Raw genomic sequence first — 54,923 nt, 5'->3', positions numbered from 1 at the left:
ACATTCTTCGGAATCCACAATCTCACGTTGATTTTCGAAGCAAACACCAATTGCATGACACTGAAAAACTTAAATCCGCAATAAACTCTTTATTCCGACCAACTAAAACAAAGAATATTGTTCATATGCCGACTCATGAATTGACGCTGCATATCTTTAATCGTAAAGATTCCCCGTCCACCACATTTATCAATCCGCTGCAAAGCAGGAAACAACATGTCATCACCCGCACTGCTCTACTTTAAACTTATCGGCTCTGTAATCTTCTGGGGCGGCACTTGGATCGCAGGCCGAATCCTTGCCGGAGACCTGACCCCGTACTCAGCAGCTTTCCTGCGCTTTTTCTTTGCCACCATTTTCATGTTCTTCCTCACCTGCCGGGCCACAGGAAAGAAGCCCAGCTGCACCAAAGCAGACATCCTCCCTTTGGCCTTCCTCGGGCTGACCGGAGTTTTCCTGTATAATATTCTCTTTTTCAGCGGATTGCAGACTGTCACCGCTGGCAGAGCGGCACTCATAATTGCAGCCACGCCCACTTTCATCGCTCTTGGATCAGCTCTTATTTTTAAGGAGAAGTTCACTGCATGGAAAATTGCAGGATTCGTACTGGCCCTGATCGGAGTCAGCACCATCATCGGTCATGGCAACCCCATATCGATCATTACGGAAGGAACAAGTTTCGGAGATCTCTGCATTATCGGTTGCGTTATAAGCTGGGCCGCATATTCATTGGCAGGAAAACCGGTCATGAAAAAAATCCATCCCATTGAGATGGTTTACTGGTGCTGCCTGTTCGGAACAGGTATGTTGCTAGTCCCTGCCTTGTATCACGGTCTGCTCTCTGAAATGATCAATGCATCTTTTGTGGATTACAGCTGCATAATATATCTGGCCCTGCTCGGAACAAGCCTCGGGTTCAGCTGGTATTTTGAAGCAATGCAGGAAATCGGACCATCCAAAACCGGAATTTTCATCAACCTTGTCCCGGTCACAGCAGTGGCTCTCGGTGCGATCATGCTGGACGAACCCGTGGATCTTTTTCTGGTTATCGGCGGAGCCTTGACGATCTTCGGGGTCTGGCTGACCAACCGCAGCTAGACTTGTTTTAAAAAACATGGAAGATTGCATTTTGATGCGCTACGCGCTTTTTAGATAAAAGGATTTCGCCTCCAGCGGGCAAAGGGCCCGCGGCCCTCTGCACTCCCAAGTAGGGCTTTGCCGCTGGAGACAATACATTGAAATAAATTTAAATTTTTTTTTGGAGAGTCCAGATAGGGCTGTCCGAGGCATAATATATGTACGAAACAGAAGATTTATATAACGACGACGAGGAACTTTCCGGTCCCAGTAGATCGCAGAAAAAACGCGAAATGGTCGCACTGCAAAAGCTGGCCGAAAAGCTCATGACCCTCGGTCCTGAACTGGTAAAAAAATGCGGTCTGCCGGACTATTTTATTGAAGAAGTGCTGGACGCCATGGCAATTAAAGCCCATGAAGCCAAACGCCGCAAAGTGCAGTACATCGGCAAGCTCATCCGCGACATCGACACTCAGCCGCTTGTGGATTTTCTTGAAGATATCGAGACTGGAAACAAAGCCGATAATATGAAATTCCATGCCCTTGAAGTATGGCGCAGCAGACTTATCGATGGAGATTTTTCCGCGCTTGATGAAATCATGGAACAACATCCGCAGGCTGACCGTCAGCGTATCTCACAGCTGGCCCGCAATGCCAGAAAGGAAAAAGACAAATCCAAGCCACCCAAATCCGCACGGGCTCTTTTCAAGACTTTGCGCGAACTAACTGAATAAGCGGCCTTGACTCCTAAGAATACAATCTTACTTTACATGTGTTGTGAATTAATTCACACTTAGTTTTTCAAGAAACAATCAAGGAGAGATACCGTGACTTATATCTATGACGGCGTAGAACTGGAAGAAAGGACTTGCCCCCATTGCGGAAAAGAACTCAGCCCTTGGATCGCACCCCCGGAATCCGGATGGGGTGTTATCGTTGTCTGCAATAACAATGAATGCCCGCACTACGCTGGTTCCGACTGCGATATCATCAACAAACGTGATGATTCCAACCTCGGTTGCCGCTACGCGGAAAACCCTGACAATAAATACACCCCCTTCAATCTCCTTGCGTGGACACGATAGTTTAGAGCTGTACCCACAATAATTTAAATCCCCGCAAGCATCGGCTTGCGGGGATTTTTGCATTTTATAGCTCTCATTTTGCTATTTTCGGAACTAAGTCCATATTGACAAAGCAAATCACAACTTCTATTTCAGGGTTCCCAAATCGATAATATCTTTCCCGCGAGGGTCCCAATGTCTTTTCTCCACTCCCAATATGTCGCTGTTGTCGCCCTGCTCGTCGCAGTGCTGCTCTGGTCCAGCTCCTTCATTGCGCTCAAAATAGCCATGGCGGTCTATGACCCAACTTTTGTGATCTTCGGCAGAATGATGCTGGCCTCGCTCTGCTTCCTTTTTTTCATTCCCAACTTCAAGAAGCAACCTATCCGCAAAGGCGACCTTAAGCTATTGGTCTTCATGGCCTTTTGCGAACCCTGCATGTATTTTGTATTTGAAAGTCAGGCCCTGACCATGACCTCCGCCTCACAGGCCGGGATGATCTGCGCCACCCTGCCACTGCTTATGGCTGTAGCCGCACGCTTTATCCTCAATGAACGGCTCAGCCGCAAGACACTGGCAGGCTTCACGCTGGCTGTTTGCGGCGGAATATGGCTTTCTCTTTCTTCTGAGTCTACAGAAAGTGCACCTAATCCGGCACTCGGTAACTTTCTTGAATTTCTGGCCATGTGTTGCGCTGTGGGCTACATGACCGTGCTAAAAAAAATGACCGCCCATTATTCCACCCTTTTCCTGACCGCATTTCAGGCCTTCATGGGAGCCATATTCTACCTGCCCCTGTTGGCCCTGCCTTCCACCAACATCCCCACTGTATTCGATCCTCTGGCAGCGGGCAGTATCGTTTATCTGGGAATCTGCATCACCATCGGGGCATACGGTCTGTACAATTTCGGCATGTCCAAGCTTCCGGCAAACCAGACGACTGCCTACGTGAACCTGATCCCAGTATTCACTCTCTTCCTCGGCTGGCTGATTCTCGGAGAGACCTTCACCTCCATGCAGTTCATCGCAGCCGCACTGGTCATGGGCGGGGTCATTTTGAGTCAGGATAAAAAAAGCGGCAAAGCTAAATCCTGACCTCAACCTGTATAGATGCCGATTCATACCAAAAAAGTCCGTTATAACGGCAGCTTCTAATTCATCTACGTGTTTTATTAAAAATATAATCTCAAATTCCCTACTGTGTTAAAATTATAGCAGGTCTCTGTTCTATTTTATCTTTTAACACAGAGGGATGTACAGATGCGGAAAATCGTGATTATCGGTGCCGGGGCAGGCGGAACCATGGTTGCCAACCTGCTGCGCAAAGAACTGGAAGAAGATGAATTTGAAATCACCATCATTGACCGGGATGAAAAACACCATTACCAACCCGGCTACTTATTTATCCCCTTTGGGATTTACAGCAAAAAAGACGTACTAAAGCCTAAACGGGAATTCATCCCTGAAGGCGTAGAATTCGTTCTCGACACGGTCACTAAAATTAATACCGACAGCCACAAGGTTGAGACGCTAAAAGCCAGCTATGATTATGACTGGCTTGTAGTAGCCTCCGGGGCACGCATCGATCCATCTGAAGTAGACGGTATGATGGACGGCTGGCGCAAATCCGTATTTGATTTCTACTCACTCGGAGGCGCACAGGCCCTGCGCAAGGAACTGAAATACTTTTCTTCCGGCAAAATTGTGCTCAACATTGCCGATGTCCCCTACAAATGTCCCATTGCTCCTCTTGAATTCGTTTTTATGGCTGACTGGTTTTTCACTATAAATGGAGTTCGCGACCAAGTGGAAATAGAACTGGTCACCCCGCTGGACGGTGTTTTCACCAAACCGGTTGCCACCAAGGCTCTTTCAGCACTGGCGAAGAAGAAAAACATCAAGGTCACCACCCAATTCGCTTTGGACAATGTAAACGCCAAAGAGCGACTGATCGAATCCGCAAACGGTAAAAAAGTCGACTATGATCTGCTGGTATCCATTCCGCCCAACCTCGGCGACAAATGCATCACTGACTCCAGTATGGGCGATCCCATGGGATTTATGCAGACTGATAATTTCACTTTGAAGGCTGAAGGTATGGATCGTGTTTTCGTCATCGGTGATGCTACCAACGTTCCAGCCTCCAAGGCCGGATCAACTGCCCACTACCAGTCCACCACCGTTGTAAACAACATTATCCGCGAGATTGACGGCTATGATGCCAATCCGACTTTTGACGGTCATGCCACCTGTTTTCTGGCTTCCGGTTTTGAAAAAGCGGTACTTTTGGATTTCAACTACAAAGTCGAGCCGCTTCCCGGCATGTTTCCTTTCCCCGGCATGGGTCCCTTTGACCTGCTCAAAGAATCCCTTGGCAACTACTGGGGTAAAATGATGTTCCGCTGGGTATACTGGAATCTGATGATGAAAGGACACGAGCTTCCCCTTGAACCTGAAATGAATCTCGCTGGCAAGGTGCGCCGCTACATTGAGCAGGAAGCGGAGGGTTAGTTTATGAAAAAAGAAGACGAAATCCTCGAAAGGCTCGAACGGCTGGAAGCCCTTGTTACCCCAATGGCTGAATCGGCGCGTTCCATGAACGAATTCAAGGAAGAATTGACACCTCGGGTCAATGAAATGGTCCGCCATGTAATTTTGGAATTGGCCGAGATAGACAGTGAATTTCAGCTCTCAGACCTGACCGGGCTGGGCAAGAACATGCTCCGCAACGTTAAAAATCTCAACTACGCCCTTAATCAGCTCAAAAATGCCATCGACTTTGTAGACACGGCTGAACCGCTCATGAAAGTCACTGTGCCCTACTACATTTCCAGATTGGATGAATTGGAACAAAAAGGTGTCTTTGACCTACTGCGCATCGGGGGCGGTACACTTGAAAGAATTGCTGAAACTTTTTCCAAAGAAGAATTGGAAGAAATGGCTGGGACCATGGTCAACATGCTCGGCGCGGTTCAGAAGCTGGGCAGCCCAGAAGCCACGCGATTCATTGAACATATGGCCTCTATACCCTGCAAAGTCGGAGATTGCGATGTAGAAGCTGTGGGCTTCACCGATCTGCTGCGCTCGCTGGGCGATGAAGATGTAAAAAAAGGATTGGCCGTACTCCTGCGCTTAACCAAAGCTATGGCTCCTGATAAATAAGAACCAGAGGGGAAAACTTTTGCAAAAGTTTTTCCCCTCTGGACTCCCCTTTTCAAAATCTTTTAATAAGCTTCGCATATAGCGCGGAGAGACTGCGCATAAATATTTTTACATATCAATAAATATAGGTAAATTCGGCAACTCAATCCCATCCATGCGGGCGGCTTCTTCGAGCAACCGCGATACAGCCTGCTCCCCTTCCTCTCCCACATCATCGGAATAATCAGTAACGAAAGTCTTGATGTGCTGATGAATCACCTCATCATCCATTTCCTGTGCATGCTCTTTAATGTAGGGCCATGCAGCTTCTTCATCGATGTAAGAAAGGGTCAGGGATTTGCGGATGGCGGCATTAACCATTGCTGCGGTTTCCACGCCGAGGGAACGTTTGATAGCGATAGCCCCCAGCGGGATAGGCAGACCTGAAAAATCCTCCCACCACTGTCCGAGATCGGCAAGCTTGGATAGTCCGAGGGCTTCGTAGGTAAAACGCCCTTCGTGAATGACCACACCGGCATCAACTTCGCCATTTTTAATAGCGGGCATGACCTGATCAAAAACCATTTCTACCAGCTCTACTTTGATCCCGGCTTCGCGGCACATGAGGCTGAATAATAAATTTGCCGTGGTATTGCGTCCCGGTATGGCAATACGCTTGCCATCAAGCCCGCCTATGGTGCAAGGTGCTCCGGTGAGCAGCAACGGTCCCACGCCGCGCCCCATGGCCCCCCCGGCACGCAGCAGGATGTAATCCTGCATGATATGCGCAGCGGCATGAACGGAAACCTTACAGATATCCATTTTCCCGGACTGGGCCATGGAATTTAGCTCTTCCACGTCCGCAAGGGTGACGTCCAGTTTGAAAGGGTCTATGCTGACAGCCCCGTTGGCGAGGGCATGAAAAATAAATGTATCGTTCGGACAGGGCGAATAGCCCAATTTCAATATTTTGCTCATGGACAATGTTTTTATATTTTTAAGAGCCGGAAATCCAGTGTTGACATGGCTGAAAGCGACTTTTATTTACGGCTGAACAAAGGTGAATATAAATGATCTCAGAAAACTATTTCAAAAATGCCGGACTCGGAAACATTCTCGACAAAGTGCTTGCCGGGGAACGACTTTCCATCGAGGACGGACTTACCCTCTTCAACTGTCCCGACCTTAATGCTCTGGGCGCACTTGCTTCCATCTACAGACGCAAGCTGCACGGCAACAAAACCTTCTACGTAATCAACCGCCACATTAATTACACCAACATCTGTGTAAACGGCTGTTTGTTCTGTGCCTATGCCCGCAAACCGGAAGAAAACGGTTCTTTCAAGCTCAGCAAGGAAGATATTCTCACAAAATTAGAAGAAGCGCCCATCCCGCCCCGTGAAGTCCACGTGGTCGGTGGATGTCATCATGACATTCCGCTTTCTTTTTTCGAAGAAACTTTCGTTGAAATAAAGAAACGTCTTCCGCAAGCAGTGATTAAATCATTCACCGCTGTAGAAATTGACCATCTTGCTATAGCTGAAGGGATCTCCACTACTGACGTTCTCAAGCGGCTTAAAGCTGCCGGATCTGAGATGCTCACCGGAGGCGGTGCTGAAATTTTCAATCCCGATGTCCGCGCCAAAATCTGCCCTGAAAAACTACCCGGCAAGGAGTGGCTGCGCATTCACGGTGAAGCCCATGAACAAGGCTACACAACCAACTGCACCATGCTTTACGGTCATGTGGAATCATATGCCGACCGCGTGGATCATCTTGACCAGTTGCGTCGCCAGCAGGATATTTCAGGTGGATTCAATTGTTTCATCCCCCTACCCTTCCTGACCGAGAACAGCAGGCTAAAAATCGACAATCCCCTGACTGGAGTCGATGAACTGCGCAACATGGCGGTCAGCCGTCTTATGCTCGACAATATCCCGCATATCAAGGCCTACTGGGTAATGCTTGGAGTCAAACAGGCCCAGACCGCGCTCCATTTCGGGGCTGATGATTTTGACGGAACCGTGGTCGAAGAAAAAATCGGGCACATGGCCGGAGCCAAATCAGAACAGGGCCTTAGCCGCTCTGAGCTGAAACAAATGATCGTCGGTTGCGGGTTCACGCCAGTCGAACGCGATGCTGCTTTTAATGAGGTTTAAAAACATGAATAATCTTACACAAAGTCCTGCTGAAGTTCTTGAAATCGGCGAAAAAGTAATGGCAGGGGAACGCATCAATTTTGATGAAGCGGTTACCTTGATGGAAAAGGCTGATCTTTTTGATCTGGGTAGCCTTGCCCACTCCATCAGAATGAAAAAGCATCCTGAACCGAACGTGACCTACGTAGTTGACCGCAATATCAACTACTCCAATATATGTGATTGCGGTTGCCGTTTTTGCGCGTTTTATGTTGCTCCGGGAAAAGACGGCGGCTTCGTGATCAGCAAGGAAGAACTGGGCCGGAAGATTCAGGAAACCATAGATCTCGGCGGCACCCAGATTCTGATGCAGGGCGGACACCACCCCGACTTGACCCTCGATTTTTATGAGGACATGCTGCGCTTCATTAAGGAAAATTACCCTGTTCACATCCATGCCTTCTCCCCGCCGGAAGTGGTTTACTGGAGCGAACTGAACGGGATTTCCATCAAGGAAGTGCTGGAGCGTTTGATCGCTGCCGGCCTTGCTTCCATCCCCGGTGGCGGTGCTGAAATCCTAGTTGATGAAGTACGCAGCCATATCGCGCCCAAGAAATGCAATACCGCCAAATGGCTGGAAGTGATGGAAACTGCCCATAATTTAGGACTGCGCACCACTGCGACCATGATGTTCGGGCACGAAGAACAGCCCGTGGACCGTATCAAACATCTTTTTGCCTTGCGCGAGGTGCAGGACCGCACAGCCGGATTCACAGCTTTCATTCCCTGGACCTTCCAGCCGGACAACACGAATATTCCCGACGCCCGCAAAATGACCAGCGTTGAATATTTGCGCATGCTGGCAGTTTCCAGAATTGTGCTGGATAACTTCGACAATGTGCAGGTTTCATGGGTGACCATGGGCCCGAAAATTTCACAGCTGGCCCTTTTCTACGGCGGCAACGACTTCGGCTCAACCATGATTGAAGAAAACGTGGTTAAAGCAGCAGGTGTGAGCTTCAGACTTTCCGAAGGCGAGATTCATAACCTGATCAATAAAGCCGGATTCGTACCCAAGCAGCGTCTCATGGATTACACCCTTGCGGAGAATGCTGATGGATAAGGTTAAAGTCGGACGCATATCGTATCTAAACGTTTTGCCTATCTATTACCCGCTTGAATCTGGATTGATAGATAACGACTTTGAATTCGTTTACGGGCCGCCCGCTCAGTTGAACAAAATGATGTCTGAAGGATTGATGCACATTTCATCAAACTCCAGCATCGAATATTTGCGCCATTCCGAGCAGTACCTGCTGCTGCCCGATCTCGCTATCGGCAGCCGCGGACCGGTGCAATCTGTGATCATGATCAGCCGCAAGCCGCTGGAACAGCTTAAGGGCTGCAATGTGCTGGTCAGTGCCCAAACACACACTTCCGCGGCCCTGCTAAAAATCCTGCTCTCAGAATACATCCCTCTTAACGCTACCTATGAGACAGGAAATGCCACAGAGCGACTTGAAGCCGGGGACAAGCCTGAAGCGATCCTGTGCATTGGCGATGAGGCACTGAACTTACGCAAGCATGAAGAATATCCATATATTTTTGATCTAGGCGAAGAATGGATAAGATGGACCGGCCTACCTTTCATTTTTGGAATCTGGACAGTGCGCCGCGATGCTGCTCAGCGTGAAGACGTCAAGCAGGCTGTGCGGGATTTAATCCGGGCCAAAGAATGGGGCCAGTCGAATATTGAAAAAGTCTGTGAAATGACCGCAGACAAAACCATGCTTGATCTGGAAGAAAGCCGTTCATACTATGACGGATTGGTTTACGATCTTGGAAAAACTGAAATTGAAGGACTAAAAGTTTTCTCAAAATACCTGAAAAAGACCGGGCAAATTGATCACATACCTGATCTGGAATTCATTGATATTTAATCTATGCAACTAAAAATAAAAAAAGGCCGGATTCGCAATATGCAAATCCGGCCTTCATCTTTAGCTAGAAATAGCTACTGGGACATGTTTTTAACATGCTCAATAAAATAACGCACCGCAGGAAAAAACTCCCTTCCCTGCAAGTGGGCAAGGTAAAAACTTCTTTCGAGATTCAGCGGTAAATCGCTGATATGCACGAGCTCACCGGAATCGATAAGCGGCTGGGCTGCGAGACGTGAAGTAACACTGACCCCAAGTCCAGCCCTGACACACTGAACCACGGCCTGTGTGGATTCAACCCAGACCGTGACATTGAGTTCACGGACACTGGTACCCATTTCTGACAATCCGGCCTCAAGGGCCTTACGAGTACCGGAACCGCCCTCGCGCATTACCCAAGGCAATTCCGCCAAATGCTGGATATCATCAATACCGTTATAATTTCGGACCAGCACCGGAGGCGCGACAATCACAAGCTCATCACGCATAATAGGGACAAATTCAATATTCGGAACATCCGCTGTGGCGCCCACAACCCCGACAATCAACTCGCCGGAACGCACTTTTTCCAAAATTTCAGAAGTATCACCTACTGACAGGTGTACACTAACATCTGGGTATTTTTTGCAATAATTATACAAAATTTCAGGCAAGAGATAATGAGAAGGGATGGTGCTGCCACCTATTTCGAGATCACCGACAACTTTATCACGCAGGATATTTATCTCAGACTGGGCTTTGCCGATCAGGCTGTAAATATCTTTGGCATTGCGGTAAAGCACTTCCCCGGCCTGAGTCGCCATAATGGATCGGCCCAGACGATCAAAAAGAGGTACGCCCAGCTCTTCCTCCAGAGTGGAAATATGGGCACTGATTGTGGGCTGGGAAAGGAACAGTTCTTTACCTGCTTTAGAAAAACTTTTTAATTCATACACCTTACAAAAGGCTTCGAGTCGACGTAAGTCCATTTGATCTCTCGTATCGGAAATATCTATATGTATTTATAAAAAAAAGGGGCGGAAAAGTATTCCGCCCCTTTGAATAAGCATTGATTTATGCTTCCTGAGCTTCCTCAGCGGGAGCTTCAGTGGTTGCCGCAGCTTCTTCAGCAGGAGCCTCGGCACGTTTGGTCAGCTCGATGATGCACATGGGAGCGCAATCACCCTTACGGGGTTCAGCGAGCTTGATGATGCGGGTGTAACCACCGCCGCCGCCTTCATAGCGGGGGCCGATTTCATCGAAGAGCCTTTTTACAAGACCGTGGTTCTCAAGAGTCTTGTAAGCAAGACGTCTGGAGTGGAGGTCGTTGCGAAGAGCAAGGGTGATCAGCTTTTCGCAAGAGCTTCTCAGTTCCTTCGCTTTAGGCTCGGTGGTACGGATATGTTCGTAGGTCAGCAGAGAGCGAACCATGTTTCTCAGCATGGCCTTCCTGTGGGAAGCACTTCTGTTGAACTTTCTTCCGGACTTTTTATGCCTCATTTTTCTCTTTCCTCTTCAGCCATTCCTGATGCTTTTTATCGAAATCCTCGAGGACCATACCGAACTTGAGTTCCATGCTATCGAGAACTCTGCGAATTTCGTCAAGTGACTTACGTCCGAAGTTCTTAGTCTTAAGCATGGTCTGTTCAGTGCGCTGCACAAGCTCACCAACAATACGAATGTTGGCAGCCTTAAGGCAGTTGGTTGCACGAACGGAGAGTTCGAGTTCGTCGATACTCTTGAACAGATTCGGGTTGAGATCGAGGTCGCTTTCTTTGGACTCTTCCTGCTCGGATCCCATTTCATCAAAGTTGATGAATACGGAGAGCTGATCCTTAAGGATTTTTGCACTGTAGGCAATTGCATCCTCAGGGGTAACGGAACCGTCGGTGAAAACTTCGAGAATAAGCTTGTCATAGTTGGTCATCTGTCCGACACGAGCCTGCTCCACACTGTAAGCTACCTTACGGATAGGAGAAAAACTGGAATCAACAACAATATGACCGATTTCATTAACAAGACCTTCATGCATGTCCGCAGGCACGTAGCCTTTACCCATGCGAATCTCGAAAGTCATTTCCAGGTCCATCTTTTCGGACAGAGTCGCAATAATCTGCTCAGGATTGAGGACTTTGACGTTCTGGTTTTCCTGAATATCAGCTGCGGTGACGACGCCCTGCTTATTTACCTTAAGGGTAAGAAACTGGGGTTCATCTGTAGTCATTGCGAATCTGATCTGCTTGATGTTCAGAACAATCTCAGTCACATCTTCCATCACACCTTCAATGGTGGTGAATTCGTGCTGAACTCCTTCGATCTTTACAGCAACCGCGGCAGCTCCCTGCATTGAGGAGAGCAGTACCCTGCGAAGGGCGTTACCGATGGTTGTTCCAAATCCGCGCTCAAGGGGCTCACAAATGAACTTACCATAAAGCTCGTTAGACTTGGGGTCACGCACAAGCTGTTCCGGCTTAACCAGCTCGGCCCAGTTGCGGGTGTTGATGAGTTTGTCACCGTCTTGAATAAGCATGCACTAATCCTTCTTATTTGGAGTACAGCTCGACAATCAGCTGTTCGTTGATAGGGAACTGGATGTCTTCCCTAGTCGGCATCGCTTTAACTTCACCTTTGAAATTTGCTCCGTCAGCTTCGAGCCACTCGGGGCAGCCGCGACGAGCAATAACTTCCTGTGCTTCAGCAATCACGGGGATCTTACGGGATTCTTCACGAACCTCGATTACATCACCGGGTTTTACCTGCATGGAAGGAACGTTAACACGTCTGCCGTTCTTGGTGAAGATGCCGTGTCTCACGAGCTGGCGAGCCTGATCGCGAGAGTTGGCGAAACCAAGACGGTAAACAGCGTTGTCAAGGCGGGTTTCAAGGAGCATGAGCAGGTTCGCGCCGGTTACACCTTTCATACCGTCTGCACGCTTAAAATAGGTGCGGAACTGGCCTTCAAGGACACCGTACATGCGACGCACTTTCTGCTTCTCACGAAGCTGAATTGCGTAGTCACTCATTTTCTTTCTCATGCGACCGGCAATACCGGGAGCATAAGGACGACGCTCATAAGAGCACTTATCAGTAAAGCAGCGGTCGCCTTTAATGAAAAGCTTTTCGCCTTCACGACGACACAGTCTGCATTTTGCTTTTGTATATCTGGCCAAGGTTATTACTCCTTCGAAATTAGACCCTGCGACGTTTCGGCGGACGACAGCCGTTGTGCGGGATGGGTGTTATATCGCGAATGAAGTTAACCTTCATACCGACGTTACCGATTGCGCGCATCGCTGCTTCACGACCGGAGCCGGGGCCTTTGACGAAAATACCAACAGTACGCATACCCTGATCCTGAGCTTTTCTAGCAGCGGTTTCAGCAGCAACCTGTGCAGCAAAGGGAGTAGATTTTCTTGATCCCTTAAAACCGGATGCACCGGAAGTAGCCCAGCTGATCACGTTACCTTTCAGGTCAGTGAAGGTAATGATGGTATTATTGAATGTTGCTTTAACGTGGGCGATGCCCACGGGAACATTCTTCTTCTCTTTTTTCTTGCCGGAACGGCGAGGTCTAGCCATACCATTCTCTCCAGAATGAATTTACATCAGCAGCACAAAGACCGTTACATGGTCTGACAACTGCAGATTGAATTATTTCTTCTTTCTGCTCATGACAGAGCGACGGGGACCTTTGCGCGTTCTTGCGTTGGTCTTAGAGCTCTGACCGCGCACGGGCAATCCGCGGCGGTGACGCAGTCCACGGTAACTTCCAATATCCATCAGACGCTTAATGTCAGCAATCTGATCGCGGCGAAGGTCACCTTCAACTTTATGATTATCTTCAAGTTCCTTACGGATGGTGTTCACCTGCTCGCCACTGAGGTCATCAGTTTTGAGGGTCCAGTCGATACCAACAGTATCAAGAATCTTGAGAGCGGTAGTCCGACCTACTCCGTAGATGTAAGTCAGTGCAATATCCAAACGCTTATTTTTCGGAAGGTCTACTCCAGCGATACGAGCCACAGTTATACCTCTCTATCCTTGACGCTGTTTGTGTCTGGGGTTGTCACAAATAACCCTCAGAACACCCTTGCGTCTGATTACTTTGCATTTGGGACAAATCTTCTTAACAGATGGTCTTACTTTCATGACCGTCTCCAAATAATGCAGTTAAACAGTTTCAACAATCGGGAGCTAGCCGATTGTGGCCTTATGCCTCAGCTACCCGACTAAAGGGTAACCGTACCATGCCAGTCTTTCGTTGCCGCGAAATTCAAGACGTGTACTCTACAGAACGATTTCAGAAAAATCAACCCCTATAGGGTACCAAAATCAAAATTAGGAAAGGCTCAGTATCTGAGGCCCGTCCGCAGTAATGGCAATAGTGTGCTCAAAGTGGGCGGACAGCTTCCTGTCCTTGGTTACAGCGGTCCACTGATCATCGAGAATCTCAATGTCGTGTGACCCCTCAGTCACCATCGGCTCGATGGCGATGACCATCCCGCTCCGGAGTTGCACACCGGGAAGACCTGACGGTACAAAGTTGGGAACTTCAGGTTTCTCGTGAAGGTTACGTCCGATGCCGTGCCCTACAAAACGGCGCACAATTCCGAACCCTTCCCCTTCAGCATATTCCTGAACAGCACGGGAGATATCATAAAGATTGTTGCCCGGCAATGCCTGTTTGATGCCCCGCATGAGAGATTCACGGGTAACATCTAAAAGATTGCGGGTAGAATCAGCAATTTTGCCGACCGGGTAAGTACGGGCGGAATCCCCGTAAAAGCCCTGATAAATAACGCCCATATCAATGCTGACTATATCACCTTCTTCAAGAATTCTTTTTTCAGAAGGAAAACCGTGAACAATTTCCTCGTTCACGGAGCAACAAAGGGCAAAAGGAAACCCGTGGTAACCTTTGAAAGCCGGTTTGACCCCGTAACCTTCGCAGGCTTTGCAGGCGATCTCTTCAAGGCTCATGGTGGTGACCCCCGGCCTTATGGCTTCGCCCAGCATATCCAAAATAGTAGAAACAAGACGATTGGCCTCACGCATGAGGCCAATCTCCTTGTCATTCTTGAGGTAGATTCCTCTGTACTTTTTCAAAGCAACTACCTGCCCTTAATCTTACTGCCCTTACCCATGAGTCCCTCGTATTGACGGGAAATCATGTAAGATTCAATTTTGCCCATAAAGTCCATAGCCACACCGACTACAATAAGCAGCGCGGTACCACCGAAGTAGAAAGGCACGTTGAACTGAGCGATCAGAATCATAGGCAGTACGCAGATAGCAGCTACGTACAAGGATCCCCAGAGAGTAATCCTGGTCAGAACACGATCAATATATTCACGGGTTCTGGTTCCGGGACGAATACCGGGGATAAAACCGCCCTGTTTCTGAATATTCTCTGAAATTCCCTTGGGATCAAACATGATCGCAGTGTAGAAATAACAGAAGAAGATGATCAGAGCGATATATACAATATTATAAACTACGGAAGACGGAGCGAAATACGCGGAAAACTTGGACAGGATCTCGTTATTGGAGAAACTGGCAAGAGTCGCGGGAAACATCAGGATACTGGATGCGAAAATGGGGGGAATAACACCGGCGGTGTTGATTCGCAGCGGCAGATGTGTGGTCTGCCCGCCCATCATTTTGCGTCCCATCATGCGCTTGGCATAATGTATTGGAATCCTGCGCTGTCCACGCTCCATATAGACGATAAAAGCCAGAATGGCGATCATAAATACCATTACAAACAAAAGCAGGAAGAGAGTAATCTCACCGGCCTGCATCAGTCTGACAGTATTGAAAATAGCAGACGGAAGGCCTGCAACAATACCGGCAAAAATGATCATGGAGATACCGTTACCGATGCCCTTCTCGGTCATTTGCTCACCGAGCCACATCAAAAATACGGTACCAGCTGTCAGAGTCAGAATGGTGATGCCTCTAAAGGCCCATCCTGCATGCAGTACTACGGGGGCACCGGTGGGGCTGGTCATACTTTCCAGACCCACAGCGATACCGAAACCCTGAACTAATGTAATCAGCACAGTGCCGTATCTGGTGTACTGCGTAATCTTCTTGCGTCCCTGAGCCCCTTCTTCCTGAAGTCGCTTAATGGTGGGACTAACCACACCTAGAAGTTGAACGATAATAGACGCGGAGATATAGGGCATAATCCCTAACGCGAATATGGACAAGTTACGCAACCCGCCGCCTGAGAACATGTCAAAAAGGCCGAAGAGAGTGTTGGAAACACTCTCAAAAAAATCGGCCAATGCTGAGCTGTCTACGCCCGGGACCGGGATGTGAATCCCGATCCGGTAGACAGCCAGAAGAAGAAAAGTCCAAAAGAGCTTTTTCTTCAGTTCCGGCAGTCGGGAAAGATTATCAACTCCAGACAATGCCACGTTTTATCCTTCCAGGGCTTTGGCAGTACCACCTGCCTTTGTGATCTTTTCAGTCGCAGATGCGCTGAAGCGGTGAGCTTCGATGGTGACAGCAGCACTTACTTCGCCCATGCCGAGAACTTTTACCAGTGCGCCTTTTTTGCAAAGGCCTCTTTCGTAAATGTCTTCGAGGGTGATTTCAGTTTTGCCTTCGAAAGCACCAAGAATCTGACCAACGTTAAGAGCTACATACTCTTCACGGAAGGGATTCTTGAAACCGCGCTTAGGCAGACGACGAGCCAGAGGCATCTGACCACCTTCAAACCAGGCGGGGACACCGCCGCCGGAGCGGGCGTTCTGACCTTTATGACCCTTGCCGGAGGTTCCACCCCAGCCGGAGCCGCCGCCGCGACCTACGCGCTTGCGATTTTTGCGTTCTTCTTCGAACGGATATATTTCGTGCAGCCTCATGATTCTGTTACCTCCACAAGGTGCTCAACTTTTTTGATCATTCCTCTTACGACGGAATTATCTTCAAAGCTTTTTTCCTGTCTGATCTTGCGCAGTCCCAGCGCCTTTACAGTAGCGCGCTGTTTGGGATTGCAGCCGATCATGCTGCGAACGAGTTTTACCTTAAGCATAACTATGTCTCCTACTTTCTGGGAGTCACAACTTTCTTCCCGCGGAGCTGAGAAACTTCATCAGCACTGCGCAGGGAAGCAAGTCCGGCGATAGTCGCGCGAAGGACGTTATGCGGGTTGTTGGTGCCGATAGCCTTGGTAAGGATATCGTGTACGCCTACAACTTCAAGTACCGCACGCACGGGACCACCGGCAATGATACCGGTACCCTTGGAAGCGGGCTTGAGCATTACGCGTCCTGCACCGTAACGGCCGAGAACTTCGTAAGGAAGAGTTCCGTCCAAAAGAGGAACGGTGATCATTTCTTTACGGGCTTTCTCTGAAGCTTTTCTGATTGCTTCAGGAACCTCGTTAGCCTTACCAAGTCCGAAACCGACCTGACCTTTACCGTCACCTACCACAACCAGGGCACTGAAGGAAAACCTTCTACCACCCTTAACAACTTTAGCTACTCGGTTGAGGTAAACGATTTTTTCAATCAGACCCAGATCATTCTGTTCCATGGATATTCCCATAAGTTTAGAATTTCAGGCCACCCTCACGAGCGCCGTCTGCCAGGGCCTTGACCCTGCCGTGATAGATATAACCGCTACGGTCGAAAACGACTGTCTCGATCTTCAGTTCCTTAGCTTTGGCAGCAATATCTTTGCCGACCAGAGCTGCGGTCTCGCAGGTAAGCTTGAGAGCTTCACCATCTTTAGCGAGAGCCTTAGAGGAAGATGCGGTCACGGTTTTGCCAATCAGATCATCTACGAGCTGAGCGTAGATGTGCTTATTTGAACGGAATACAACAAGACGCGGGCGAGCTGCAGTACCGCTGATTTTCTTGCGGATGCGGATCTTTTTACGCTGTCTTGCCTGTTCTTTAGTCATTTTCATGGCTTTACCCTACTATTTACCGGACTTACCGGCTTTACGTCTGATCTGTTCATCAATGTACTTGATGCCTTTGCCTTTGTAAGGCTCAGGCGGACGTACACGACGAAGCTGCGCAGCAACTTCACCAACCAGCTGCTTATCTACGCCGCTGATGGTGAGTTTGGTGTTGCCTTCTGCGTTAGCTTCGATTCCAGCAGGCAGTTCATAGTTAACGGGGTGAGAAAAACCAACGTTAAGAACGATGTTTTTACCCTGTACGTTAACCTTGTAACCTACACCGACTACTTCCAGAGTCTTGGAGAAGCCTTTGGAGACTCCTTCAATGCAGTTGGAGAGCAGTGAACGATGAAGGCCGTGCTGAGCACGTTCCTGACGGGAATCGCCAGACCTCTTCACCTCGACCACATTATCAGCAACAGTGAAGCTGACCATGGGGTGTACCGGGGTGGTGATGGTGCCTTTGGGGCCCTTTACGGAAACCACGTCAGCACCAACAGTTACTTCCACTCCGGAAGGTATATCAATAGGTTTTTTTCCAATTCTGGACATATTAAAACCTCTCTACCAGATTTCGCACAAGAGTTCGCCGCCAACGTTAAGCTCTGTCGCTTTAACGCCGTCAACTACGCCCTTTGAAGTGGAAAGTATGCAAATCCCAAGTCCATTGAGAACTGCGGGAATATCTTCAACGCCTACAAACACGCGACGACCGGGTGTGCTGATTTTCTTCATGCCACTAATGAGGGCTTTTCCATCAACATACTTGAGGGTGACGTTAATTTCATTGTCTTCGTTAGTGAAGTCAACGATATAACCTTCATCCTTCAGAATCCCGGCGATTGCTGTTTTGATCTTGGACCCGGGAATGGTCACGGTCTTGTGATAAGCACCGTGAGCATTACGAATGCGGGTCAGCATATCGGCGATAGGATCGACAACAGGCATTTTAAACTCCTTATATTACCAGCTGGCTTTACGCACGCCGGGAAGTTCACCCGCAAGGGCCTTTTCCCTGAAGCAGATACGGCAGATGCCGTACTTCCGCAGGAATGCACGAGGACGACCGCAGATGGGGCATCTGTTATATTCGCGCACTTTGAACTTAGGCTTACGTTTCGCCTTAACTTTTAAAGCTGTCCTGGCCAAAACGATATCCTCCTATTTCTTGAAGGGCATACCAAGAAGCTCGAGGAGCATCTTGCCTTCTTTATCAGTTTTAGCAGAGGTGACGATAGTCACGTTCATCCCTTTGGTGATCTCGATCTGATCGAGCTGAATCTCAGGAAAGATAGTCAATTCCTTGATTCCGAGGGTGAAGTTACCGCGACCATCGAAGCCTTTGTCAGGGATGCCGCGAAAATCGCGTACGCGAGGAAGTGCAAAGCTGATAAGCTTGTCCAGGAAGTCCCACATGAGTTCTCTGCGAAGAGTTACACGGGAACCTACAGGCATTCCTTCACGCAGCTTAAAAGCTGCAATTGACTTTTTCGCTCTGGTGACAACTGCTTTCTGACCGGCAATAGCGGTCAATTCAGCAACAGCACCGTCGATGAGCTTAGCGTTCTGGCTTGCTTCACCGAGTCCGATGTTAAGTGAGATTGCCTTGATACCGGGAATCTCCATCGAGCTCTTGTACCCGAACTCTTTATTAAGAGCCGGGGCGACCTTGTCCGTATATATTTTTTCGAGACGTGTCATCGCAAAACCCTAGTCGATGATTTCGTTACATTTTTTACAAAAACGGATGTTTTTTCCGTCTTCGGTCTCACGAATTCCAACTCTGGTTGCTTTTGTGCAAGCGGGGCACACAACCTGAATGTTAGAAATGTGAACAGGGGCTTCTTTCTCAACAATTCCGCCGGGCTGGTTAGCATACGGATTAGGCTTTGTGTGCCTGGAAACCATATTTACCTGCTCGATAAGGACTACGTCCTTTTTGCGGTTGATCTTAAGGACCTTGCCGATCTTCCCCTTATCCTTGCCGGCGATGACCATTACTTTGTCATCAACATGTATCTTGTTCATGCCGTTTACCTTCTTGTGATAAGGATTACAGAACCTCAGGTGCCAGAGAAACGATCTTCATGAACCCGCAGGCTCTGAGTTCTCTAGCTACGGGCCCGAAAATACGGGTCCCTACCGGGTCACTTGAGTTATTAAGAAGAACGGCAGAGTTATTGTCGAACTTGATGTAAGAACCGTCAGGACGACCAATTTCTTTCTTGGTACGAACAACGACTGCCTTCATCACAGCGCCCTTCTTCACTTTGGAATGGGGCATCGCTTCCTTAACGGAAACTACAATAATGTCTCCGACACTGGCGTAGCGTCTCTTGGAACCGCCCAGTACCTTGATACAAGATACTTTTTTGGCACCAGAGTTATCCGCTACGTCAAGTTTGGATTCTACCTGAATCATAGCTAATACCCCTAAACTGCTTTTTCCAGAATTTTATCGAGATGCCACCTTTTGCGCCGGCTAAGGGGGCGGAATTCAACAATCTGCACCTTATCGCCGATACCGCACTCATTAGCAGGATCATGTGCCATGAATTTGGTGTGGCGACGGATGTATTTTTTATACAGTGAGTGCTTCACGAGGGTCTCAACACGAACAACAATAGTCTTGTCGCTCTTGTCGGAGACAACCACGCCGGTCAGCACACGTCTGTTTCCTTTCAGATTAAGCTCTGCCATGGCTTATGCTCCCAGTTCCTTTTCACGCTGCACGGTGAGGATCTTTGCGATGTCTTTTTTAACATCGGACAATCTCTGGGTGTTTTCCAGCTGTGCAGTAGCATGCTGGAAACGAAGGTTGAAAAGCTCCTGACGGGCTTCTGCAAGCTTCTCATTCAGAGCAGCGTTGTCGAGTTCACGAAGTTCGTTCGCTTTCATTTTACAAACCCTCCTTAACTACAATCGCAGTCTTGACAGGAAGCTTGTGTGATGCACGGACCAAAGCTTCTTTGGCCAGTTCAATGTCAACGCCTTTCACTTCGTACAGAATGCGACCGGGTTTTACCGGAGCAACCCAACCAACCGGGGCACCTTTACCTTTACCCTGTCTGACTTCAGCAGGCTTGGCAGTGATAGGCATGTCAGGGAAAACCCTGATCCATACCTGACCGCCACGCTTAATGTGACGCATGATAGCGACACGAGCTGCTTCGATCTGGTTGTTGCTCAGTTTTCCGTGTTCCAGAGTCTTGATTGCAATATCGCCGAAAGCGATAGTGGAACCGCGCTGAGCTTTACCTTTCAGGCGACCTTTCTGACGTTTACGGAATTTAACTTTCTTAGGTGATAGCATTACTGTTCCACCTCGTGGTCGAGAATTTCACCTTTGAAGATCCAGACCTTGATGCCGATGACACCGTAGGTGGTATTAGCTCTAGCTACACCGTAATCGATGTCAGCTCTGAGTGTCTGAAGGGGTACGCGGCCATCGCGGTACCATTCGGTACGTGCGATTTCAGCACCGGCAAGACGACCGGCACAAGCAACTTTGATACCCTCTGCGCCGAACTTGCGAGCAAGGCCCACAATGCGCTTCATAGCGCGACGGAAAGCTACACGGCGCTCAAGCTGCTGAGCAATATTCTCAGCAACGAGCTGCGCGTCAGTTTCGGGACGGCGAATTTCATTTACTTCGAGAGCGAATTCTTTATTGAATTTTCTACGAAGATCTTCACGAAGCTTTTCGATCTCAACACCTTTACGGCCGATAACAATACCGGGACGTGCAGTGTGGATGATCAGACGGATTTTACCGCCAGCGCGCTCGATCTCAATTTTAGAGATACCAGCGTGGAAGATCTTCTCCTTTACATATTTACGAATGCTATCGTCTTCGAAGACGAAAGCTGGATAGTCCTTACTGGAGAACCATCTGGAAAGCCAGTTCTTGGTGTATCCAAGTCTGAAACCGTATGGATGTACTTTCTGACCCATGACACTACCCTACATTTCTTTTACTACGACGGTTATATGGCTGGTGCGCTTACAAATACGGTACGCACGCCCCATAGCCCTGGGCTGAATTCTCTTCCAGGTAGGACCTTCGTCAGCTTTGACGACGTCTACGTAAAGAGAGTCAACATCCACTCCGGGAATCTGTTCAGCGTTGGCAACTGCAGAGTACAGTACCTTGCTGAGCATATCAGCACCCTTTTTGGGGGTGAATTTCAGAATGTTGAGGGCTTCCTCAACAGGCTTTCCCTTGATGTTTTCCGCTACCAAGCGCACTTTCCTAGCGGAAATGCGCATATATTTTGCAATAGCTCTTGCTTCCATTGCTCAACCCTTCTAGCGTTTGGCCTTGCTTTTCTTGTCTGCTGCGTGGCCGTAGTAGGTACGAGTGGGGGAAAATTCACCCAGCTTGTGTCCTACCATGTTTTCGGTCACAAAGACAGGAATAAACTTACGGCCATTATGTACTGCGAAGGTCAGTCCTACCATTTCAGGAATGATAGTGGAGCGACGGGACCAAGTCTGGATAACCTTACGGTCACCGGAGTCCTGAGCTTTCACGACCTTTTTAAGCAGATGATCGTCAATAAACGGGCCTTTTTTCAATGATCTTGGCATTACAGTCTCCTACCTCTGCCCGCGGCGTTTAACGATGAGCTTGGAAGAAGGTTTCTTCTTACTGCGGGTCTTGTATCCCTTAGCAGGCATGCCCCAAGGAGAACAGGGGTGTCTACCACCGGAACTACGACCTTCACCACCACCCAAGGGGTGATCGATGGGGTTCATAGCAACACCACGAACTTTAGGTCTGCGACCGAGCCAGCGATTACGTCCGGCCTTACCAATGGTAATGTTTTCGTGATGGATGTTGCCAACCTGACCTACAGTAGCGCAACAAGTTGCGAGAACCTTGCGGACTTCACCGGAAGGCATACGCAGAAGAGCATATTTGTCTTCTTTAGCGATGAGCTGTGCATAGGTACCGGCTGCGCGGCAGAACTGTCCGCCCTTTCCGGGATGCAATTCAATATTATGTACGATAGTACCAACAGGAATGTTCTTGAGCAGGAGAGCGTTACCGGGTTTGATGTCGGCTTTCTCACCAGCAAGAATCTTGTCACCCTTATTGAGTCCTACAGGACAAAGGATGTAGCGTTTTTCACCGTCTGCATAGTTGAGCAGAGCGATGCGTGCGCTTCTGTTGGGATCATATTCGATTGAGGCAACAGTTGCGGGAACTTCCACTTTGTTACGTTTGAAGTCGATGATACGGTACAAACGTTTGGTACCGCCACCACGACGACGGGAAGTAATACGTCCGTTGCTGTTTCTACCAGCCTTCTTGGTCAGACCCTTGGTAAGGGTTTTTTCCGGAGTAGACTTAGTAATCTCCTCAAAGGTGGAGATAGTCTGGAACCGGCGACCAGGGGAGGTCGGCTTCAGCTTACGAGTAGCCATCTCTTAAACTCCTTCGAAGAATTCGATTTTTTCGCCCGCAGAAAGCTTTACGTAAGCTTTCTTGTAGCCGGACAATTTACCGACAACACGGCCGAACTTTCTGCGAAGACCGGGTCTTTTACGTACGATACGTACGGAATCAACCTTAACGTCAAAAGCGGATTCAACAGCTTTCTTGACTTCAGTCTTGTTGGCAGAAGGCAGCACATAAAAAGCGACCTGATTAGAGGACTCTTTAATGTCAGTGGCCTTTTCCGAAATGACCGGTTTGATAAGAATCTGAGTATAGTCCATGACTATTTTAACCTCTCCTGCAGATCCTGTGCTGCGTTCTCAAGCATTACAACCTGACGATGCTTCAGAATGTCATAAACATTCAGCTGGTCGGCAGAGATGAGCTTGATGCCAGGGATATTCCTCGCAGAAAGGAGGAGTTTAGAATCGGCGTCCTTGACAATAATCAAGGCTTTGTTCAGTCCGAGAGACTCAGCAACTTCGGCGAAGAGCCTGGTCTTAATCTCGGGAAGGTCGATGGATTTCACAACCATCAGCTTTTCTTCGCTGAATCTGGAAGTGAGTGCCATTCTGAGAGCCAGACGGCGGACCTTTTTATTTACCTTGAAGGAGTAGTCACGGGGCTGGGGACCGAAAGTAGTTCCACCGCCACGCCACAGGGGTGAACGGGTAGAACCTGCACGAGCACGACCGGTACCTTTCTGGCGCCAGGGCTTTGCACCACCGCCACGTTTCATACCACGAGTTTTAGTAGCATGAGTACCTTGGCGTTTGGCAGCAAGCTGTGAGCGTACTACGAGGTGCAGGATTTCGGGCTTGACCGGAACTTCGAAGATTTCCGGAGCAAGATCCATGCTCCCTACTTCCTTTTTCGTTTGATCATATATAGTAATGGTAGCCATTTTTAATTCCTCTAGCTGGTCTTGCGGATCATCACCAGACCGTTCTTAGGACCGGGAACCTGTCCCTTGACCACGAGAACGTTTTCGTCGGTGCGAACGTCTACGATTTCAATGTTGGAAACAGTAACGCGCTCATTACCCATCTGACCGGGCATTTTTTTGCCTTTGAATACTTTGCCAGGGAAAGTAGCGTGGCCGATGGAACCAGGAGAACGGTGTACCTTTTCAGCACCGTGAGAAGCACGGGAACCAGCGAAGTTCCAACGTTTCATTACGCCCTGGAAACCTTTACCTTTGGAGGTGCCGGTAACTTTTACCTTTTCACCTGCGGCAAAGATGTCCACGGAGATTTCCTGGCCCAGTTCGTAGTCAGCTACAGTGTCAAGGGGAAACTCACGAAGGTGACGGAAGTAGCCTTTGCCGGCTTTTTCCTGGTGACCTTTCGCGGGCTTGTTAACCTTGCGCTCGGGAAGAGCGTCGTAGCCAAGCTGGATGGCGTTGTAGCCTTCCTTCTCTTCGGTCTTAACCTGCATAACAGGACAAGGACCTACTTCGAGAACAGTGACGGGCACTACAGAACCGTCGTCTGCGAAGACGCGGGTCATGCCCAGTTTTTTACCGAGTAATCCGATAGTTTTTGCCATGTTGAATCCCTCCCTACAGCTTGATTTCAACGTCAACACCAGCGGGCAGGCTGAGCTTGCCGAGCGCGTCAACGGTCTGCTGGGTGGGTTCAAGAATATCAAGCAGACGCTTGTGGATTCTCATCTCAAACTGCTCACGAGACTTTTTGTCTACGTGCACAGAACGCTGTACAGTTGTACGGCTGATCTGTGTGGGCAGCGGGATGGGACCTGCGATAGCAGCGCCGGTATTGCGGGCAGTATCCACAATCTCAGTAACTGCTTTATCAAGGATACGGTAATCGTAAGCCTTGAGCTTGATCCTGATTCGATCACTAGTCATAGAAACCATGTTAATTTCTCCTAATTGAATTCAGAGATGGCCTTGTCAACTTGCAACAGTAAGAAGGAGCGTGAGGTTATCCTTCCGGGCCTGGTATGGTCGTCCGGCCAGCATGCCAAACCTTATACCTGATCTCTGTGGTTTCACGGGCGGTTCCCGTAAAAAATAAGAACCTCCCGAACTCGTATGAGGTCCGGGAGGTATATTGCTTTTTCAGCGTTGCTGTCAAGCGAAAATCAAATAAAAATTAAATTTAATCTAATTTTTATTGATAAGCTCTTCAGCGATAGAAGCAGGAACAGGCTCATAGTGGTCAAACTGCATGGTGAAAGTAGCACGACCCTGAGTCTTGGAGCGGAGGTCGGTTGCGTAACCGAACATTTCGCTAAGGGGCACGTCGCACTTAACAACCTGTGCGTTTGCACGGGCTTCCATGGAGCCTACGCGACCACGGCGACCGTTAAGGTCACCCATGACGTCGCCGAGGTACTCTTCAGGAGTAACAACTTCAACAGACATGATGGGCTCGAGCAGCTGCGGAGCAGCTTTCTTAACCGCTTCTTTAAGAGCCATTGAACCGGCGATGTAGAACGCCTGTTCGGAGGAGTCAACATCATGGTAAGAACCGTAAGTCAGAGTAGCCTTAAGGTCTACGAGCGGGAAGCCGGCGATAACACCGTTCTTCATTGCGTCGTGCATACCACGGTCAACTGCGGGAATGTATTCTTTCGGAATTACGCCGCCTTTAATTTCGTCGACGAATTCGTATTCACTTTCTTTGTTGGGCTCGATGGTAACAACAACGTGACCATACTGACCACGACCACCGGACTGCTTGGCGTACTTGTGATCAACTTCCACCTTCTTGGTGATAGTTTCACGGTAAGCAACGCGAGGCGCACCGACGTTTGCGTTAACATTGAACTCGCGCAGAAGGCGGTCAACAATAACTTCAAGGTGAAGTTCACCCATACCGGAAATCAGAGTCTGACCGGTTTCCTCGTCACCTTTGACGCGGAAAGAGGGGTCTTCCTTGGCAAGCTTGCCAAGGCCCTGACTGAGGAGATCGCGGTCAGCCTTAGTTTTAGGCTCAATAGCAACCTCAATTACCGGCTCAGGAATGTCGAGTGATTCGAGAACCACTGCATTCTTCTGCTCACAGAGGGTGTCACCGGTAGCCATGTTCTTAAGACCAACAGCTGCCACGATGTCACCGGCGTATGCTTCTTTGATTTCCTCACGCTTGTTAGCGTGCATCTTCAGCAGACGACCGATACGCTCTTTTTTACCGGTTGCGCCGTTAATGAAAGTAGCACCGGATTCAATTTTACCGGAGTACAAACGCAGGAAGGTAAGGTGACCGACAAAGGGGTCAGTCATGAGCTTGAAGGAGAGAGCTGAAAGAGGCAGATCATCATCACAAGGACAAGGAATTTCCTCGTCACTGTGAGGATCAGTACCGACAATCGCAGCAATATCCAGAGGAGAAGGAAGATAATCAACAACAGCGTCAAGCAGGGGCTGAACACCTTTGTTCTTGAATGCGGTACCGCAAAGAACAGGGCAGATGGTCAGGTTGATAGTCGCTGTACGGATACCCTTGATAATTTCTTCGGGGGTGAGTTCTTCACCGCCGAGGTATTTATCGAGAAGTTCTTCGTCTTCTTCAGCAATCGCTTCGATAAGCTCGAGACGCATGGCCTCGTACTTATCCATCAAGTCAGCAGGAATTTCCTCAATTGAGTAGTCCTTGCCCATTACGTCGGTGTAGATGAAAGCCTTACCAGTGATAAGGTCAACTGCACCTTGGTATTCGTCTTCAGCTCCGATGGGGATCTGAAGAGGTACTGCTTTAGCACCCAGACGGTCCTTGAGCATTTCTACACAACGGAAGAAGTCTGCTCCGATACGGTCCATCTTGTTAACGAAAGCCATACGGGGAACTTGATATCTGTCAGCCTGACGCCATACGGTCTCAGACTGCGGCTCAACACCGGCTACTGCATCGAAAACGGCAACTGCGCCGTCAAGTACGCGCAGTGCACGCTCAACTTCCATAGTGAAGTCAACGTGACCGGGAGTATCAATAATGTTGACGCGGTGATCTTTCCACATACAGGTGGTGGCAGCACTAGTGATAGTAATGCCACGTTCCTGTTCCTGGACCATCCAGTCCATGGTGGCTTCGCCATCATGGACTTCACCGATCTTATGAGAAACACCAGTATAGAAAAGAATGCGCTCAGTAGTGGTAGTCTTACCCGCATCAATGTGGGCCATGATACCAATGTTACGCTGTTTATCTCTTGCAACCTTTCTAGGCACTTTGTACTCCGATTACCAACGGTAGTGAGCAAAAGCCTTGTTGGCTTCGGCCATACGATGGGTGTCTTCCTTTTTCTTAACAGCACCACCACGCTTATTGAAAGCGTCGAGGAATTCACCGCTAAGGCGGGCAACCATGCCCTTCTCGCCTCTGGAACGAGCCTGGTTGATCAGCCATCTGATTGCCAGGGAAACCTGACGCTCAGGGCGAACTTCAACGGGCACCTGATAAGTAGCACCACCAACACGGCGGGACTTAACTTCCACGTGGGGCTTAACGTTTTCCACTGCCTTTTCAAAAGCCTTGATAGGATCTTCCTGGGTTTTGTCACCGAGGAATTCAAGAGCTTGATAGAATATATTTTCAGACACACTCTTCTTACCGTCGAACATGAGTCTATTCATGAACTTGGTTGCAAGCTGAGAGCCGTATACCGGATCGGGAAGAATCTGTCTTTTGGGTACCGGACCTTTACGAGGCATATTGGTTACTCCTTGGAATTAAATGCTATTTAGGACGCTTTGCGCCGTACTTGGAACGACCCTGACGACGATCTGCAACACCGGCGGTGTCGAGGGAGCCGCGAACGATATGGTAACGAACACCAGGTAAATCTTTTACACGACCACCACGGATAAGTACCACAGAGTGTTCCTGAAGGTTATGACCTTCACCACCGATGTATGCAGTAACTTCGATGGCATTAGTCAGACGCACACGAGCGACCTTACGCAGTGCGGAGTTAGGCTTCTTAGGGGTTGTGGTGTACACGCGAGTGCATACGCCACGGCGCTGGGGGCAGGCCTGAAGCGCAGGAGTCTTCTTACGCTTGAGCTGCTTTTCACGCCCTTTTCTTATAAGCTGATTGATGGTTGGCATGAACCCTCCAAATTAAGTTTTATTACAAAGACCGACGCAGTTAGACTAATATTTCACAATTTGTCAAGAACAAATTGTGAAATATTTCTCCGTTGTCCTTAAGTCAGGCTGCAACCACCTGCTCTACGGACCGGGTCTGCGTACTGGCGCCAGCACTATCTTTCGTTAACGAGCAGCGGTTCTTCTTCAAGTTCTTCAAGGAACTTATCAGCACGTTCAGGCTGGTCGGGCACAATGATGTCAGTACGTGCGTACTTACGGAACCCGGTACCGGCCGGAATGAGTCGACCAACGATAACGTTTTCTTTCAAGCCGCGCAGATAATCCTTCTTGCCGCAGAGTGAAGACTCGGTAAGAACCTTGGTAGTCTCCTGAAATGAAGCAGCTGAGATGAATGAAGCGGTTGAAAGCGAAGCCTGAGTAATACCCAGAACATGAGTCTGAGCGGTAGCAGGCTTAAGTCCGTTAGCGACAGCGTCCTGGTTGGTTTCCATGAAACGCTGCTTGTCCACCTGTTCGCCCACAAGAAAATGGGTCTCGCCGGGATCAACGACGCTGACCTTCTTGAGCATCTGGCGGACAATAACTTCGATATGCTTATCGTTAATTCCAACACCCTGGAAACGGTAAACGTCCTGAATTTCCTCAACCAGAAAGCGTGCGAGAAATTTCTCACCCTTGACTTTCAGGATATCATGCAGTTCGGGCAGACCTTCTGTCATCAGGTCACCGGCTTCTACGAAGTCGCCTTCCTGTGCAGTGATATGACGGCCCTTGGGCACGAGGTATTCTTTAGTTTCACCAACTTCAGGGGTAACAACAATTTTGCGCTTGCCTTTGGATTCAGGTCCATAGGAGACCACACCATCAATCTCCGAAATGATTCCAAGTTCCTTTGGTTTGCGCACTTCAAACAGCTCCGCAACACGAGGAAGACCACCAACGATGTCCTTGGTCTTTGAAGTTTCGCGAAGCTTACGTGCGATAATGTCACCAGCATTGACAACATTACCGTCTTTAACCATCAGAATCGCGCCAACCGGCAGCGGATAAATCGCTTTCAAGCTGGATCCGGGACGGTTCAGGGGTTCCCCGTCTTCGCCGCAGATGGAAATTGATGGTTTAAAGTTAGTGGTACGGTATTCCTGGATTGTGTAAGTAGCCTGTCCTGTGGCTTCATCAACACGTTCCTGGAAAGTTTTACCTTCAACAAGGTCGGTAAACTTAACAGTACCGGTTACGTCAGTGATAAAGGGCTCTGCAAGAGGATCCCACTCGGCTAGCATAGTACCTTGTGTGATCTGCTGCCCTTCTTCAACGTAAAGTTTTGCACCAAGGGGAAGAACGTACTTTTCACGTTCCCTGCCCTGCTCGTCCACAATACCGATCTGGCAACTCTTACCAAGAACCATCTGGTTCCCTTCAGCGTTACGGACGGAGCGCATGCGGTTCAGGACTACAGAACCGTTATGCTGTGCTTCAAAAGATGACTGCTGAATTTCACGGGATGCGGTACCACCAATGTGGAAGGTACGCATTGTCAGCTGTGTTCCAGGTTCACCAATGGACTGCGCGGCGATGATACCTACGGTTTCACCTACGTTTACAACGTGGCCCCTTGCGAGGTCTCGTCCGTAACACATGGCGCAGATACCGTGCTTGGCACGGCAGGTCAACGGAGAACGAACAATCATGGAGTTAATACCGTTATCATCAATGATCTTTGCTGCTGCTTCATCAATAAGAGAATCAGCAGGAACAAGGATTTCACCGGTATCTTCCTTAACGACATCGTGAATGGTCACGCGGCCGAGAACTTTTTCCGCCAGTCTTTCCTTGATTTCGCCACCTTTAATATAGTGGGTAAGCTCAAGGCCGTCGACTGTGCGGCAGTCGTGGTCGGCAATGGTTACATCCTGAACAACGTCGACAAGACGACGGGTCAGGTAACCGGAGTTCGCTGTTTTCAGCGCGGTATCCGCGAGACCTTTACGGGCACCGTGAGTAGAAATAAAGTACTGGAGAACCGAGAGACCTTCACGGAAAGATGAAGTAATCGGAGTTTCGATAATTTCACCGGAAGGTTTCGCCATCAGACCACGCATACCTGCGAGCTGACGCATCTGATCCTGGTTACCACGAGCACCAGAGTGGGCCATCATGAAGACCGGGTTGAAGGAAGAGTTGGTCTCTTCTTTACCTGTCTTGGGGTCGACCATGACGTCAGTAGACATTTCATTGGTCATCTCGGTTGAAACGTCGTTTGTTACCTTGGTCCAAACGTCGACAACCTTGTTGTACTTCTCAGTACGGGTGATGATACCTTCGCGGTACTGTGCTTCAATATCTTCAACCTCGGCGTATGCAGTTTCAAGCAGTCCGGCCTTTTTAGCGGGAATGGTCAAATCTTTAACACCGATAGTGATAGCAGCACGGGTTGCGTGTTCGTAACCGAGGTCTTTAAGACGGTCACAAAGAATGACAGTCGCCTTACTTCCGGAAGTGCGGTAGGCGCTGGAAACAAGCTTCGCGATATTCTTCTTGGTCATGACCACGTTTGCATACTCAAAGCCCATACCTTCGGGAACAAGCTCACCAACGAGGATACGGCCGGGAGTAGTCTCGACCAATTCACCCTCAATGCGAACCTTGATGCGGGCATGCATGCTGAGTACTTTGGCATCCAGAGCGGCAATAACTTCCCACGGAGCGGTAAAAGTCATGCCTTCCCCTTTTGAGAATGAACGTTCAACGGTCAAATAGTAAAGACCGAGGACGATATCCTGAGAAGGGTTGATGATGGGCTGTCCGTTTGCAGGGGACAGGATGTTGTTTGAAGACATCATCAGAACACGACACTCAATCTGTGCTTCCACGGAAAGAGGTACGTGAACAGCCATCTGGTCACCGTCAAAGTCAGCGTTGTATGCAGAACATACAAGCGGATGCAGCTGAATAGCCTTACCTTCTACCAGAGTCGGTTCGAATGACTGGATACCGAGGCGGTGAAGAGTCGGCGCACGGTTGAGCATGATCGGGTATTCGCTAACAACATTGTCGAGAATATCCCAGACAACGAGGTCTTCGCGTTCAACCATCTTTTTTGCGCTCTTGATGGTGGTTGCGATTTCCCTACGCTCAAGTTCTGCGTAAATAAAAGGTTTGAACAGCTCCAGAGCCATCTTCTTGGGAAGACCGCACTGGTGCAGTTTCAGCTTCGGACCAACAACAATTACGGAACGTCCGGAGTAGTCAACACGTTTACCGAGCAGGTTCTGACGGAAACGACCCTGTTTACCCTTGATCATATCGGAAAGGGATTTCAGGGGACGACCGTTGGTACCGGTGATTGCGCGGCCGCGGCGACCGTTGTCGAAGAGTGCATCAACAGATTCCTGAAGCATGCGCTTTTCGTTACGGATAATAATGTCCGGAGCACCGAGTTCGATCAGGCGCTTGAGACGGTTGTTCCTGTTGATGACGCGACGGTAGAGGTCGTTGAGGTCGGAAGTTGCAAAACGTCCACCATCAAGAGGAACCAGAGGACGCAGCTCAGGCGGAATGACCGGAACAACATCCATGATCATCCACTGGCAGTCGTTGCCGGACTCAAGAAAAGCTTCAACAATCTTAAGACGTTTGGTCAGCTTTTTCTTTTTGGTCTGGCTACGGGTAGTCAGGGACTCTTCACGGAGCTCATGCCTGAGAGTTGGCATATCAATCTGGGCCAGCAGTCCTTTAATGGTTTCTGCGCCCATGCCCACTTCAATGGCTTCTTCGCCGTAGTGGTCGATAACCTGAAAATACTGGTCTTCAGAAATGATCTGGTACTGCTTGAGCGGGGTTTCGCCCGGATCAAGTACAATATAAGAATCAAAGTAGAGCACCTTCTCAAGGTCGGCCATGGTGATATCAAGCAGGGTACCGATCTTGGAAGGAAGAGTTTTCAGAAACCAGATATGGGCTACAGGAGCTGCAAGCTCGATGTGGCCCATGCGTTCACGTCTGACTTTTGAAGCGATAACTTCAACACCGCATTTTTCACATACGATGCCGCGGTGTTTCATGCGCTTGTACTTACCGCAGTTACACTCATAGTCTTTTACAGGTCCAAAAATTTTAGCGCAGAAAAGACCATCTCTTTCCGGCTTGAAAGTCCTGTAGTTGATGGTCTCGGGCTTCTTGACTTCACCGAAAGACCACTCACGGATCTTCTCGGGAGAAGCAATGGAAATCTGAATACCTTTGAGGCCACGTCCAGCGAGGCCTGCACCGGATGTTCTACGCATAGTGAACAGTTCGTCCAGACTCATTAATATACCCCTTACATGAAAAGGTTTATTTAATCGCGGGGGCCATTTAGGCCCCCGCGTTCATTATTTCTTGTCGGCAGTTTCTTCGACTTGATCCTGAAGCAGGTTAACATCAAGACCGAGGGACATAAGTTCCTTGACCAGAACGTTAAAGGATTCAGGCAGACCGGCTTCAAGGAAGTTATCTCCCTTGACGATCTTTTCGTACATCTTGACACGACCGGTTACGTCATCGGACTTGACGGTCAGGAACTCCTGAAGCAGGTAGGCTGCGCCGTATGCTTCAAGTGCCCAGACTTCCATCTCACCGAGACGCTGACCACCAAACTGTGCCTTACCGCCGAGAGGCTGCTGGGTAACCAGCGAGTAAGGACCGGTGGAACGGGCGTGAATCTTTTCATCAACAAGGTGATGCAGCTTAAGGATGTACATTACACCGACTGTTACGCGGTTATGGAACGGGTCCCCGGTACGACCGTCATAAAGTGTGACCTTACCGTCTTCACCGATACCGGTCTTGCCGACCAAATCCCAGATTTCTTCTTCGGTAGCACCGTCAAAGACCGGGGTTTTGGTGACCATACCTTCGCGGGCCTTGTTAACCGCGACTCTGAATTCTTCATCATCCAGAGAGTCGATCAACTCAAAGACATCTTCTGAATCAAAGGTATCCTTGATTTCCTGGCGAATAACGCCAAGGGCTTCGCCGGTATCAAGCATGGCTGCGAATTTCTGACCGAGAGCCAGAGCTGCCCAGCCGAGGTGGGTTTCCATAATCTGACCGATGTTCATACGTGAAGGAACACCAAGGGGGTTCAGTACGATATCAACGGGAGTACCGTTATCAAAGAACGGCAGATCCTGTTCAGGCAGGATGTTGGAGACAACACCTTTGTTACCGTGGCGACCAGCCATTTTGTCACCTACGCTGAGCTTACGCTTAACAGCGATGTAGACTTTGACCATCTTGATTACGCCCGGGGGCAGATCGTCACCTTCGGTAACTTTTTCGCGTTTCACATCATAAATTCCTTTGATGATGCGAATCTGCTTATCGTATTCAGCGAGCAGCTGTTTAACTGCTTCGTTGGTTTCTTTATCTGCAAAGAGTCCGCCCAGTTTTTTAAGAGGTACTTCAGCGAGGATTTCATCGGTGATGATGTGTCCAGCTTCGGCAAGAACCTCTCCTTTTCTGCGACCCATGAGGGTCTGGGCGATCTGCTTATTGGTGACCACTTCCGCGACTTTAACGCGGGTCTTATTGGTCAGGGATTCGATATGCTTGCTTTCTTTCATATCGTGTTTGGCAAGCTCGAAATCCTCGATGTTTCTGGTACGATCGTCTTTGTCACCGGAACGGCGGTTAAAAACTTTAACGTCGACAATAGTACCTTCAATTCCCGGCGGAACCTTGAGGGATGTGTTTTTCACATCGCGGGCCTTATCACCGAAGATTGCGCGGAGCAGTTTTTCTTCGGGAGTAAGCTGGGTTTCACCTTTGGGAGTGATCTTACCGACGAGAATGTCGTCGGGAGCGATACGCGCACCGAGGCGGATAATACCGCACTCATCAAGGTTGCGGAGCATATCTTCACTCACGTTGGGAATATCGCGGGTAACTTCTTCGGGCCCAAGCTTTGTGTCACGGGCGACCAGTTCGAATTCCTCGATATGAACCGAGGTAAACACGTCTTCCTTGACCACGCGCTCGGAGATGAGGATGGAATCCTCAAAGTTGTATCCGCACCAGGGCATAAATGCTACGAGCAGGTTCTTACCGAGAGCAAGCTCGCCGTCCTTGATACCGGGACCGTCAACAAGGACATCACCTTTCTTGACACGGGTTCCGATAGGCAGACGAGGACGCTGGCCGTAACAGGAGTTCTGGTTGGATTTATGCCACTTCTGGAGTTCGTAATGCTTGATACCGCCGGTATTGGGGTAAACACCATCATCATAACGAACAACAAGACGTTCAGCATCAACATAGTCGATAATACCGTCGTTCTCGGCAAGAACACAACTACCTGAATCCTGAGCAACGTTTGCTTCCATACCGGTACCAACCAGAGGCTGGGAGGTTTTCAGCAGGGGAACAGCCTGACGCTGCATGTTTGAACCCATAAGTGCGCGGTTCGCATCATCGTGCTCAAGGAAAGGAATCAGCGCAGCAGAGACAGATACTGTCTGACTGGGGCTGATATCCATGAGAGTTGCATCTTCACGGGGGTGCATAGAAACATCACCGTTAAGACGACAGGTTACCAGAGGATTACTGAATGATCCTTTTTCATCAATAGGAGCGTTAGCCTGTGCGACTACATGCCCTACTTCGCGAGTAGCATCGTAATATAAAATCTCGTCGGTCATGGTGGAATCTTTAATTGTCCGGTAAGGACTTTCAATGAAACCGAAATCGTTGACCTTGGAGTAAGTTGTCAGAGAAACAATCAGACCGATGTTCGGACCTTCAGGAGTCTCAATGGGGCAGATTCGTCCGTAGTGGGAAACGTGAACGTCTCGAACTTCAAAACCTGCACGCTCACGAGTCAGACCACCGGGTCCAAGCGCGGAAAGTCTGCGCTTGTGGGTCACTTCGGAAAGCGGGTTGGTCTGGTCCATAAACTGTGAAAGCTGAGAAGTACCGAAGAACTCCTTAAGTACAGCTGCCACCGGCTTGGGGTTGATCAGGTCATGAGGCATGAGAGTGGCCACTTCCTGGAGGCTCATGCGCTCCTTGATGGCTCTTTCCATACGTACAAGACCGATGCGGTACTGGTTTTCAACCAGCTCGCCAACCGGACGGACACGTCTGTTACCGAGGTTATCGATATCATCAGCAGGACCATGGCTGTCCTTGAGCTTGCACAGAACCTTGACCGCAGTGAGGATATCCTCATTGGTCAGGGTGCGCAGTTCAAGGGGAGTCTCAATGTTGAGACGTGCATTCAGCTTGTAGCGACCAACGCTGGAGAGATCGTAGTAATCGGAGCTGCGGAACAGGTTTTCAAAAAAGTTCGCAGCAATTTCAGCAGTGGGCGGGGAACTGGGACGCAATCTGCGATAAATTTCAATCTGCGCGGACTCAACATCAGTGGACTTATCCAACATCATGGAGTCACGCAGAGCAGATGAAACATCAGCACCCTGAGTATGCAGAACTTTAACCTCTTTAAGGCCAACTTCCTGAATGCGTTCAAAGATCTCTTCAGTTATCTCGTCAGCTGCTTCAGCAATAACTTCACCGGTGTCCGGATCAGTAATATCGTTGAAGGCAAACTGGCCCACGAGGCACTTGGGATCTACTTCAATATATTCAACACCGCCACGGATCAGCTTTTTCCAGCCGAACTTGGTGACTTGTTTATCACGCTTTACAATGACCTTGCCGTCTTCGAGGCAAAGGTCAACCCAAGCATTTTCCTTGCGGTACTGACTTTCAACAACCTTACGACGTACAATATGACGGTCGATCTGGTACTCTTCCACGTCATAATAGTAGTCGAGAATGTCCTGCTTGGAGAGGCCCATAGCCTTAAGCAGTACAGTCGCGGGCATTTTGCGGCGACGGTCGATTCGCACATAGAGAATGTCTTTGTGGTCGAAGTCAAAATCCAGCCAAGAACCGCGCATGGGAATAATGCGGCAACTGTAAAGGACCCTGCGGCTGGTGTGTGTTTTACCGGAATCGTGTTCGAAGATAATACCGGGAGAACGCTGGAGCTGGTTAACGATAACACGTTCAGTACCATTTATAATAAAAGTACCCTGCTCACTCATGAGCGGAACGGTTCCGAAATAAATATCCTGCTCTTTAATGTCGCGGATAGTTCTGCTTTCGGTCTCTTCGTCAACATCGAAGACCACGAGGCGTACCTTGATACGGATAGGAGCTTCATAAGTAAGCCCCTTGGAGATACACTCATCCATATCATATTTAGGCTCGCCAATGTCATAGCTGACATATTCGAGACTTGCGGTTTTGTTGAAATCTTCAATCGGAAAAACCGAACGAAAAACTCCTTCGAGGCCTATATCCGCCCTGCTGGCGGGGGCTACGCCTTCCTGAAGGAATTTTTTGAAGGAATCCACCTGCAGTTCAAGCAAGTGGGGAATCGGCAGAGTGACTTTGATCTTTCCAAATATTTTTCTGAGCTGACCCATCGTATCCTCAATCAAGTGAGAAGGTTAGGGTTGGAATGAAGCAATTTGACGAACATCAACCAATAAATAGTTAGTTCCAAGTCAAAAAGTACAAGATAAACGTAGGCGGCAGAACAACTTGCCTGAAAGAAATTTTTTAAGGTTTATTTTGATGCGCAAAAAAGATCCGGCTGCGCCTTTTCCGAATCTTATCAAAATAATTGATCAGGCAATTTTGTCAATCTTTTTAACAGCGAGAAGAGCGCAACCCCGTTTTACAGGGGTTTGCGCTCCTCTTACATAAGCGATAAATTCGCCTGAATTACTTCATTTCGGCTTCAGCACCGGCTTCTTCAAGCTGCTTAAGAGCTTCTTCAGCTTCTGCTTTTTCTACGCCTTCTTTGATAGCTGCGGGAGCTTCATCAACTTTAGCCTTGGCTTCTTTGAGGCCGAGACCGGTCAGAGCGCGAACTGCTTTAATAACAGCAATTTTGTTGCCGCCAGCGCCTTTCAGGATAACGTCGAATTCGGTTTTTTCTTCAGCTGCTGCTTCGCCGCCTGCTGCGCCGGGCATTGCTGCTACTGCTGCAACGGGAGCTGCTGCGGATACGCCGAACTTCTCTTCCAGTTCAGTGATGAACTCGGAGAGTTCGAGAACGGTCATATTGGAAATAAAATCAACTACCTGATCTTTGGTGATATCTGCCATGGAAATTTCCTCCTGGGAATATACTTTAATTTGCCTTGACTAGGCTGTTATGCAGCGTCTTTCTGATCTTTCACAGCGGAAAGAACATTCAGGAGGCCGCGGGGTACATTTGCGAGCAAGCTCACAAAGTTGGTAGGTACAGCATTCATTGTACCCAGAGTTTTGCCGAGGAGCTCTTCCTTGCTCGGGAGCTTGGAAAGCGCCTGCACGCCATCTTCGTCAAGAAATTTGCCCTCAAGGGATGCGAAACGCATTTCGAAAGTTTTGCTTTCTTTTGCGAAATCAGCAACTGCTTTTGCTGCTGCAACAGGATCATCATATCCGGTTACAACTGCACAGTTTTCCTTGAATTTGTCAGCCAGTACTTCATGATCAGTACCAGTGAAAGCCAACCGGGCCAGAGTGTTCTTGACTACTTGGCAATCGACACCGACATTACGCAGGTTAGCGCGGAGCTGAGTAAACTCTTCCACACCAAGGCCTTTGAAGTCGGTAACGATGGCAATACTCGCCCTTTCAGCTCTATCTTTGAGCTGCTCAATAATCTGGGCTTTTTCTTGCCTGTTCACCTTAACACTCCTAATGATTTGACCCGGAAAGCAAGTCAAAGTATTGTCTAAGCAGGATATTAAGGGACCATCCCTCCTGCCGTCTTCGACTAAACTTCCCGTGTATTTATACATCAAGGGCCGCCCTTGCGGGGCGGCCTATGACATTTTAGGACTCTGAATACTTTCTTGCGGAAAGGGGATCAATTTTGAAACCGGGACCCATGGTGGTAGCTACGGCAACAGCCTTCATGTAGGTACCTTTCGCAGAGGAAGGTTTCATTTTGCCCACTGTTTCCAGCAAGGTTTTGAGGTTCTCAAGAAGCTTTTCAGCTCCGAAAGAAACTTTTCCGATGGGCGCGTGAAGAACACCGGCTTTGTCGACCTTGAATTCTACGCGTCCAGCTTTAAGTTCATTAACGGCTTTAGCCACGTCAAAAGTAACGGTGCCGGTCTTAGCGTTAGGCATCAGACCGCGGGGTCCGAGCACACGGCCGATCTGACCGACTTTAGCCATCATGTCAGGAGTAGCGATAGCTTTATCGAAATCAAGCCATCCTTCCTTAACTTTAGCAACCAGGTCATCGCCACCGACAAAGTCAGCGCCGGCTTCCTTGGCTTCCGCTTCTTTTTCCCCGTTCACGAAGCATGCTACGCGTACTTCTTTACCGAGACCGTTGGGCAGGGATACTGCACCGCGGATCATCTGGTCTGAATACTTGGGGTCTACGCCGAGGTTGATAGCAACATCAACAGTCTCGTCGAACTTGGCATATGCCTTATCTACAGCAGAAGCTACCGCCTGTTCGACGGTCAGGCCGAATTGTTCGGTACCTTCTGTTGCTTTTCTATATTTTTTTCCGTGCTTAGGCATGATCTATTCCCCTTACCTAGTCTGTGACTTCAATGCCCATACTGCGGGCTGTTCCCATGATGGATTTCATGGCAGCTTCAGTATCGGCAGCGGTCAGGTCGGGAGCCTTGAGCTCAGCAATTTCTTTAACCTGAGCCTTGGTTACTTTACCGACCTTATTCTTGTTAGGCTCACCGGAACCCTTTGCAAGCTTTGCAGCTTTGAGCAGGAGGGTAGATGCCGGAGGAGTCTTGGTAATGAAGGAAAAGGACCTGTCTTGGTAAACAGTGATGATCACCGGAATGATCATGCCCTTCTGATCCTGCGTTTTGGCGTTGAACGCCTTGCAGAATTCCATTATATTTACACCATGCTGACCGAGAGCAGGACCGACCGGAGGGGACGGGTTTGCTGAGCCAGCAGGTATCTGAAGCTTGATTTTGCCTATTTCTTTCTTGGCCATCGCTTTATGTCCTATATTAAATTCCAGTGAGGATACTCACTGTCGGAAATGAATATGCAGCAGTGCGGTCAGGACTACCCTTTGGTTACCTGAACGAAGTCCAGTTCCACCGGGGTCTGGCGGCCGAAAATGGAGACTGACACCCGAAGCTTGCCTTTGTCGTAGTTGACATCTTCTACAACGCCGTTGAAACCGCTGAACGGTCCATCGATAACCCTGACATCATCGCCACGATCAAAGTTGAACTTAGGTCTCGGCTGTTCCTGACGGTCTTCCATCAGGCTCAGGATTTTGGCTGCTTCGCTGTCGCGCATTGGAGTCGGACGGTTTTTGCCACCGATAAATCCGGTAACACGAGGAATAGACTGGATGAGATGCCATGATTCATCCTCCATGATCATTTTGATCATGACATAACCCGGATAAAACTTCCGAGTAGATGTTCTCTTTTCCCCTTTAACCAGTTCGACAACTTTTTCCGTGGGAACGACGACTTCTTCGATCAGTCCTTTGTCCTGACCGGTTCTCATCATCTCACGGACAGTCTGCTCAACACGCTGTTCAAAACCTGAATAGGTATGAACAATGTACCAGCGGGCCTTTCTTCCCTGAGGTTTTTCAGCGTCTGCGTTCATGGAACTTTTTCCTTTTTACGGGTTATTTAAGACAGGATTGTCTCAACAAGTTTGCTGAGACCCATGTCAACAACACCCAGAAAAAGCGACATGACTACGACAAGGACCAAGACGGCGGTACAGGTCTGAATAGTCTCTTTCTGAGTAGGCCATACGACCTTCTTGATTTCGACCTTAGACTGCTCCAGAAACTCGGTGAACTGTTTAATCTTGCCACCGGCACCCTGAGCTTCAGCCTTAGCCTGAACTCCCGCACTTTTATTTTTTTTCTTGGCCATATTGATTTCCCATAAATGAAGTGGCAGGCCAGGAGGGATTCGAACCCCCAGCATTCGGTTTTGGAGACCGACGTTCTAGCCGTTGGAACTACTGGCCTGCTTATTTATAGAATCTACTTGGTCTCTCTGTGAAGAGTATGCTTCTTATCAAAAGGGCAATACTTCTTCAGTTCGACACGACCAGTAGTGTTCTTCTTGTTCTTCATCGTCGAATAGTTACGACGCTTACACTCGGTGCACTGCATCAGAACTTTGACACGCATGTCTTACTCCAGAATTTCAGTTACAACACCTGCGCCTACGGTACGGCCACCTTCGCGAATAGCGAAGCGCAGACCCGGATCCATAGCAACTGGGTTGATCATTTCAACGTTGAAAGTAGCGTTATCGCCAGGCATAACCATTTCAACGCCTTCATCCAGAGTTACAACACCGGTGATATCAGTTGTACGGAAGTAGAACTGAGGACGGTAGCCGGAGAAGAAAGGAGTGTGACGTCCACCTTCGTCTTTGGAGAGAACGTATACTTCTGCTTTGAACTTGGTGTGAGGGTTGATGGAGCCGGGAGCAGCAAGAACCTGTCCACGCTCAACTTCTTCACGCTTAATACCGCGGAGAAGAACACCAACGTTGTCGCCAGCCTGACCCTGATCGAGCAGCTTGCGGAACATTTCAACACCAGTACAAGTAGTCTTGGTGGTTTCTTTGATACCAACGATTTCAACTTCTTCACCAACTTTTACCACACCGCGTTCTACGCGACCGGTAACAACGGTACCACGACCGGAGATGGAGAAAACGTCTTCGATAGGCATGAGGAAAGGTTTGTCGATGTCGCGCTCGGGCTCTTCAATGTAGGAGTCACAAGCATCGAGAAGCTCGAGGATGGGCTTTGCAGCGTCATCACCAGCGTTGTCGCACTCGAGAGCTTTAAGAGCGGAACCGAGGATAACCGGAAGGTCATCACCGGGGAAATCGTAGGAAGAGAGAAGTTCGCGAACTTCCATTTCTACGAGTTCGAGCAGTTCTTCGTCATCAACCATGTCGCATTTGTTCAGGAATACAACGATTCCGGGAACACCAACCTGACGAGCGAGCAGGATGTGCTCACGAGTCTGAGGCATGGGACCGTCGGTAGCTGCAACAACGAGGATTGCGCCGTCCATCTGAGCTGCACCAGTGATCATGTTCTTGATGTAGTCAGCGTGACCGGGGCAGTCTACGTGAGCGTAGTGACGGTTTTCAGTTTCGTATTCAACGTGCGCAGTAGCAATGGTGATACCGCGTTCTTTTTCTTCAGGTGCTTTGTCGATTTCGTCGAAAGCAACATAGTCGCCGTTACCAGCAAGACCAGCGATCTTGGTGATAGCAGCAGTCAGAGTGGTTTTACCGTGGTCAATGTGACCAATGGTACCGATATTTACATGAGGCTTACCGCGTTCGAATTTTGCCTTACCCATGATAAATCCCCCTAAATTAAATAGAGTTTTTAATGATTTAAAGCGTCAAAAAGGTCATACAACACAATGTATGGAGCCCACGTCCGGACTTGAACCGGAGACCTCTTCCTTACCAAGGAAGTGCTCTACCGACTGAGCTACGTGGGCATCCTTATTAAATGCGCATAATGGATAGGGTAAAAATGGAGCGGGAAACGAGATTCGAACTCGCAACCCTCAGCTTGGAAGGCTGATGCTCTAGCCGTTGAGCTATTCCCGCACCCTAATCCGTAGTTAAACAGCAGGCCTACCTGCCTCCTACAGCGCGATTTTCTAAAGTGGTGGTGGGGGGAGGATTCGAACCTCCGAAGGCGTTGCCGACAGATTTACAGTCTGTTCCCTTTGGCCACTCGGGAACCCCACCACTATATTTTGTTGTTTCACATGGAGCTGGCGATGGGACTTGAACCCGCAACCTGCTGATTACAAATCAGCTGCTCTACCAATTGAGCTACGCCAGCCCTTGTGAGCGAATCTATCTACAAGCTCTGTTTTCAAATTGCAAGAACTTTTTGAAATTTTTTCAAGTTATTCTCAGCTCGAAAACTTCGTCCGCCTGTGATTCGCCGAAGCAACGAAGCGGGGTTTAAATGGAAATCGCCTTTCAAGTCAATACTTTTTTTCGATTTATTTTAATTTTTTCGAAAATAACCTGCGCAAAATATGCTACAAACACAGGCAGGCTTTGACTTTGCGGACATTTGGACGTAATTCACTGCCCTCGGCACATTTGACCGAATCAACCAAGAACATAATATTCTCAGGTATTAAGAACATGATATCACTTCCCATAAGTCCAGATAAACCGTGGCTGGCGCCCCTCGCCGGATACTCGGACCTGCCCTTTCGCATGCTTTGCCGCAAACGTGGATGCGCCGTAGCCTGCACAGAGATGGTCAGTGTCAAAGGACTTAAATATGACGGCAAAGGAACCAAAGTCCTGCTCGCTACCAACCCCGAAGACAATCCGCTGGTGGTCCAGCTCTTCGGCGGTGAGCCGCAAGACTATTCGGATACTATGCCCCAACTGCTTGACCAGGGCTACTCTTTTTTTGATTTAAACTCAGGCTGCCCGGTAAAAAAAGTCCTCAAAACCGGCGGCGGTTCCGCTTTGCATCTTGACCCGGATAGATTGATTGAAACAGCATTAACCATGGTCCGTATTGCCGGTGAAGGACGGGTCGGCGTCAAGATCAGACTCGGGTTCATGAATGGCGAGGACAATTATCTTGAAATCGCCAAAAGACTCGAAGACGCGGGCGTAGCCTGGATCACCATGCACCCCCGTTACGCCAAACAGATGTTTTCCGGTGATGCGGACTGGTCCAAACTTGCCATCTTGAAACAGAACGTATCTATACCTGTAATAGGAAGCGGAGATCTCTTCACCGCCGAAGACGGTATGAACTGCATCAAACAAACCGGTATTGACGGGATCATGTTTGCCCGCGGCGCTCTTTTCGATCCGGCCATATTCGCCCGTTACCTGAGACTGCTTAATGACCCGCAATGCGATGACCTGCCCCCTTTCGACCTTGGCAAAACCATGGAAGAGCATATCAATATAACTCGTGAATTCGATGGCAGCACCCGTTCTTTCAGGAAAATCAGGTCCATCTTACCCCGTTACGCCAAGGGAATGGACGGAATCCGGGCCATCCGGACCAAGCTTACTGCTTGTGAAGACTGGGAAGAACTTATCGAAGCAGCGCGGGAAGTGTCCACACTGACCATGGACCGTTGTTAACCATTTATTTTTTTTAAGCGATTGTTGACGATAATACTCTTTAAAGCTTAATATAGTATTGTGATTGAATAAAAGAATCTGACTTTAATCGGAGAAGCACATGGCCCAGACCGACATTTTACTTGAAGCTGGTACGAATGAACTTGAAATCGTTGAGTTCTGGCTTGAAGAAGAACCCCGCGAAGAAGGCGAAGGCAACTATCGCGGTTTTTACGGCGTAAACGTAGCCAAGGTTTTGGAAATTATCAGAATTCCTGAAAAAATTACCAAACTTCCCAAGGTTGCGCATCCGGCCATTATGGGTACTTTTAACCTGCGCAACAAGGTAATTCCCTTAGTGGACCTGAGCCATTGGCTCAAAAAGCCGCGCGTTGAAACAGAGCCTCCAAAAGTCATTGTTACCGAATTCAACAATGTCTCCTCAGCCTTCCTTGTTTCCGGGGTAACCAGGATTCACAGGATCAGCTGGGAAAAAGTTGAAGCTCCGTCCAACTACGTATCCACCCTCTCCGAAGACTCCATTACCGGCGTTGTTAAATTCGATGACCGGATATCCTTGATTCTCGACCTTGAAAAAATCGTAGCCGAGCTCAACCCGGATCTCGGACTGAAACTTGACGACTCTATTGATTGGGCCAACCACGCCGGTTACAAGGCTATCATTGCAGACGACTCTACCCTGATCAGGGAAATGCTCTTCGAGATGATGGTGCGGGCCAAATTCTCCGTGGAAATGGCCAACACAGGACGGGCCTGCTGGGACAAGCTGCAAGAATACAAACAGCGCTCCATCGAGGAAAAGAGACCCATTACCGACTTCGTCAATGTCGTCATCTCAGATATTGAAATGCCGGTTATGGACGGACACAACCTTACCGTACGCATCAAATCTGACGAGGTTCTCAAACAGCTGCCTGTAATACTGTTCTCTTCCATCATTACTGATAAGTTGCGCCACAAGGGTGAATCTGTAGGTGCTGACGACCAGATTTCAAAGCCGGAAGTAACCCAGCTGGCCCAACGCGCCATCGCCTTGATAGAAAAATAATCCGGGTGGAAATCAATATGGTTTCCCCTTCCGATTCCAAAACAAAAAAACGTACTGGAACCTCGTTTAATCCGAGGGTTCAGTACGTTTTACTTATGTCTTTCTCCGTAGCCATCGGCATGGCTGCAGCCGGCGGGGCTTTTCTCTTCCGCTGGATGATTGAAAATTTCCAACACCTGTTCTGGGCGGGAGGACATTCCTTTCTGGATATGGCCGCCAACTCACCGTGGTGGCTGGTGCTTTTCCTGCCCTGCTTTGGCGGGCTTATCGCCGGTGTGATCATCACAAACTGGGCACCGGAAGCCCAAGGACCCGGAGTTCCGGAAGTAATCAAGGCTTTGACTGTACGGGGCGGTGTTATCCGCCATCGCATCACCTTTCTTAAAGCTCTGGTCACCAGCCTGCTCATCGGCTGCGGTGCGTCAGTTGGCCGGGAAGGCCCGGTTGTCCAGATCGGGGCATCTCTTGGCTCCTCCGCAGCAAGAATATTCCGCCTTGATCCGTCCATGCTTCCGGTCTGCGTGGCTTCCGGCGCAGCAGCAGGGATCGCAGCGACCTTCAATGCCCCGCTCACAGGAACACTTTTTGCCATTGAAATCCTGCTGCTGGATACGGAAATGTCCTACGTCAGCCACATCATTGTGGCCTCGGTAACAGCGTCAGCCCTTTCAAAATTTTTCTGGGGAGACTTTCCCACCTTCGATGCTCCCAAATTTGTTTTCAATAATTTCGAAGAACTTATTATTTTCTTCCTACTGGGAATCCTCGCCGGACTGGTATCCATTGCCTTTGTAAAAATGATCCGGTTATGTGAATTAACCTTTGATCACATACCACTTCCAAACTGGCTTAAGCCCGCCCTCGGCGGCCTTCTTCTAGGCGCAATGGCTCTTAAAATACCGGCAGTACTCGGTGTAGGTTATGAAGCTGTGAACATGGGGCTTACCGGTGTATTGCCCCTTGATCTGGCCCTGATCCTTCTCGGAGCCAAGCTCGTTGCCACATCACTTTGCATCGGTTCGGGCATGAGCGGCGGAATTTTTGCTCCCTCGCTGGTTTTGGGTGCTGCACTTGGAGTATCGGTAAGTTCCACTCTCAATATGTTTTTTCCGGAACTGGCCCTGACCCACGGACAATACGCCCTTGTAGGCATGGGAACCGTTGTAGCCGGAACCACCCTTGCTCCCATAACCGCAGTGTTGACCGTGTTTGAATTAACTTATTCATATAAAATAATCCTGCCTATGATGGTCGGCTGTATAACCAGTGCGCTTGTCGTCCGCATACTCAAAGGATATTCCGTATATGAAGCCAAACTGCTGCGGCAAGGGGTGAACATTCTGCGCGGTCACGATGAATCCGTGATGGTCAATGTTTCGCTGCGGGAAGTAATGGAAACTGAATTCGACCACTTACACACAACAGACAGTCTCGGCAAAGCCGCAGACATGGTCCTGAACTCCGAATTTCCTCATTTCCCGGTGCTGGATGAAAATGAAAAGCTTGCCGGAATCCTGACCCTGCGCGACATGCGGGCTTTCCTTAAAAATGCTCAAGACTTGAAAGGCGGGGCTGAAATTGTGGATACCCTGATGGTCCGTACTGTTGTTTCACTTCCAGCGGATTCCAATCTAAAAGAAGCCATTATGAAATTTGAAAGGACCGGGGTATCCTTTTTACCGCTCATCAATCCTGATATGACAATGGCTGGGATAATAAAATCCAAAGATGCCATGAAAATTTTCCGCACTAAAAGATATAAAGATAAGATTCTATCGTCTTCTCTTTAATTTTGTCCACTTGCGGCAAAAAAAAGGCTTCCCCAATGGAGAAGCCTTTGACTTATCAAATCAATTTTGGACTTAACAAATACGGGGCAATTGCTCACCTTCCAGCATATTAAGCAGCCTTTTACCGCCCAGCGGGGTAACAAGAATAACCTTGCCCGGATTTGCTTCAGTAATGGTTCCTACCTGACAGGCATCCTTGCCCAAATCATCTGCACGCATGATTTCAAGGGCCTGCTCTGCGTACTCCTGAGGCAAAATACACAAAAACTTACCTTCATTTGCAAGATAGAGAGGATCTAAACCGAGAAATGAGCACCCCCCAGCAACTTCGGGGAGTACAGGAATAGTCGATTCTTCTAGTTCGCAGCACACATTGGAGGAAACAGTAATTTCATTCAGAGTAGTTGCCAGCCCGCCCCTTGTGGGATCGCGCAGGACATGAATATCAGGAATTTCCTGCACCAGCTTGACCAGCAGATGGTTCAGGGAAGCACTGTCACTCTTGACATTGGATTCTAGAGAAAGACCTTGACGGGTACCGAGAATGGTCAGTCCGTGGTCGCCCATGGTTCCGCTGACAAGCACAGCATCCCCAACCGCAGCGCGATCTCCGCTGGGAGCTGGATCAGCAATAATTTCCCCTACCCCGGTAGTGTTGATAAAAATCTTATCCACCATACCCTTGGGCACAACCTTGGTATCACCGGTAACGATATTCACCCCGGCGTGCCTGCAAGCCTCGCCCATTGATATGACGATTTTCTCCAGATCGTCCATGGGCAGCCCTTCTTCAATAATATAGGCACAAGTCATATACCGCGGAATCGCGCCGAGCATAGCCACATCGTTGACTGTTCCGTGAACTGCCAATGATCCGATATCACCACCCGGAAAAAAAATTGGATCAACGGTGAAGCTGTCGGTGCTCATGGAGATTTTTCCCTTTAAATTCAGGGTGGCTGCGTCATTGAGCCTCTCCAGTTCATCGTTAGCAAAATGCTTGAGGAAAAGTTCGGAAATAAGCCTCTGAGAGGCCCTTCCGCCGGAACCGTAATCGAGTAAAACTTTATCTGAGGACATATTAATCTACTTTGTATTTGAAGTAAGCAGCGCAGCTGCCTTCAGTTGAAACCATACAGGGACCTACCGGTTTGGCGGGAGTACAGGCTTTCCCGAACAGCGGACACTTCTCAGGAGTCATTTTCCCCTTAAGGACCTCTCCGCATTTGCACCCCTTAAGCGGCGGACATTCACCGATATTGAGATCAAAAATTTTCTTGGCATCAAATTTTTCATACTCAGCCCGGAATTCAAGGCCGCTTCCGGGGATCATCCCGATACCGCGCCAGAGAGCATCCGACTCCTCAAAAACCTGATACATGACTTCCACAGCCTTAGGGTTGCCGTTCTCGGATACACCGCGCACATACTGGTTCTGGATAGCCGGGTGTTCCTCTTTAGAAGCCCGAACCATCATCAGCAAAGCCTGTAAAATATCCACAGGATCAAATCCGGTTACCACTGAGGGCTTACCGTATTTTTCACCGATAAAATCATACGGATGAATTCCGATAACAGTAGAGACATGTCCGGGCAATATGAACCCGTCAATCCGCGTATCCGGGTCGGAAATCAGTACGTCCAGTGCAGGCGGCACCAGCTTATGAAAGGAAAGTACCTTGAAATTTTCAAGTCCCTGCTGCTGAGCCATGAGCACTGTAGCCGCAATGGTCGGGGCCGTAGTCTCAAATCCTACACCCAGAAAAACAACCGTGCTGTCAGGATTATTCCGCGCCAGATCCAGAGCATCAAAAGGAGAGTAAATGATCTCCACCCGGGCACCGTCAGCTTGCGCATTCTTCAAGCAATGCCCTTTGTCTCCGGGAACTTTGATCAGATCCCCGAAGGTCGCCACTATTACCCCGTCCTTCCCGGCAAGATCCAGAAAAGCGTTTACCTCGGATTCGTGGGTCACACATACCGGACAGCCGGGACCGCTGAGGTGAACAACCTCTTTAGGCAGGACCGAATGCAACCCGCTGCGAAAAATGGAAACCGTATGTGTTCCGCAGACCTCCATGAACCGTATTTCACTGTCCAGCTCATCCCGCAAACAAGCCAGAAGTTCTTTACACAGCTTAGGGTCATTAAATTTATCCAAAATCTCAAGCGACAAGGAGCACCCCCAAAGTTAACATTTCCTTAAACAGATTATACAACTCACGCACAGATATAACCTTGTTATTCATAAAGCTTTTGTTCTCATTATACCCATTCACGTTTAGTAACAAGTCCGATGCTGACCATATTTTGATAGCGCAAAAAAAAGACTCCGCCAAAATGGCGGAGCCTTAAAAAAAATCAAGCAAACAAAAAATGAACCTTATTTCAAGCAACGGTTGATCACGTCATTAAATTCTTCTTTATCGATAGGTTTGGGCAGAAAATATGTCGCCCCAAGAGCCAATAAGTTGGAAATATCCGAAACACCGACCACTGCGGACATAATCACAATAGGCATATCCATAAACTGGGAATCGCCCCTTAAAGTCTGTACCAGCTGACGTCCGTCCATTTCGGGCATCATTATGTCTGTAACCAGAACATCAAAATCATTTTCAGCTTTCAATGCTTCATAAGCGTGTTTGCCGTGCGGGCTGACAAAAGAGATATGTCCCAGATCGTTCACAAACCGCGCAGCAAGTTTTTGAGAAATTTTATCATCTTCAGCAATCAATATTTTATACATGAACCCCTCTTCATTTTAATTATCGATTCTGTAATGCCTAAGCTAAACCGGCAGCTTTTGTAAAGAGCAATTAGATGTTAATTACCAATACACTGCGTTACATTTAAAATCTATGGACCTGACCTTTCTAATATTGTAACATATTAAAATAAGAACCAAACATCCTAATATAATTTTTCAGGAGCCGCTGCCATGGCAAAAACAGAAATCCTGCTCGAAACCGGCACCAATGAGCTTGAAATTCTTGAATTTTACATCGATCTTCCAAAGTCTGAAGACGGGCCGGAAGAACGATGTCATTTCGGGGTCAACGTTGCCAAAGTTATGCAGGTTATTGAAAGCCCCCAGCTGGAGCACCCGGAATCCGCCGAACATCCGTGTTTTATGGGTACTATCCCCCTACGCAACCACATCCTGCCGGTACTTGATCTTGCGGTCTGGCTGGGGATGAAACGAAAAACAAACAAATATGACATCGTCATTGTTACTGAATTCAGCCAGACAGTATCCGGTTTTCAAGTCAGCGGGGTGACCGAAATCCATCGAGTAGGCTGGGGACAGGTGCTTTCGCCCGACAAATTCATGAGCAGTTTTGATGACAGCTGCATTGTAGGGATAGTTGAGCGCGAAGACCGCTTTATCCAACTACTCGACCTTGAATCAATTCTTGCCGACCTTGATCCCACATTAGGCGGTGATTTTGATGCTCCCTCGGCAATAGCAACAGAAGCATACAACGCGCTGGTCTGTGACGATTCCCCAACTATTCGTGCCATGCTTGAAAAGAGCCTTAACAATGCAAATTTCAGGCACACAATCCTGCATAACGGCAAAGAGGCTCAAAAAGCCCTCATGCAAATCAAAGAAGTAGCCAAACAGGAAAACAGACCTGTTAAAGACTATGTGGAAATCGTAGTTTCAGACATTGAAATGCCGTTGATGGACGGATTCAGTCTCGCCAAATGGATCAGGGATGACCCGGACCTGAAAGACCTGCCCATCATTCTCTATTCTTCCATTATTACCAAAGAACTGCGCCATAAGGGAGAATCAGTCGGAGCAGATGATCAAATTTCAAAACCTGATCTACACTTGCTCCCGGAAAAAGCCATTAAATTAATTGAAAGTAAAAAAAATATGTAATCCGACTAGGCTTTACTAGGTATTTTCCTGCAAGCGGTCCGCATTTTTGTGGGCCGTTTTTTGTTGCATGAAAGTCAAAGTGACAATATCTTCCTTTTTCAAAATGGTATTAAATATTAAAATATCCCTTTCACGGAGGAGCAAAATATGGAAGATGTAAGAGTATACGGAGATGTTCACGGTTTATCCGCAGAGGATTTCGAAGACATCAAACTGGAAATCCCATTTGAAAAAATCGTATACAAAAATAAAGTTTTGAACGTCGATTACGAAGGACACTATATCGACATTGATGATTTTCTGGAAGAACTTGTCAAGCGTCTGCCCCCCGAAGGATGGGCCAAGGTGGATTTCATCGATCACATTGATTGGAAGCTGACCCGCTACGAAATTGAAAACAACAAAATGACTTCACGCGAGGTCAACGTGGACGCGGTCCTAGAACCCACCAAAAACGAAGCCGGGCAGAGATAAAAAGCCTTCGGCGACCCTGCCGGGGCCTTAAACCCTTTTGCAAAAAGGTTTAAGAATCCCAAAACCTTTTATTGGGGCTTCACCACTAAATTTTATGACAATTTGCCAATAGAAAAGCCCGTCTGTTTTCCAACAGGCGGGCTTAAAATTTATATTCATAAAGAAACTAGTAATTAATTATCCGAACAGCTGTTGCTTTGGGTGCTGTATCTTCGTCTACAAGTTCGAAGACTACTTTCTCGCCTACATTAAGGGTCTTAAATCCGTCCTGGAGAACTTCGGAAAAATGAACATAAATATCCTTTCCGGTCTCATCTTCAATAAAACCGAATCCCTTAATATCATTGAACCAGCTGACTACCCCTTTTGAACTCATAAACCCCTCAGCAGTCGGATCAGGACTGAACTTATCAGCAAAATTATTTCATGCGGAAAGTAATGCGTCCGCGGGTGAGGTCATATGGTGAAAGTTCCACCTTCACCCGGTCCCCCGGTAAAATACGTATGTAATACTTACGCATTTTACCGGAAATATGCCCCAGAATAACATGCCCGTTTTCGAGTTCAACCTTAAACATAGCATTGGGCAATGCTTCTTGAACAATACCTTCTACCTCAATACCTTCTTCTTTAGCCATGGCTTCCTCCGTCGCCAACAACTGCTTCAAAAGTAAAAATCAGAAATGTGCTACACATACCTGTTACTAATCTACAGCTATTAATGCAATAAGGAAAGAATTAACGAGCAGACCCGATCTTAAAATTTATGACCGAGCCTCTCGATGGCATTAAGAATATCTTCCACCAGCAGATTAAGTGAACGACGGCTTACTGCGCTGGAGGGAATACCTTGCGGATAAGTATTGCGCATTAACTCGCGCTGCTCATCATCAAGTTTATCCCACTTGTTGAGTACGAGAATTGTCGCCACATCATCAAGATTCATATCCGCAACAATATTATCTACTGCTGCAATCTGCTCCCCCACTTCCGGGTGGGAAGCATCGCAAACATGAAGCAACACATCGGCAGCTTCCAACTCTTCAAGAGTGGCACGAAATGCTTCTTTCAATTCCACGGGAAGCTGACGAATAAATCCAACCGTATCGGTCAGGATGAGTTCCTGCTCACGGGGAAAACGGATACGCCTACTGGTGGGATCAAGAGTGGCGAAAAGTTTATCTTCAGCCAGAACTCCGCTGTTGGTCAGGGTATTGAGTAAGGTAGACTTGCCCGCATTTGTATAACCGACCAGCGACACAACCGGAACACCGGCACGTGCACGCCGTTCACGGGTAAATCCCCGCTGACGACTTACCTTTTTCAGTTCCTTGCCCAGCTTAGTGAGTTTATCCTTGATACGACGGCGATCAATCTCCAGCTTGGTCTCACCGGGACCGCGACCGCCGATTCCGCCCATAAGCTTCGACATAGCCCGGTTCTTACCGACCAAACGCGGCATGGTGTACTTGAGCTGCGCCATCTCCACCTGCAATTTACCGGCGCGGGTGGTGGCATGCTGGGCAAAAATATCCAGAATAAGCTGAGTGCGGTCCAGTACCTTGCGTTCAGTCAGCTTGGCAAGGTTACGCATCTGGGCGGCAGAAAGTTCCTGATCAAAAAGGATCACTTCCGCATCAGCCTGCAAGGCAATAACTTCCAGCTCGGCAAGTTTGCCCTTACCCATGATAAATTTGGGATTGAGTTTACGGATACGCTGCACCAGACGTCCTTCAACCTTCAGCCCTGCGGTATCTGCAAGGTCTTCCAGCTCATCAAGGGAACGTTCCTGCACAGACTTGGGGTCCTGCGAAACACTGACCACAATGGCCCGCTCACGTTTATCAGTGGTATCGCGGGTACGGTCCGCACGGCGAAATTCATCTTCGAGGGCTTTAATCTGGTTCGGAAGATCCATGTCCGCACGGTCCCAGCGTACCGGGGCAAGCTGTTCGTAAGGTTTTTCTCCGGAACCTGGAGGAAGCAGATAGGCGAACTGAACAAAATCAGGTTCACCATGCGGGTTGGATGCAATGACGCTGACGCTGTCCAGACGCAGGAAAACCATATCCATGAGATCTTCCTCGGACAGGTTTTCCCCGGAAATATGGGTATGCAGGAGTCGCAAACCGCGCAACCGCCCTTCGGACTGACGGGTCCTCGGCAATTCGGGAATATAGATTGACCCCGGATCACCGACCAGAATCATTTCCGGTTTACCCTGCCGATTGATCAACAGGCCAATCTGGCGTCCGATTTCATGACTGAGAAAAGAGAGCTCGCGGGCCTGCTCATTAGTGAACCCGTTGGGGTCATTGTAACGACGGTCCGCAAGACGGTTGACACGTTTCAACTCACTGGGCTTAAGGCCCTGAGTATTACCTTTGGCTTTAAGAGCTATAAGACTATCCCTCCGGGGGCTTAAACCCTTTTTGTAAAACGGGTTTAAGAATCCCAAAAACTTTTATTAGGCTTCGCCGCTGTCGATAACAAAATTTTACCCAACTAAGGATTCCAAAGGGGATTATCCCCTTTGGCCGCCGGAGGCGAAATCACCCGACTAAAACGCGAAGCGTATCATAACATAAAAACGGGATGCCATAAAAATGACATCCCACTTTTAAAATATTACGCGTCGTGATCTGCCAGATATTTGGCAATCATGGAATCGTATTCAGAGACAAGCGCAAAAGTCTCCGCAGCCAGATCTTTTCTGAGCGCGAGAGAAACCTTGCCGTCGTTCTTTTTTATGTCTTCAAGAATACGGGGGTAATGTACCGGACTGGGAATAACCAGAACGGAATGGAAATTTTTCGCTGAAGCACGCAGCATAGTGGGACCACCGATGTCGATCTGCTCGACAGCGTTTTTCAGATCCTGCCCTTCACTTACAGCCTTGGCAAAATTGTACAGGTTAACACAAACCATATCGATGGTCTCGATTCCGTGTTCTTCGAGAGTCGACAGGTGCTCCGGGTTATCCTTGTCAGCAAGGATGCCGCCATGCACGCTGGGGTGCAGGGTCTTTACACGACCGCCCATGATCTCAGGGAAACCGGTAACATCACTTACAGATTTAACATCCAGTCCGGCATCAAGAAGCATTTTCCTTGTGCCGCCGGTGCTGATGAGTTCAACACCGAAACCAGCCAACTCAGCCGCAAATTCAGCAAGCCCGGATTTATCAGTAACACTGAGCACTCCGCGCTTTACAGGCAACATATCCATAACACATCTCCACTTTGTTTTTTGTGGAGTTGTGCCGGATTTATGCCGTAAAGGCAAGCTTCCGGACCGCACATTTTCTCGCCGGTAGTTGGTCCCCGCTCCCGAACCACACGAACAGGAACGGGACCAACCGGGAGGGGAGTCGGCTATATATAAAGGATCTGTGTGAGCTAAATCTGGCTCAGCAGTTCCTTAGCCGCTTCATTTGCGGGATCCTTTTCAAGGATCATTTCAAGCTGCTCGACAGCTTTTTCCTTCTGCTCCATGCAGATGTAAAGACCTGCGAGGGAGTAGCGGACTTCGTGCTTCTCGGGATCAACTTCGAGGAACTTTTCGAGGAAAGGAATAGCTTCAGCCATTCTTTCAGCCTCGTGACCGATCCTGATGATGCCGAAAAGAGCAACCATGTTGCTGATGTTAATGTCGAGAGCCTGAGAAAAGTTGTCAAAGGCTTCGTCCTGACGGGAGGTTTCCATCTGGATCAGTCCCATGCCGGCAAAACTCTTATCGGTAGCTTCTACCTGATGAGCTTTTTCATACAGTGACATGGCAGCATCATACTCACCACGCTGGACTGCGATTGTTGCAAGACCGATGTAAGGATCAGGATGCACACCGTTAGATCCGGCAGCCTTCTTGTAGTAATCTTCAGCCTTATCCAGTTCACCCATGAACAGATAACACTCACCGAGTTCCTTGTTAATTTCATAATCTAAATGACTCATAATTCCCCTCCGGAAATTTTATTTACCGCCGGACAATCCTAAGCGGCATTTTTTTCGACCTCTAAGGGTCTGCCTGAGTTTATGCATGCCGCGTGCCAAAACCAAACCCAGCACTCCCTACATTATATAATGGATATATTTTTTGCGCCCGATTTCCGACACCAAAGCCACACAGGCAAAAGCAACGCAAAAACTAATCATACATTTCAAGTAATTACAAGAACGGCACAGCTTTTGCTAAATACGAATCACAAAGTAAATACCAATTCTTTCCGGCCCATACCGGCACCGGGAATTTTTTGCAGGAGGATATACACATGAAAGGACTTTTCGGAAGCCACATACAATTGACAGGTAAAGTACTCGATCTGAGATTACAGCGTCAAAACCTCGTCTCCTCCAATCTGGCTAACGTCAACACCCCAGGCTACAAGGAAAAACGCCTCGAGTTTGAAGACGATCTTCAAAAGGCCATGGGCCTTGATGCCAAAGGTAAGATGACCAAAACCAGCAAAATGCATATCCCCAATGCTTTTGATGCAAACAAGTTTGAAGGAGATGTTCTTTCCAACTTCGAACCCAGAGTCGTTCACGGTGAAAACCGGGTCGACATGGATAAAGAGATGGTCGCCATGGCCAAGAACACCCTTTACTACAATGCCCTCTCTCAGGTTATCGGGAAAAATTTTCAGGGCATGAACAAAATCATCCAAAGCGGAGCTAGATAATGAACTTCTTCACAGCACTTGATATCGGAGCTTCAGGGCTTAAAGCCCAAAGGGAGTACCTGAACGTTGTATCCA

General features: G+C 48.6%; 68 protein-coding genes and 5 tRNA genes (1 of these 73 cut by a window edge). 16 read left to right on the top strand and 57 right to left on the bottom strand.

Annotation, left to right across the window (positions count from 1 at the left end):
• Window positions 1–216: 216 nt before the first annotated feature.
• The 6 genes from FMS18_RS02930 (at window position 217) to FMS18_RS02905 (ending at window position 5,303) form a co-directional block, all read left to right on the top strand.
• A complete protein-coding gene (locus tag FMS18_RS02930; protein ID WP_163292239.1) occupies window positions 217–1,098 on the top strand; it encodes a DMT family transporter in 882 nt (293 codons plus the stop codon).
• Window positions 1,099–1,295: 197 nt separating this feature from the next.
• Window positions 1,296–1,811, top strand: coding sequence for a ribosome biogenesis factor YjgA (yjgA, locus tag FMS18_RS02925; protein WP_163292238.1), 516 nt, complete (start codon window positions 1,296–1,298; stop codon window positions 1,809–1,811).
• Window positions 1,812–1,904: 93 nt separating this feature from the next.
• A complete protein-coding gene (locus FMS18_RS02920) occupies window positions 1,905–2,162 on the top strand; it encodes a hypothetical protein (RefSeq protein WP_163292237.1) in 258 nt (85 codons plus the stop codon).
• A 174-nt stretch (window positions 2,163–2,336) separates the two neighbouring features.
• Entirely contained in the window at window positions 2,337–3,236 is a 900-nt protein-coding gene (locus FMS18_RS02915; RefSeq protein WP_163292236.1) for a DMT family transporter, read from the top strand.
• A 165-nt stretch (window positions 3,237–3,401) separates the two neighbouring features.
• Window positions 3,402–4,652, top strand: coding sequence for an NAD(P)/FAD-dependent oxidoreductase (locus FMS18_RS02910; RefSeq protein WP_163292235.1), 1,251 nt, complete (start codon window positions 3,402–3,404; stop codon window positions 4,650–4,652).
• A 3-nt stretch (window positions 4,653–4,655) separates the two neighbouring features.
• The gene (locus FMS18_RS02905) at window positions 4,656–5,303 is read left to right on the top strand and encodes a DUF1641 domain-containing protein (RefSeq protein WP_163292234.1); all 648 of its coding nucleotides are present in this window, start codon (window positions 4,656–4,658) and stop codon (window positions 5,301–5,303) included.
• A 108-nt stretch (window positions 5,304–5,411) separates the two neighbouring features.
• On the opposite strand, the gene FMS18_RS02900 is transcribed toward FMS18_RS02905, so the two are convergent.
• Window positions 5,412–6,260, bottom strand: a complete 849-nt coding sequence (locus FMS18_RS02900; RefSeq protein WP_163292233.1) for a 1,4-dihydroxy-6-naphthoate synthase — start codon at window positions 6,258–6,260, stop codon at window positions 5,412–5,414.
• A 92-nt stretch (window positions 6,261–6,352) separates the two neighbouring features.
• Here FMS18_RS02900 and mqnE point away from each other — a divergent pair, with 92 nt between their 5' ends.
• From mqnE to FMS18_RS02885, 3 genes are read left to right on the top strand one after another with little or no spacing between them, the layout of a single operon-like run.
• A complete protein-coding gene (gene mqnE, locus FMS18_RS02895) occupies window positions 6,353–7,441 on the top strand; it encodes an aminofutalosine synthase MqnE (protein ID WP_163292232.1) in 1,089 nt (362 codons plus the stop codon).
• Window positions 7,442–7,445: 4 nt separating this feature from the next.
• Window positions 7,446–8,543, top strand: coding sequence for a cyclic dehypoxanthinyl futalosine synthase (gene mqnC / locus FMS18_RS02890; RefSeq protein ID WP_163292231.1), 1,098 nt, complete (start codon window positions 7,446–7,448; stop codon window positions 8,541–8,543).
• Window positions 8,536–9,360, top strand: a complete 825-nt coding sequence (locus FMS18_RS02885; RefSeq protein ID WP_163292230.1) for a menaquinone biosynthesis protein — start codon at window positions 8,536–8,538, stop codon at window positions 9,358–9,360. Before mqnC ends, FMS18_RS02885 begins: the two co-directional genes overlap by 8 nt.
• 74 nt (window positions 9,361–9,434) lie before the next feature.
• Here FMS18_RS02885 and FMS18_RS02880 read toward each other — a convergent pair whose 3' ends face one another.
• The 48 genes from FMS18_RS02880 to FMS18_RS02645 all read right to left on the bottom strand — a co-directional run bounded on the left by FMS18_RS02880 (window position 9,435) and on the right by FMS18_RS02645 (window position 41,677).
• Entirely contained in the window at window positions 9,435–10,328 is an 894-nt protein-coding gene (locus FMS18_RS02880) for a selenium metabolism-associated LysR family transcriptional regulator (protein WP_163292229.1), read from the bottom strand.
• Between the two features lie 85 nt (window positions 10,329–10,413).
• On the bottom strand, window positions 10,414–10,839 hold the full coding sequence (rplQ, locus tag FMS18_RS02875; RefSeq protein ID WP_015851093.1) for a 50S ribosomal protein L17: 426 nt from the start codon (window positions 10,837–10,839) through the stop codon (window positions 10,414–10,416).
• On the bottom strand, window positions 10,829–11,869 hold the full coding sequence (locus FMS18_RS02870; protein WP_163292228.1) for a DNA-directed RNA polymerase subunit alpha: 1,041 nt from the start codon (window positions 11,867–11,869) through the stop codon (window positions 10,829–10,831). The genes rplQ and FMS18_RS02870 overlap by 11 nt, the downstream gene beginning before the upstream one ends.
• Before the next feature lie 13 nt (window positions 11,870–11,882).
• Window positions 11,883–12,509 carry a 30S ribosomal protein S4 gene (gene rpsD / locus FMS18_RS02865; protein WP_163292227.1) on the bottom strand — a complete coding sequence of 209 codons (627 nt, stop codon included), beginning with the start codon at window positions 12,507–12,509 and terminating at the stop codon, window positions 11,883–11,885.
• 19 nt (window positions 12,510–12,528) lie between these two features.
• A complete protein-coding gene (gene rpsK / locus FMS18_RS02860) occupies window positions 12,529–12,918 on the bottom strand; it encodes a 30S ribosomal protein S11 (protein WP_015851090.1) in 390 nt (129 codons plus the stop codon).
• Between the two features lie 72 nt (window positions 12,919–12,990).
• Window positions 12,991–13,362 carry a 30S ribosomal protein S13 gene (gene rpsM, locus FMS18_RS02855; protein ID WP_136674389.1) on the bottom strand — a complete coding sequence of 124 codons (372 nt, stop codon included), beginning with the start codon at window positions 13,360–13,362 and terminating at the stop codon, window positions 12,991–12,993.
• Window positions 13,363–13,374: 12 nt separating this feature from the next.
• Complete coding sequence (gene rpmJ, locus FMS18_RS02850) at window positions 13,375–13,488, bottom strand: 50S ribosomal protein L36 (protein WP_015851088.1); 114 nt, start codon at window positions 13,486–13,488, stop codon at window positions 13,375–13,377.
• 189 nt (window positions 13,489–13,677) lie between these two features.
• Window positions 13,678–14,445 carry a type I methionyl aminopeptidase gene (map, locus tag FMS18_RS02845; protein ID WP_163292226.1) on the bottom strand — a complete coding sequence of 256 codons (768 nt, stop codon included), beginning with the start codon at window positions 14,443–14,445 and terminating at the stop codon, window positions 13,678–13,680.
• Between the two features lie 5 nt (window positions 14,446–14,450).
• Window positions 14,451–15,761: a preprotein translocase subunit SecY gene (gene secY, locus FMS18_RS02840; RefSeq protein ID WP_163292225.1), complete on the bottom strand. Its 1,311-nt coding sequence runs from the start codon at window positions 15,759–15,761 to the stop codon at window positions 14,451–14,453.
• Between the two features lie 3 nt (window positions 15,762–15,764).
• Window positions 15,765–16,211 carry a 50S ribosomal protein L15 gene (gene rplO, locus FMS18_RS02835; protein WP_163292224.1) on the bottom strand — a complete coding sequence of 149 codons (447 nt, stop codon included), beginning with the start codon at window positions 16,209–16,211 and terminating at the stop codon, window positions 15,765–15,767.
• Window positions 16,208–16,381, bottom strand: coding sequence for a 50S ribosomal protein L30 (gene rpmD, locus FMS18_RS02830; RefSeq protein WP_136674393.1), 174 nt, complete (start codon window positions 16,379–16,381; stop codon window positions 16,208–16,210). The genes rplO and rpmD overlap by 4 nt, the downstream gene beginning before the upstream one ends.
• Window positions 16,382–16,392: 11 nt before the next feature.
• The gene (rpsE, locus tag FMS18_RS02825; protein ID WP_136674394.1) at window positions 16,393–16,884 is read right to left on the bottom strand and encodes a 30S ribosomal protein S5; all 492 of its coding nucleotides are present in this window, start codon (window positions 16,882–16,884) and stop codon (window positions 16,393–16,395) included.
• Between the two features lie 16 nt (window positions 16,885–16,900).
• Entirely contained in the window at window positions 16,901–17,260 is a 360-nt protein-coding gene (gene rplR / locus FMS18_RS02820) for a 50S ribosomal protein L18 (protein ID WP_163292223.1), read from the bottom strand.
• A gap of 12 nt (window positions 17,261–17,272) precedes the next feature.
• Complete coding sequence (gene rplF / locus FMS18_RS02815; RefSeq protein ID WP_163292222.1) at window positions 17,273–17,809, bottom strand: 50S ribosomal protein L6; 537 nt, start codon at window positions 17,807–17,809, stop codon at window positions 17,273–17,275.
• Window positions 17,810–17,821: 12 nt separating this feature from the next.
• Complete coding sequence (gene rpsH, locus FMS18_RS02810) at window positions 17,822–18,205, bottom strand: 30S ribosomal protein S8 (RefSeq protein WP_136674397.1); 384 nt, start codon at window positions 18,203–18,205, stop codon at window positions 17,822–17,824.
• Window positions 18,206–18,220: 15 nt separating this feature from the next.
• Complete coding sequence (locus FMS18_RS02805; RefSeq protein ID WP_015337847.1) at window positions 18,221–18,406, bottom strand: type Z 30S ribosomal protein S14; 186 nt, start codon at window positions 18,404–18,406, stop codon at window positions 18,221–18,223.
• Between the two features lie 12 nt (window positions 18,407–18,418).
• Complete coding sequence (rplE, locus tag FMS18_RS02800) at window positions 18,419–18,958, bottom strand: 50S ribosomal protein L5 (protein WP_163292221.1); 540 nt, start codon at window positions 18,956–18,958, stop codon at window positions 18,419–18,421.
• Between the two features lie 9 nt (window positions 18,959–18,967).
• Entirely contained in the window at window positions 18,968–19,285 is a 318-nt protein-coding gene (rplX, locus tag FMS18_RS02795; protein ID WP_163292220.1) for a 50S ribosomal protein L24, read from the bottom strand.
• A 25-nt stretch (window positions 19,286–19,310) separates the two neighbouring features.
• Window positions 19,311–19,679 carry a 50S ribosomal protein L14 gene (gene rplN, locus FMS18_RS02790; protein ID WP_136674400.1) on the bottom strand — a complete coding sequence of 123 codons (369 nt, stop codon included), beginning with the start codon at window positions 19,677–19,679 and terminating at the stop codon, window positions 19,311–19,313.
• 11 nt (window positions 19,680–19,690) lie between these two features.
• A complete protein-coding gene (gene rpsQ, locus FMS18_RS02785) occupies window positions 19,691–19,957 on the bottom strand; it encodes a 30S ribosomal protein S17 (RefSeq protein WP_163292219.1) in 267 nt (88 codons plus the stop codon).
• Between the two features lie 3 nt (window positions 19,958–19,960).
• A complete protein-coding gene (rpmC, locus tag FMS18_RS02780) occupies window positions 19,961–20,155 on the bottom strand; it encodes a 50S ribosomal protein L29 (protein ID WP_163292218.1) in 195 nt (64 codons plus the stop codon).
• A 1-nt stretch (window position 20,156) separates the two neighbouring features.
• Window positions 20,157–20,570, bottom strand: coding sequence for a 50S ribosomal protein L16 (rplP, locus tag FMS18_RS02775; RefSeq protein ID WP_163292217.1), 414 nt, complete (start codon window positions 20,568–20,570; stop codon window positions 20,157–20,159).
• On the bottom strand, window positions 20,570–21,211 hold the full coding sequence (gene rpsC, locus FMS18_RS02770; protein ID WP_163292216.1) for a 30S ribosomal protein S3: 642 nt from the start codon (window positions 21,209–21,211) through the stop codon (window positions 20,570–20,572). The genes rplP and rpsC overlap by 1 nt, the downstream gene beginning before the upstream one ends.
• A 9-nt stretch (window positions 21,212–21,220) precedes the next feature.
• Window positions 21,221–21,553 (bottom strand): 50S ribosomal protein L22, encoded by a 333-nt coding sequence (rplV, locus tag FMS18_RS02765; protein ID WP_163292215.1) that lies wholly within the window; start codon window positions 21,551–21,553, stop codon window positions 21,221–21,223.
• A 12-nt stretch (window positions 21,554–21,565) separates the two neighbouring features.
• Window positions 21,566–21,847, bottom strand: a complete 282-nt coding sequence (rpsS, locus tag FMS18_RS02760; protein ID WP_015337856.1) for a 30S ribosomal protein S19 — start codon at window positions 21,845–21,847, stop codon at window positions 21,566–21,568.
• Window positions 21,848–21,856: 9 nt separating this feature from the next.
• Window positions 21,857–22,687: a 50S ribosomal protein L2 gene (rplB, locus tag FMS18_RS02755; protein ID WP_163292214.1), complete on the bottom strand. Its 831-nt coding sequence runs from the start codon at window positions 22,685–22,687 to the stop codon at window positions 21,857–21,859.
• Window positions 22,688–22,690: 3 nt separating this feature from the next.
• Window positions 22,691–22,981, bottom strand: a complete 291-nt coding sequence (gene rplW, locus FMS18_RS02750; protein ID WP_163292213.1) for a 50S ribosomal protein L23 — start codon at window positions 22,979–22,981, stop codon at window positions 22,691–22,693.
• Window positions 22,982–22,983: 2 nt separating this feature from the next.
• Window positions 22,984–23,604, bottom strand: coding sequence for a 50S ribosomal protein L4 (gene rplD / locus FMS18_RS02745; RefSeq protein WP_163292212.1), 621 nt, complete (start codon window positions 23,602–23,604; stop codon window positions 22,984–22,986).
• An 11-nt stretch (window positions 23,605–23,615) separates the two neighbouring features.
• Window positions 23,616–24,248, bottom strand: a complete 633-nt coding sequence (rplC, locus tag FMS18_RS02740; RefSeq protein ID WP_163292211.1) for a 50S ribosomal protein L3 — start codon at window positions 24,246–24,248, stop codon at window positions 23,616–23,618.
• A gap of 13 nt (window positions 24,249–24,261) precedes the next feature.
• Window positions 24,262–24,579 carry a 30S ribosomal protein S10 gene (rpsJ, locus tag FMS18_RS02735; protein ID WP_136674410.1) on the bottom strand — a complete coding sequence of 106 codons (318 nt, stop codon included), beginning with the start codon at window positions 24,577–24,579 and terminating at the stop codon, window positions 24,262–24,264.
• Between the two features lie 249 nt (window positions 24,580–24,828).
• Complete coding sequence (gene fusA / locus FMS18_RS02730; RefSeq protein WP_163292210.1) at window positions 24,829–26,895, bottom strand: elongation factor G; 2,067 nt, start codon at window positions 26,893–26,895, stop codon at window positions 24,829–24,831.
• 12 nt (window positions 26,896–26,907) lie between these two features.
• Window positions 26,908–27,378, bottom strand: a complete 471-nt coding sequence (gene rpsG, locus FMS18_RS02725; RefSeq protein WP_136674412.1) for a 30S ribosomal protein S7 — start codon at window positions 27,376–27,378, stop codon at window positions 26,908–26,910.
• Between the two features lie 25 nt (window positions 27,379–27,403).
• On the bottom strand, window positions 27,404–27,775 hold the full coding sequence (gene rpsL / locus FMS18_RS02720; RefSeq protein ID WP_015851063.1) for a 30S ribosomal protein S12: 372 nt from the start codon (window positions 27,773–27,775) through the stop codon (window positions 27,404–27,406).
• 155 nt (window positions 27,776–27,930) lie between these two features.
• Window positions 27,931–32,088 carry a DNA-directed RNA polymerase subunit beta' gene (gene rpoC, locus FMS18_RS02715; RefSeq protein ID WP_163292209.1) on the bottom strand — a complete coding sequence of 1,386 codons (4,158 nt, stop codon included), beginning with the start codon at window positions 32,086–32,088 and terminating at the stop codon, window positions 27,931–27,933.
• 63 nt (window positions 32,089–32,151) lie between these two features.
• Window positions 32,152–36,252 carry a DNA-directed RNA polymerase subunit beta gene (gene rpoB, locus FMS18_RS02710; protein WP_163292208.1) on the bottom strand — a complete coding sequence of 1,367 codons (4,101 nt, stop codon included), beginning with the start codon at window positions 36,250–36,252 and terminating at the stop codon, window positions 32,152–32,154.
• Between the two features lie 301 nt (window positions 36,253–36,553).
• Complete coding sequence (rplL, locus tag FMS18_RS02705; protein ID WP_163292207.1) at window positions 36,554–36,940, bottom strand: 50S ribosomal protein L7/L12; 387 nt, start codon at window positions 36,938–36,940, stop codon at window positions 36,554–36,556.
• Between the two features lie 47 nt (window positions 36,941–36,987).
• Complete coding sequence (gene rplJ, locus FMS18_RS02700) at window positions 36,988–37,509, bottom strand: 50S ribosomal protein L10 (protein ID WP_163292206.1); 522 nt, start codon at window positions 37,507–37,509, stop codon at window positions 36,988–36,990.
• Window positions 37,510–37,657: 148 nt separating this feature from the next.
• Window positions 37,658–38,362 (bottom strand): 50S ribosomal protein L1, encoded by a 705-nt coding sequence (gene rplA, locus FMS18_RS02695; protein WP_163292205.1) that lies wholly within the window; start codon window positions 38,360–38,362, stop codon window positions 37,658–37,660.
• Window positions 38,363–38,378: 16 nt separating this feature from the next.
• On the bottom strand, window positions 38,379–38,804 hold the full coding sequence (gene rplK / locus FMS18_RS02690; RefSeq protein WP_163292204.1) for a 50S ribosomal protein L11: 426 nt from the start codon (window positions 38,802–38,804) through the stop codon (window positions 38,379–38,381).
• A gap of 74 nt (window positions 38,805–38,878) precedes the next feature.
• Window positions 38,879–39,439 (bottom strand): transcription termination/antitermination protein NusG, encoded by a 561-nt coding sequence (gene nusG / locus FMS18_RS02685; protein WP_163292203.1) that lies wholly within the window; start codon window positions 39,437–39,439, stop codon window positions 38,879–38,881.
• Between the two features lie 26 nt (window positions 39,440–39,465).
• Window positions 39,466–39,717, bottom strand: coding sequence for a preprotein translocase subunit SecE (secE, locus tag FMS18_RS02680; RefSeq protein WP_136674420.1), 252 nt, complete (start codon window positions 39,715–39,717; stop codon window positions 39,466–39,468).
• Between the two features lie 21 nt (window positions 39,718–39,738).
• A tRNA-Trp gene (locus FMS18_RS02675) sits at window positions 39,739–39,815 on the bottom strand.
• Between the two features lie 15 nt (window positions 39,816–39,830).
• On the bottom strand, window positions 39,831–39,980 hold the full coding sequence (gene rpmG, locus FMS18_RS02670) for a 50S ribosomal protein L33 (protein ID WP_136674421.1): 150 nt from the start codon (window positions 39,978–39,980) through the stop codon (window positions 39,831–39,833).
• A 3-nt stretch (window positions 39,981–39,983) separates the two neighbouring features.
• Entirely contained in the window at window positions 39,984–41,177 is a 1,194-nt protein-coding gene (tuf, locus tag FMS18_RS02665) for an elongation factor Tu (RefSeq protein WP_163292202.1), read from the bottom strand.
• Between the two features lie 71 nt (window positions 41,178–41,248).
• Window positions 41,249–41,324: transfer RNA gene (locus tag FMS18_RS02660), tRNA-Thr, on the bottom strand.
• Between the two features lie 36 nt (window positions 41,325–41,360).
• A tRNA-Gly gene (locus tag FMS18_RS02655) sits at window positions 41,361–41,436 on the bottom strand.
• A 59-nt stretch (window positions 41,437–41,495) separates the two neighbouring features.
• Window positions 41,496–41,580 (bottom strand) — tRNA-Tyr (locus tag FMS18_RS02650).
• A gap of 21 nt (window positions 41,581–41,601) precedes the next feature.
• Window positions 41,602–41,677, bottom strand: a tRNA-Thr gene (locus FMS18_RS02645).
• A gap of 314 nt (window positions 41,678–41,991) precedes the next feature.
• Between FMS18_RS02645 and FMS18_RS02640 the strand changes: the two genes are divergently transcribed.
• The 3 genes from FMS18_RS02640 to FMS18_RS02630 all read left to right on the top strand — a co-directional run bounded on the left by FMS18_RS02640 (window position 41,992) and on the right by FMS18_RS02630 (window position 45,801).
• Window positions 41,992–42,963 carry a tRNA-dihydrouridine synthase gene (locus FMS18_RS02640; protein WP_163292201.1) on the top strand — a complete coding sequence of 324 codons (972 nt, stop codon included), beginning with the start codon at window positions 41,992–41,994 and terminating at the stop codon, window positions 42,961–42,963.
• Between the two features lie 100 nt (window positions 42,964–43,063).
• Window positions 43,064–44,011 carry a chemotaxis protein gene (locus FMS18_RS02635; protein ID WP_163292200.1) on the top strand — a complete coding sequence of 316 codons (948 nt, stop codon included), beginning with the start codon at window positions 43,064–43,066 and terminating at the stop codon, window positions 44,009–44,011.
• Between the two features lie 17 nt (window positions 44,012–44,028).
• Complete coding sequence (locus tag FMS18_RS02630) at window positions 44,029–45,801, top strand: chloride channel protein (protein WP_163292199.1); 1,773 nt, start codon at window positions 44,029–44,031, stop codon at window positions 45,799–45,801.
• 72 nt (window positions 45,802–45,873) lie between these two features.
• On the opposite strand, the gene hypE is transcribed toward FMS18_RS02630, so the two are convergent.
• The 3 genes from hypE to FMS18_RS02615 all read right to left on the bottom strand — a co-directional run bounded on the left by hypE (window position 45,874) and on the right by FMS18_RS02615 (window position 48,550).
• Entirely contained in the window at window positions 45,874–46,881 is a 1,008-nt protein-coding gene (hypE, locus tag FMS18_RS02625; RefSeq protein WP_163292198.1) for a hydrogenase expression/formation protein HypE, read from the bottom strand.
• Between the two features lies 1 nt (window position 46,882).
• Window positions 46,883–47,977: a hydrogenase formation protein HypD gene (gene hypD, locus FMS18_RS02620; RefSeq protein WP_163292197.1), complete on the bottom strand. Its 1,095-nt coding sequence runs from the start codon at window positions 47,975–47,977 to the stop codon at window positions 46,883–46,885.
• A gap of 207 nt (window positions 47,978–48,184) precedes the next feature.
• Window positions 48,185–48,550, bottom strand: a complete 366-nt coding sequence (locus FMS18_RS02615; RefSeq protein WP_163292196.1) for a response regulator — start codon at window positions 48,548–48,550, stop codon at window positions 48,185–48,187.
• A 192-nt stretch (window positions 48,551–48,742) separates the two neighbouring features.
• Here FMS18_RS02615 and FMS18_RS02610 point away from each other — a divergent pair, with 192 nt between their 5' ends.
• Both FMS18_RS02610 and FMS18_RS02605 read left to right on the top strand, forming a co-directional pair.
• Window positions 48,743–49,693, top strand: coding sequence for a chemotaxis protein (locus FMS18_RS02610; protein WP_163292195.1), 951 nt, complete (start codon window positions 48,743–48,745; stop codon window positions 49,691–49,693).
• A gap of 147 nt (window positions 49,694–49,840) precedes the next feature.
• Complete coding sequence (locus FMS18_RS02605; protein WP_163292194.1) at window positions 49,841–50,167, top strand: hypothetical protein; 327 nt, start codon at window positions 49,841–49,843, stop codon at window positions 50,165–50,167.
• Window positions 50,168–50,333: 166 nt separating this feature from the next.
• Here FMS18_RS02605 and FMS18_RS02600 read toward each other — a convergent pair whose 3' ends face one another.
• The 5 genes from FMS18_RS02600 to FMS18_RS02580 form a co-directional block, all read right to left on the bottom strand.
• Window positions 50,334–50,543: a cold-shock protein gene (locus tag FMS18_RS02600; protein ID WP_163292193.1), complete on the bottom strand. Its 210-nt coding sequence runs from the start codon at window positions 50,541–50,543 to the stop codon at window positions 50,334–50,336.
• A 43-nt stretch (window positions 50,544–50,586) separates the two neighbouring features.
• Window positions 50,587–50,805: a translation initiation factor IF-1 gene (gene infA / locus FMS18_RS02595; RefSeq protein ID WP_136674433.1), complete on the bottom strand. Its 219-nt coding sequence runs from the start codon at window positions 50,803–50,805 to the stop codon at window positions 50,587–50,589.
• Window positions 50,806–50,924: 119 nt separating this feature from the next.
• Entirely contained in the window at window positions 50,925–52,520 is a 1,596-nt protein-coding gene (hflX, locus tag FMS18_RS02590) for a GTPase HflX (protein WP_163292192.1), read from the bottom strand.
• Window positions 52,521–52,795: 275 nt separating this feature from the next.
• Window positions 52,796–53,395, bottom strand: coding sequence for an IMP cyclohydrolase (locus FMS18_RS02585; RefSeq protein WP_163292191.1), 600 nt, complete (start codon window positions 53,393–53,395; stop codon window positions 52,796–52,798).
• A gap of 170 nt (window positions 53,396–53,565) precedes the next feature.
• Entirely contained in the window at window positions 53,566–54,120 is a 555-nt protein-coding gene (locus tag FMS18_RS02580; protein WP_163292190.1) for a lipopolysaccharide assembly protein LapB, read from the bottom strand.
• A gap of 317 nt (window positions 54,121–54,437) precedes the next feature.
• Between FMS18_RS02580 and flgB the strand changes: the two genes are divergently transcribed.
• Complete coding sequence (flgB, locus tag FMS18_RS02575; protein ID WP_163292189.1) at window positions 54,438–54,848, top strand: flagellar basal body rod protein FlgB; 411 nt, start codon at window positions 54,438–54,440, stop codon at window positions 54,846–54,848.
• On the top strand, window positions 54,848–54,923 hold the start of the coding sequence (gene flgC / locus FMS18_RS02570; RefSeq protein ID WP_163292188.1) for a flagellar basal body rod protein FlgC. 368 nt of this gene lie beyond the right edge of the window; only the first 76 of its 444 coding nucleotides appear in the window; the start codon lies at window positions 54,848–54,850; its stop codon lies beyond the right edge, outside the window. The genes flgB and flgC overlap by 1 nt, the downstream gene beginning before the upstream one ends.

Origin of the sequence: Desulfovibrio sp. JC022, assembly GCF_010470665.1 — a bacterium.
GTDB lineage: Bacteria > Desulfobacterota > Desulfovibrionia > Desulfovibrionales > Desulfovibrionaceae > Maridesulfovibrio.
Note: the sequence above shows the minus strand (reverse complement) of the source record. Positions and strands in the feature narration are given on the sequence as shown.

What these genes read in the sequence shown, in the direction of transcription:
- FMS18_RS02930 (WP_163292239.1), top strand. Translation starts at nt 217, where the DNA reads ATGTCATCACCCGCACTGCTCTACTTTAAACTTATCGGCTCTGTAATC.
- yjgA (WP_163292238.1), top strand. Translation starts at nt 1,296, where the DNA reads ATGTACGAAACAGAAGATTTATATAACGACGACGAGGAACTTTCCGGT.
- FMS18_RS02915 (WP_163292236.1), top strand. Translation starts at nt 2,337, where the DNA reads ATGTCTTTTCTCCACTCCCAATATGTCGCTGTTGTCGCCCTGCTCGTC.
- FMS18_RS02910 (WP_163292235.1), top strand. Translation starts at nt 3,402, where the DNA reads ATGCGGAAAATCGTGATTATCGGTGCCGGGGCAGGCGGAACCATGGTT.
- FMS18_RS02905 (WP_163292234.1), top strand. Translation starts at nt 4,656, where the DNA reads ATGAAAAAAGAAGACGAAATCCTCGAAAGGCTCGAACGGCTGGAAGCC.
- FMS18_RS02900 (WP_163292233.1), bottom strand. Translation starts at nt 6,260, where the DNA reads ATGAGCAAAATATTGAAATTGGGCTATTCGCCCTGTCCGAACGATACA.
- mqnE (WP_163292232.1), top strand. Translation starts at nt 6,353, where the DNA reads ATGATCTCAGAAAACTATTTCAAAAATGCCGGACTCGGAAACATTCTC.
- mqnC (WP_163292231.1), top strand. Translation starts at nt 7,446, where the DNA reads ATGAATAATCTTACACAAAGTCCTGCTGAAGTTCTTGAAATCGGCGAA.
- FMS18_RS02885 (WP_163292230.1), top strand. Translation starts at nt 8,536, where the DNA reads ATGGATAAGGTTAAAGTCGGACGCATATCGTATCTAAACGTTTTGCCT.
- FMS18_RS02880 (WP_163292229.1), bottom strand. Translation starts at nt 10,328, where the DNA reads ATGGACTTACGTCGACTCGAAGCCTTTTGTAAGGTGTATGAATTAAAA.
- rplQ (WP_015851093.1), bottom strand. Translation starts at nt 10,839, where the DNA reads ATGAGGCATAAAAAGTCCGGAAGAAAGTTCAACAGAAGTGCTTCCCAC.
- FMS18_RS02870 (WP_163292228.1), bottom strand. Translation starts at nt 11,869, where the DNA reads ATGCTTATTCAAGACGGTGACAAACTCATCAACACCCGCAACTGGGCC.
- rpsK (WP_015851090.1), bottom strand. Translation starts at nt 12,918, where the DNA reads ATGGCTAGACCTCGCCGTTCCGGCAAGAAAAAAGAGAAGAAGAATGTT.
- rpmJ (WP_015851088.1), bottom strand. Translation starts at nt 13,488, where the DNA reads ATGAAAGTAAGACCATCTGTTAAGAAGATTTGTCCCAAATGCAAAGTA.
- rplO (WP_163292224.1), bottom strand. Translation starts at nt 16,211, where the DNA reads ATGAGGCTGCACGAAATATATCCGTTCGAAGAAGAACGCAAAAATCGC.
- rpmD (WP_136674393.1), bottom strand. Translation starts at nt 16,381, where the DNA reads ATGCTTAAGGTAAAACTCGTTCGCAGCATGATCGGCTGCAATCCCAAA.
- rpsE (WP_136674394.1), bottom strand. Translation starts at nt 16,884, where the DNA reads ATGGAACAGAATGATCTGGGTCTGATTGAAAAAATCGTTTACCTCAAC.
- rplR (WP_163292223.1), bottom strand. Translation starts at nt 17,260, where the DNA reads ATGAAAATGACTAAAGAACAGGCAAGACAGCGTAAAAAGATCCGCATC.
- rplF (WP_163292222.1), bottom strand. Translation starts at nt 17,809, where the DNA reads ATGTCCAGAATTGGAAAAAAACCTATTGATATACCTTCCGGAGTGGAA.
- rpsH (WP_136674397.1), bottom strand. Translation starts at nt 18,205, where the DNA reads ATGCCTGTTGTCGATCCTATCGCCGATATGCTGACCCGCATTCGTAAT.
- rplE (WP_163292221.1), bottom strand. Translation starts at nt 18,958, where the DNA reads ATGACACGTCTCGAAAAAATATATACGGACAAGGTCGCCCCGGCTCTT.
- rplX (WP_163292220.1), bottom strand. Translation starts at nt 19,285, where the DNA reads ATGAACAAGATACATGTTGATGACAAAGTAATGGTCATCGCCGGCAAG.
- rplN (WP_136674400.1), bottom strand. Translation starts at nt 19,679, where the DNA reads ATGATTCAGGTAGAATCCAAACTTGACGTAGCGGATAACTCTGGTGCC.
- rpsQ (WP_163292219.1), bottom strand. Translation starts at nt 19,957, where the DNA reads ATGGCAGAGCTTAATCTGAAAGGAAACAGACGTGTGCTGACCGGCGTG.
- rpmC (WP_163292218.1), bottom strand. Translation starts at nt 20,155, where the DNA reads ATGAAAGCGAACGAACTTCGTGAACTCGACAACGCTGCTCTGAATGAG.
- rplP (WP_163292217.1), bottom strand. Translation starts at nt 20,570, where the DNA reads ATGCTATCACCTAAGAAAGTTAAATTCCGTAAACGTCAGAAAGGTCGC.
- rpsC (WP_163292216.1), bottom strand. Translation starts at nt 21,211, where the DNA reads ATGGGTCAGAAAGTACATCCATACGGTTTCAGACTTGGATACACCAAG.
- rplV (WP_163292215.1), bottom strand. Translation starts at nt 21,553, where the DNA reads ATGGAAGCAAGAGCTATTGCAAAATATATGCGCATTTCCGCTAGGAAA.
- rpsS (WP_015337856.1), bottom strand. Translation starts at nt 21,847, where the DNA reads ATGCCAAGATCATTGAAAAAAGGCCCGTTTATTGACGATCATCTGCTT.
- rplB (WP_163292214.1), bottom strand. Translation starts at nt 22,687, where the DNA reads ATGGCTACTCGTAAGCTGAAGCCGACCTCCCCTGGTCGCCGGTTCCAG.
- rplW (WP_163292213.1), bottom strand. Translation starts at nt 22,981, where the DNA reads ATGGACTATACTCAGATTCTTATCAAACCGGTCATTTCGGAAAAGGCC.
- rplD (WP_163292212.1), bottom strand. Translation starts at nt 23,604, where the DNA reads ATGGCTACCATTACTATATATGATCAAACGAAAAAGGAAGTAGGGAGC.
- rplC (WP_163292211.1), bottom strand. Translation starts at nt 24,248, where the DNA reads ATGGCAAAAACTATCGGATTACTCGGTAAAAAACTGGGCATGACCCGC.
- rpsJ (WP_136674410.1), bottom strand. Translation starts at nt 24,579, where the DNA reads ATGGTTTCTATGACTAGTGATCGAATCAGGATCAAGCTCAAGGCTTAC.
- rpsG (WP_136674412.1), bottom strand. Translation starts at nt 27,378, where the DNA reads ATGCCTCGTAAAGGTCCGGTACCCAAAAGACAGATTCTTCCCGATCCG.
- rpsL (WP_015851063.1), bottom strand. Translation starts at nt 27,775, where the DNA reads ATGCCAACCATCAATCAGCTTATAAGAAAAGGGCGTGAAAAGCAGCTC.
- rpoC (WP_163292209.1), bottom strand. Translation starts at nt 32,088, where the DNA reads ATGAGTCTGGACGAACTGTTCACTATGCGTAGAACATCCGGTGCAGGC.
- rpoB (WP_163292208.1), bottom strand. Translation starts at nt 36,252, where the DNA reads ATGGGTCAGCTCAGAAAAATATTTGGAAAGATCAAAGTCACTCTGCCG.
- rplL (WP_163292207.1), bottom strand. Translation starts at nt 36,940, where the DNA reads ATGGCAGATATCACCAAAGATCAGGTAGTTGATTTTATTTCCAATATG.
- rplA (WP_163292205.1), bottom strand. Translation starts at nt 38,362, where the DNA reads ATGCCTAAGCACGGAAAAAAATATAGAAAAGCAACAGAAGGTACCGAA.
- rplK (WP_163292204.1), bottom strand. Translation starts at nt 38,804, where the DNA reads ATGGCCAAGAAAGAAATAGGCAAAATCAAGCTTCAGATACCTGCTGGC.
- nusG (WP_163292203.1), bottom strand. Translation starts at nt 39,439, where the DNA reads ATGAACGCAGACGCTGAAAAACCTCAGGGAAGAAAGGCCCGCTGGTAC.
- secE (WP_136674420.1), bottom strand. Translation starts at nt 39,717, where the DNA reads ATGGCCAAGAAAAAAAATAAAAGTGCGGGAGTTCAGGCTAAGGCTGAA.
- rpmG (WP_136674421.1), bottom strand. Translation starts at nt 39,980, where the DNA reads ATGCGTGTCAAAGTTCTGATGCAGTGCACCGAGTGTAAGCGTCGTAAC.
- tuf (WP_163292202.1), bottom strand. Translation starts at nt 41,177, where the DNA reads ATGGGTAAGGCAAAATTCGAACGCGGTAAGCCTCATGTAAATATCGGT.
- FMS18_RS02640 (WP_163292201.1), top strand. Translation starts at nt 41,992, where the DNA reads ATGATATCACTTCCCATAAGTCCAGATAAACCGTGGCTGGCGCCCCTC.
- FMS18_RS02635 (WP_163292200.1), top strand. Translation starts at nt 43,064, where the DNA reads ATGGCCCAGACCGACATTTTACTTGAAGCTGGTACGAATGAACTTGAA.
- FMS18_RS02630 (WP_163292199.1), top strand. Translation starts at nt 44,029, where the DNA reads ATGGTTTCCCCTTCCGATTCCAAAACAAAAAAACGTACTGGAACCTCG.
- hypE (WP_163292198.1), bottom strand. Translation starts at nt 46,881, where the DNA reads ATGTCCTCAGATAAAGTTTTACTCGATTACGGTTCCGGCGGAAGGGCC.
- FMS18_RS02615 (WP_163292196.1), bottom strand. Translation starts at nt 48,550, where the DNA reads ATGTATAAAATATTGATTGCTGAAGATGATAAAATTTCTCAAAAACTT.
- FMS18_RS02610 (WP_163292195.1), top strand. Translation starts at nt 48,743, where the DNA reads ATGGCAAAAACAGAAATCCTGCTCGAAACCGGCACCAATGAGCTTGAA.
- FMS18_RS02605 (WP_163292194.1), top strand. Translation starts at nt 49,841, where the DNA reads ATGGAAGATGTAAGAGTATACGGAGATGTTCACGGTTTATCCGCAGAG.
- FMS18_RS02600 (WP_163292193.1), bottom strand. Translation starts at nt 50,543, where the DNA reads ATGAGTTCAAAAGGGGTAGTCAGCTGGTTCAATGATATTAAGGGATTC.
- infA (WP_136674433.1), bottom strand. Translation starts at nt 50,805, where the DNA reads ATGGCTAAAGAAGAAGGTATTGAGGTAGAAGGTATTGTTCAAGAAGCA.
- FMS18_RS02585 (WP_163292191.1), bottom strand. Translation starts at nt 53,395, where the DNA reads ATGGATATGTTGCCTGTAAAGCGCGGAGTGCTCAGTGTTACTGATAAA.
- FMS18_RS02580 (WP_163292190.1), bottom strand. Translation starts at nt 54,120, where the DNA reads ATGAGTCATTTAGATTATGAAATTAACAAGGAACTCGGTGAGTGTTAT.
- flgB (WP_163292189.1), top strand. Translation starts at nt 54,438, where the DNA reads ATGAAAGGACTTTTCGGAAGCCACATACAATTGACAGGTAAAGTACTC.